The sequence below is a fragment of the Bacillus salitolerans genome (assembly GCF_042680805.1).
GTDB classification, from domain to species: Bacteria; Bacillota; Bacilli; order Bacillales; family SA4; genus Bacillus_CJ; species Bacillus_CJ salitolerans.
Map to the genome: position 1 here is coordinate 1 of NZ_JBHUEM010000041.1, position 56,965 is coordinate 56,965.

General features: G+C 38.9%; 69 protein-coding genes, 2 rRNA genes and 2 other annotated features. All 71 genes read left to right on the forward strand.

All coding sequences use genetic code 11. The features are described 5' to 3' along the window. A 23S ribosomal RNA gene (locus ACFSCX_RS17130) occupies positions 1–150 on the forward strand; the annotation flags it as partial. Positions 151–211: 61 nt separating this feature from the next. Beyond that, positions 212–327: ribosomal RNA gene (rrf, locus tag ACFSCX_RS17135) — 5S ribosomal RNA — on the forward strand. A gap of 1,372 nt (positions 328–1,699) precedes the next feature. Then, entirely contained in the window at positions 1,700–2,371 is a 672-nt protein-coding gene (locus ACFSCX_RS17140) for an MgtC/SapB family protein (protein ID WP_377929465.1), read from the forward strand. A 141-nt stretch (positions 2,372–2,512) separates the two neighbouring features. Next, positions 2,513–2,974, forward strand: a complete 462-nt coding sequence (locus tag ACFSCX_RS17145; protein WP_377929466.1) for a CtsR family transcriptional regulator — start codon at positions 2,513–2,515, stop codon at positions 2,972–2,974. Positions 2,975–3,003: 29 nt separating this feature from the next. Beyond that, positions 3,004–3,552, forward strand: a complete 549-nt coding sequence (locus ACFSCX_RS17150) for a UvrB/UvrC motif-containing protein (RefSeq protein ID WP_377929467.1) — start codon at positions 3,004–3,006, stop codon at positions 3,550–3,552. Between the two features lie 3 nt (positions 3,553–3,555). Further along, entirely contained in the window at positions 3,556–4,650 is a 1,095-nt protein-coding gene (locus ACFSCX_RS17155) for a protein arginine kinase (RefSeq protein ID WP_377929468.1), read from the forward strand. Between the two features lies 1 nt (position 4,651). Beyond that, positions 4,652–7,096: an ATP-dependent protease ATP-binding subunit ClpC gene (clpC, locus tag ACFSCX_RS17160; RefSeq protein WP_377929469.1), complete on the forward strand. Its 2,445-nt coding sequence runs from the start codon at positions 4,652–4,654 to the stop codon at positions 7,094–7,096. Positions 7,097–7,539: 443 nt separating this feature from the next. After that, positions 7,540–8,916, forward strand: a complete 1,377-nt coding sequence (gene radA / locus ACFSCX_RS17165) for a DNA repair protein RadA (RefSeq protein ID WP_377929470.1) — start codon at positions 7,540–7,542, stop codon at positions 8,914–8,916. Positions 8,917–8,921: 5 nt separating this feature from the next. After that, complete coding sequence (gene disA / locus ACFSCX_RS17170; protein WP_377929471.1) at positions 8,922–9,995, forward strand: DNA integrity scanning diadenylate cyclase DisA; 1,074 nt, start codon at positions 8,922–8,924, stop codon at positions 9,993–9,995. Positions 9,996–10,443: 448 nt separating this feature from the next. Then, complete coding sequence (locus ACFSCX_RS17175; RefSeq protein WP_377929472.1) at positions 10,444–11,532, forward strand: PIN/TRAM domain-containing protein; 1,089 nt, start codon at positions 10,444–10,446, stop codon at positions 11,530–11,532. 11 nt (positions 11,533–11,543) lie between these two features. Further along, positions 11,544–12,227: a 2-C-methyl-D-erythritol 4-phosphate cytidylyltransferase gene (gene ispD, locus ACFSCX_RS17180; protein WP_377929473.1), complete on the forward strand. Its 684-nt coding sequence runs from the start codon at positions 11,544–11,546 to the stop codon at positions 12,225–12,227. Positions 12,228–12,239: 12 nt separating this feature from the next. Further along, positions 12,240–12,719: a 2-C-methyl-D-erythritol 2,4-cyclodiphosphate synthase gene (gene ispF, locus ACFSCX_RS17185; protein WP_377929474.1), complete on the forward strand. Its 480-nt coding sequence runs from the start codon at positions 12,240–12,242 to the stop codon at positions 12,717–12,719. A 126-nt stretch (positions 12,720–12,845) separates the two neighbouring features. Next, positions 12,846–14,303, forward strand: a complete 1,458-nt coding sequence (gene gltX, locus ACFSCX_RS17190; protein ID WP_377929475.1) for a glutamate--tRNA ligase — start codon at positions 12,846–12,848, stop codon at positions 14,301–14,303. A gap of 36 nt (positions 14,304–14,339) precedes the next feature. Continuing rightward, positions 14,340–14,562: a binding site (T-box leader), on the forward strand. Positions 14,563–14,743: 181 nt separating this feature from the next. Next, entirely contained in the window at positions 14,744–15,418 is a 675-nt protein-coding gene (cysE, locus tag ACFSCX_RS17195) for a serine O-acetyltransferase (protein ID WP_377929476.1), read from the forward strand. Further along, a complete protein-coding gene (gene cysS, locus ACFSCX_RS17200) occupies positions 15,399–16,799 on the forward strand; it encodes a cysteine--tRNA ligase (protein ID WP_377929477.1) in 1,401 nt (466 codons plus the stop codon). Before cysE ends, cysS begins: the two co-directional genes overlap by 20 nt. Position 16,800: 1 nt before the next feature. After that, a complete protein-coding gene (locus ACFSCX_RS17205) occupies positions 16,801–17,214 on the forward strand; it encodes a Mini-ribonuclease 3 (RefSeq protein WP_377929478.1) in 414 nt (137 codons plus the stop codon). Next, positions 17,215–17,961: a 23S rRNA (guanosine(2251)-2'-O)-methyltransferase RlmB gene (gene rlmB / locus ACFSCX_RS17210; protein ID WP_377929479.1), complete on the forward strand. Its 747-nt coding sequence runs from the start codon at positions 17,215–17,217 to the stop codon at positions 17,959–17,961. Between the two features lie 3 nt (positions 17,962–17,964). After that, the gene (locus tag ACFSCX_RS17215; RefSeq protein WP_377929480.1) at positions 17,965–18,474 is read left to right on the forward strand and encodes an NYN domain-containing protein; all 510 of its coding nucleotides are present in this window, start codon (positions 17,965–17,967) and stop codon (positions 18,472–18,474) included. Between the two features lie 101 nt (positions 18,475–18,575). Next, positions 18,576–19,196 carry an RNA polymerase sporulation sigma factor SigH gene (sigH, locus tag ACFSCX_RS17220; RefSeq protein WP_377929535.1) on the forward strand — a complete coding sequence of 207 codons (621 nt, stop codon included), beginning with the start codon at positions 18,576–18,578 and terminating at the stop codon, positions 19,194–19,196. A gap of 108 nt (positions 19,197–19,304) precedes the next feature. Continuing rightward, positions 19,305–19,451, forward strand: a complete 147-nt coding sequence (gene rpmG, locus ACFSCX_RS17225; RefSeq protein ID WP_377929481.1) for a 50S ribosomal protein L33 — start codon at positions 19,305–19,307, stop codon at positions 19,449–19,451. Positions 19,452–19,496: 45 nt separating this feature from the next. Continuing rightward, positions 19,497–19,679, forward strand: coding sequence for a preprotein translocase subunit SecE (gene secE / locus ACFSCX_RS17230; RefSeq protein WP_377929482.1), 183 nt, complete (start codon positions 19,497–19,499; stop codon positions 19,677–19,679). A gap of 143 nt (positions 19,680–19,822) precedes the next feature. After that, positions 19,823–20,356, forward strand: a complete 534-nt coding sequence (gene nusG / locus ACFSCX_RS17235; protein ID WP_377929483.1) for a transcription termination/antitermination protein NusG — start codon at positions 19,823–19,825, stop codon at positions 20,354–20,356. 164 nt (positions 20,357–20,520) lie between these two features. After that, the gene (gene rplK / locus ACFSCX_RS17240; protein ID WP_377929484.1) at positions 20,521–20,946 is read left to right on the forward strand and encodes a 50S ribosomal protein L11; all 426 of its coding nucleotides are present in this window, start codon (positions 20,521–20,523) and stop codon (positions 20,944–20,946) included. 116 nt (positions 20,947–21,062) lie between these two features. Further along, positions 21,063–21,755: a 50S ribosomal protein L1 gene (gene rplA / locus ACFSCX_RS17245; RefSeq protein ID WP_377929485.1), complete on the forward strand. Its 693-nt coding sequence runs from the start codon at positions 21,063–21,065 to the stop codon at positions 21,753–21,755. Between the two features lie 47 nt (positions 21,756–21,802). After that, positions 21,803–21,946: a sequence feature (ribosomal protein L10 leader region), on the forward strand. 40 nt (positions 21,947–21,986) lie between these two features. Beyond that, positions 21,987–22,487: a 50S ribosomal protein L10 gene (gene rplJ, locus ACFSCX_RS17250; protein ID WP_377929486.1), complete on the forward strand. Its 501-nt coding sequence runs from the start codon at positions 21,987–21,989 to the stop codon at positions 22,485–22,487. A 66-nt stretch (positions 22,488–22,553) separates the two neighbouring features. Further along, positions 22,554–22,919, forward strand: a complete 366-nt coding sequence (rplL, locus tag ACFSCX_RS17255; protein WP_377929487.1) for a 50S ribosomal protein L7/L12 — start codon at positions 22,554–22,556, stop codon at positions 22,917–22,919. Between the two features lie 109 nt (positions 22,920–23,028). Beyond that, complete coding sequence (locus tag ACFSCX_RS17260) at positions 23,029–23,637, forward strand: class I SAM-dependent methyltransferase (RefSeq protein ID WP_377929488.1); 609 nt, start codon at positions 23,029–23,031, stop codon at positions 23,635–23,637. A gap of 322 nt (positions 23,638–23,959) precedes the next feature. After that, the gene (gene rpoB, locus ACFSCX_RS17265; RefSeq protein WP_377929489.1) at positions 23,960–27,493 is read left to right on the forward strand and encodes a DNA-directed RNA polymerase subunit beta; all 3,534 of its coding nucleotides are present in this window, start codon (positions 23,960–23,962) and stop codon (positions 27,491–27,493) included. Between the two features lie 197 nt (positions 27,494–27,690). Next, positions 27,691–31,329, forward strand: a complete 3,639-nt coding sequence (rpoC, locus tag ACFSCX_RS17270; protein WP_377929490.1) for a DNA-directed RNA polymerase subunit beta' — start codon at positions 27,691–27,693, stop codon at positions 31,327–31,329. Between the two features lie 100 nt (positions 31,330–31,429). Continuing rightward, the gene (locus tag ACFSCX_RS17275; RefSeq protein WP_377929491.1) at positions 31,430–31,678 is read left to right on the forward strand and encodes a 50S ribosomal protein L7ae-like protein; all 249 of its coding nucleotides are present in this window, start codon (positions 31,430–31,432) and stop codon (positions 31,676–31,678) included. Positions 31,679–31,788: 110 nt separating this feature from the next. Continuing rightward, positions 31,789–32,211: a 30S ribosomal protein S12 gene (rpsL, locus tag ACFSCX_RS17280; protein WP_377929492.1), complete on the forward strand. Its 423-nt coding sequence runs from the start codon at positions 31,789–31,791 to the stop codon at positions 32,209–32,211. A gap of 51 nt (positions 32,212–32,262) precedes the next feature. Then, positions 32,263–32,733, forward strand: coding sequence for a 30S ribosomal protein S7 (gene rpsG, locus ACFSCX_RS17285; protein ID WP_377929493.1), 471 nt, complete (start codon positions 32,263–32,265; stop codon positions 32,731–32,733). 126 nt (positions 32,734–32,859) lie between these two features. After that, positions 32,860–34,938 carry an elongation factor G gene (fusA, locus tag ACFSCX_RS17290; RefSeq protein WP_377929494.1) on the forward strand — a complete coding sequence of 693 codons (2,079 nt, stop codon included), beginning with the start codon at positions 32,860–32,862 and terminating at the stop codon, positions 34,936–34,938. A gap of 140 nt (positions 34,939–35,078) precedes the next feature. Further along, positions 35,079–36,269 (forward strand): elongation factor Tu, encoded by a 1,191-nt coding sequence (tuf, locus tag ACFSCX_RS17295; protein WP_377929495.1) that lies wholly within the window; start codon positions 35,079–35,081, stop codon positions 36,267–36,269. Positions 36,270–37,255: 986 nt separating this feature from the next. Next, complete coding sequence (gene rpsJ / locus ACFSCX_RS17300) at positions 37,256–37,564, forward strand: 30S ribosomal protein S10 (RefSeq protein ID WP_056467407.1); 309 nt, start codon at positions 37,256–37,258, stop codon at positions 37,562–37,564. Positions 37,565–37,600: 36 nt separating this feature from the next. Further along, positions 37,601–38,224, forward strand: coding sequence for a 50S ribosomal protein L3 (rplC, locus tag ACFSCX_RS17305; protein WP_377929496.1), 624 nt, complete (start codon positions 37,601–37,603; stop codon positions 38,222–38,224). 24 nt (positions 38,225–38,248) lie between these two features. After that, complete coding sequence (rplD, locus tag ACFSCX_RS17310) at positions 38,249–38,872, forward strand: 50S ribosomal protein L4 (protein ID WP_377929497.1); 624 nt, start codon at positions 38,249–38,251, stop codon at positions 38,870–38,872. After that, positions 38,872–39,159, forward strand: a complete 288-nt coding sequence (rplW, locus tag ACFSCX_RS17315; protein ID WP_377929498.1) for a 50S ribosomal protein L23 — start codon at positions 38,872–38,874, stop codon at positions 39,157–39,159. Before rplD ends, rplW begins: the two co-directional genes overlap by 1 nt. Before the next feature lie 27 nt (positions 39,160–39,186). Continuing rightward, a complete protein-coding gene (rplB, locus tag ACFSCX_RS17320; RefSeq protein ID WP_377929499.1) occupies positions 39,187–40,017 on the forward strand; it encodes a 50S ribosomal protein L2 in 831 nt (276 codons plus the stop codon). Between the two features lie 57 nt (positions 40,018–40,074). After that, positions 40,075–40,353, forward strand: coding sequence for a 30S ribosomal protein S19 (rpsS, locus tag ACFSCX_RS17325; RefSeq protein ID WP_377929500.1), 279 nt, complete (start codon positions 40,075–40,077; stop codon positions 40,351–40,353). A 17-nt stretch (positions 40,354–40,370) separates the two neighbouring features. After that, positions 40,371–40,712: a 50S ribosomal protein L22 gene (gene rplV, locus ACFSCX_RS17330; protein ID WP_377929501.1), complete on the forward strand. Its 342-nt coding sequence runs from the start codon at positions 40,371–40,373 to the stop codon at positions 40,710–40,712. 3 nt (positions 40,713–40,715) lie between these two features. Beyond that, positions 40,716–41,372 (forward strand): 30S ribosomal protein S3, encoded by a 657-nt coding sequence (rpsC, locus tag ACFSCX_RS17335; protein WP_377929502.1) that lies wholly within the window; start codon positions 40,716–40,718, stop codon positions 41,370–41,372. Between the two features lie 2 nt (positions 41,373–41,374). Next, positions 41,375–41,809, forward strand: coding sequence for a 50S ribosomal protein L16 (gene rplP / locus ACFSCX_RS17340; protein WP_377929503.1), 435 nt, complete (start codon positions 41,375–41,377; stop codon positions 41,807–41,809). Then, positions 41,799–41,996, forward strand: a complete 198-nt coding sequence (gene rpmC, locus ACFSCX_RS17345; RefSeq protein WP_377929504.1) for a 50S ribosomal protein L29 — start codon at positions 41,799–41,801, stop codon at positions 41,994–41,996. The genes rplP and rpmC overlap by 11 nt, the downstream gene beginning before the upstream one ends. A 25-nt stretch (positions 41,997–42,021) precedes the next feature. After that, the gene (gene rpsQ / locus ACFSCX_RS17350; protein ID WP_377929505.1) at positions 42,022–42,285 is read left to right on the forward strand and encodes a 30S ribosomal protein S17; all 264 of its coding nucleotides are present in this window, start codon (positions 42,022–42,024) and stop codon (positions 42,283–42,285) included. A gap of 42 nt (positions 42,286–42,327) precedes the next feature. Further along, a complete protein-coding gene (gene rplN / locus ACFSCX_RS17355) occupies positions 42,328–42,696 on the forward strand; it encodes a 50S ribosomal protein L14 (RefSeq protein WP_377929506.1) in 369 nt (122 codons plus the stop codon). Positions 42,697–42,747: 51 nt separating this feature from the next. Continuing rightward, positions 42,748–43,059 carry a 50S ribosomal protein L24 gene (gene rplX / locus ACFSCX_RS17360; RefSeq protein WP_377929507.1) on the forward strand — a complete coding sequence of 104 codons (312 nt, stop codon included), beginning with the start codon at positions 42,748–42,750 and terminating at the stop codon, positions 43,057–43,059. Between the two features lie 23 nt (positions 43,060–43,082). Further along, entirely contained in the window at positions 43,083–43,622 is a 540-nt protein-coding gene (gene rplE / locus ACFSCX_RS17365; RefSeq protein ID WP_377929508.1) for a 50S ribosomal protein L5, read from the forward strand. A gap of 32 nt (positions 43,623–43,654) precedes the next feature. Beyond that, entirely contained in the window at positions 43,655–43,840 is a 186-nt protein-coding gene (locus ACFSCX_RS17370) for a type Z 30S ribosomal protein S14 (protein WP_026569056.1), read from the forward strand. Between the two features lie 30 nt (positions 43,841–43,870). Further along, positions 43,871–44,269: a 30S ribosomal protein S8 gene (gene rpsH / locus ACFSCX_RS17375; RefSeq protein ID WP_377929509.1), complete on the forward strand. Its 399-nt coding sequence runs from the start codon at positions 43,871–43,873 to the stop codon at positions 44,267–44,269. A gap of 31 nt (positions 44,270–44,300) precedes the next feature. Next, entirely contained in the window at positions 44,301–44,837 is a 537-nt protein-coding gene (rplF, locus tag ACFSCX_RS17380) for a 50S ribosomal protein L6 (protein WP_377929510.1), read from the forward strand. A gap of 31 nt (positions 44,838–44,868) precedes the next feature. Beyond that, a complete protein-coding gene (rplR, locus tag ACFSCX_RS17385; protein WP_377929511.1) occupies positions 44,869–45,231 on the forward strand; it encodes a 50S ribosomal protein L18 in 363 nt (120 codons plus the stop codon). A gap of 18 nt (positions 45,232–45,249) precedes the next feature. Continuing rightward, positions 45,250–45,747 (forward strand): 30S ribosomal protein S5, encoded by a 498-nt coding sequence (gene rpsE, locus ACFSCX_RS17390; RefSeq protein WP_377929512.1) that lies wholly within the window; start codon positions 45,250–45,252, stop codon positions 45,745–45,747. Positions 45,748–45,760: 13 nt separating this feature from the next. Further along, on the forward strand, positions 45,761–45,943 hold the full coding sequence (gene rpmD, locus ACFSCX_RS17395; protein WP_377929513.1) for a 50S ribosomal protein L30: 183 nt from the start codon (positions 45,761–45,763) through the stop codon (positions 45,941–45,943). Positions 45,944–45,976: 33 nt separating this feature from the next. Further along, positions 45,977–46,417 carry a 50S ribosomal protein L15 gene (gene rplO / locus ACFSCX_RS17400; protein ID WP_377929514.1) on the forward strand — a complete coding sequence of 147 codons (441 nt, stop codon included), beginning with the start codon at positions 45,977–45,979 and terminating at the stop codon, positions 46,415–46,417. Further along, positions 46,417–47,712, forward strand: coding sequence for a preprotein translocase subunit SecY (gene secY, locus ACFSCX_RS17405; protein ID WP_377929515.1), 1,296 nt, complete (start codon positions 46,417–46,419; stop codon positions 47,710–47,712). The genes rplO and secY overlap by 1 nt, the downstream gene beginning before the upstream one ends. A gap of 56 nt (positions 47,713–47,768) precedes the next feature. After that, complete coding sequence (locus ACFSCX_RS17410; RefSeq protein ID WP_377929516.1) at positions 47,769–48,422, forward strand: adenylate kinase; 654 nt, start codon at positions 47,769–47,771, stop codon at positions 48,420–48,422. After that, positions 48,419–49,165: a type I methionyl aminopeptidase gene (gene map, locus ACFSCX_RS17415; RefSeq protein ID WP_377929517.1), complete on the forward strand. Its 747-nt coding sequence runs from the start codon at positions 48,419–48,421 to the stop codon at positions 49,163–49,165. The genes ACFSCX_RS17410 and map overlap by 4 nt, the downstream gene beginning before the upstream one ends. 16 nt (positions 49,166–49,181) lie before the next feature. Further along, positions 49,182–49,517: an RNA-binding protein gene (locus tag ACFSCX_RS17420; protein WP_377929518.1), complete on the forward strand. Its 336-nt coding sequence runs from the start codon at positions 49,182–49,184 to the stop codon at positions 49,515–49,517. Further along, positions 49,495–49,713: a translation initiation factor IF-1 gene (gene infA, locus ACFSCX_RS17425; protein ID WP_163181858.1), complete on the forward strand. Its 219-nt coding sequence runs from the start codon at positions 49,495–49,497 to the stop codon at positions 49,711–49,713. Before ACFSCX_RS17420 ends, infA begins: the two co-directional genes overlap by 23 nt. 38 nt (positions 49,714–49,751) lie before the next feature. Continuing rightward, positions 49,752–49,865 carry a 50S ribosomal protein L36 gene (rpmJ, locus tag ACFSCX_RS17430; RefSeq protein WP_003156543.1) on the forward strand — a complete coding sequence of 38 codons (114 nt, stop codon included), beginning with the start codon at positions 49,752–49,754 and terminating at the stop codon, positions 49,863–49,865. An 18-nt stretch (positions 49,866–49,883) separates the two neighbouring features. Continuing rightward, positions 49,884–50,249 carry a 30S ribosomal protein S13 gene (gene rpsM, locus ACFSCX_RS17435; protein WP_377929519.1) on the forward strand — a complete coding sequence of 122 codons (366 nt, stop codon included), beginning with the start codon at positions 49,884–49,886 and terminating at the stop codon, positions 50,247–50,249. Between the two features lie 18 nt (positions 50,250–50,267). Further along, positions 50,268–50,657: a 30S ribosomal protein S11 gene (rpsK, locus tag ACFSCX_RS17440; RefSeq protein WP_377929520.1), complete on the forward strand. Its 390-nt coding sequence runs from the start codon at positions 50,268–50,270 to the stop codon at positions 50,655–50,657. 174 nt (positions 50,658–50,831) lie between these two features. Beyond that, complete coding sequence (locus ACFSCX_RS17445) at positions 50,832–51,776, forward strand: DNA-directed RNA polymerase subunit alpha (RefSeq protein ID WP_377929521.1); 945 nt, start codon at positions 50,832–50,834, stop codon at positions 51,774–51,776. 71 nt (positions 51,777–51,847) lie between these two features. Continuing rightward, on the forward strand, positions 51,848–52,210 hold the full coding sequence (gene rplQ, locus ACFSCX_RS17450; protein WP_377929522.1) for a 50S ribosomal protein L17: 363 nt from the start codon (positions 51,848–51,850) through the stop codon (positions 52,208–52,210). 98 nt (positions 52,211–52,308) lie between these two features. After that, entirely contained in the window at positions 52,309–53,151 is an 843-nt protein-coding gene (locus ACFSCX_RS17455) for an energy-coupling factor ABC transporter ATP-binding protein (RefSeq protein ID WP_377929523.1), read from the forward strand. After that, positions 53,127–53,996: an energy-coupling factor ABC transporter ATP-binding protein gene (locus ACFSCX_RS17460; RefSeq protein ID WP_377929524.1), complete on the forward strand. Its 870-nt coding sequence runs from the start codon at positions 53,127–53,129 to the stop codon at positions 53,994–53,996. The genes ACFSCX_RS17455 and ACFSCX_RS17460 overlap by 25 nt, the downstream gene beginning before the upstream one ends. Before the next feature lie 2 nt (positions 53,997–53,998). Continuing rightward, positions 53,999–54,796 carry an energy-coupling factor transporter transmembrane component T family protein gene (locus ACFSCX_RS17465; protein WP_377929536.1) on the forward strand — a complete coding sequence of 266 codons (798 nt, stop codon included), beginning with the start codon at positions 53,999–54,001 and terminating at the stop codon, positions 54,794–54,796. A 10-nt stretch (positions 54,797–54,806) separates the two neighbouring features. After that, positions 54,807–55,550, forward strand: a complete 744-nt coding sequence (gene truA / locus ACFSCX_RS17470; RefSeq protein ID WP_377929525.1) for a tRNA pseudouridine(38-40) synthase TruA — start codon at positions 54,807–54,809, stop codon at positions 55,548–55,550. Positions 55,551–55,707: 157 nt separating this feature from the next. Further along, positions 55,708–56,145 carry a 50S ribosomal protein L13 gene (gene rplM, locus ACFSCX_RS17475; protein WP_377929526.1) on the forward strand — a complete coding sequence of 146 codons (438 nt, stop codon included), beginning with the start codon at positions 55,708–55,710 and terminating at the stop codon, positions 56,143–56,145. Positions 56,146–56,163: 18 nt separating this feature from the next. Further along, positions 56,164–56,556, forward strand: a complete 393-nt coding sequence (gene rpsI / locus ACFSCX_RS17480; protein ID WP_377929527.1) for a 30S ribosomal protein S9 — start codon at positions 56,164–56,166, stop codon at positions 56,554–56,556. Positions 56,557–56,965: the final 409 nt, after the last annotated feature.

Genomic DNA, 56,965 nt, shown 5'->3' on the forward strand with positions numbered 1-56,965 from the left:
GAAAGCATCTAAGCATGAAGCCCCCCTCAAGATGAGATTTCCCATTCTTTGAAGTAAGACCCCTGAAAGACGATCAGGTTGATAGGTCTGAGGTGGAAGCGTGGTGACACGTGGAGCTGACAGATACTAATCGGTCGAGGACTTAACCGAAATAATACTTTCATGAATACAAATCTGTTATCTAGTTTTGAAGGAACAAAACCTTCACTAGTATGGTGATGATGGCGAAGAGGTCACACCCGTTTCCATTCCGAACACGGAAGTTAAGCTCTTCAGCGCCGATGGTAGTTGGGGCATTGCCCCTGTGAGAGTAGGACGTCGCCATGCAAGAAAAGAAAGAGCAGCTGATGAGGCTGCTCTTTTTTTGTTTGAGGAAAGCTCGTAAGAGCTAGTAAACGGAGGAATCCGCCTAAGTAAAATCGAAACTGTGAGGGCGGAAAGGAGCAAGAAGGTCGAGGAAGTGAAATGAGAGAAGACCGGAACGTACGACCGTACGTGAGGATCTGAACGAATGAAACTGACGAAGAGATTCGCCGCTCATTTTTGTCCGAACCCGAACACGGAAGTAAAGCTCGAGCGCCGATGGTAGTTGGGGCATTGCCCCTGTGAGAGTAGGACGTCGCCATGCAAGATGAGAAAGAGCAGCTGATGAGGCTGCTCTTTTTTTGTTTGGACTGAATTCATAAACTAGCTGTAGCAATGATTGGGTCATTTCAAAATAATTGAATATAAGTAGAGGTAAGTAAAATCGAAAAAGAGGTAAGTAAAAAAGCAAATGAGGTAAGTATAAGACAAAACGAGGAAAGTAAAGCGAGGCAGAGGTAAGTAAAATCGAAAAAGAGGTAAGTAAAAAAGCAAATGATGTAAGTAAAAGACAAAACGAGGAAAGTAAAGCGAGGCAGAGGTAAGTAAAATCGAAGAAGAGGTAAGTAAAAAGGCAAACGAGGTAAGTAAAAGACAAAACAAGGAAAGTAAAGCGAGGCAGAGGTAAGTAAAATCGAAGAAGAGGTAAGTAAAAAGGTAAACGAGGTAAGTAAAAGACAAAACGAGGAAAGTAAAGCAAGCTAGAGGTAAGTAAAATCGAAGAAGAGGTAAGTAAAAAGGTAAACGAGGTAAGTAAAAGACAAAACGAGGAAAGTAAAGCGAGGCAGAGGTAAGTAAAATCGAAGAAGAAATAAGTATATGTCAAAGCGAGAAAAATTACCACACGAGGCAAGATAAGATATAAGCCGATGAAACAAAGAAAATCGGAAAACAAACCCAAGAAAAAGCTAAAAGAGATAAACACACCAATTAGGCAATGCAAAATTGTTTATAATATATGTCTATTAGCGTCAGCTAGGTATCACAACATGCTCTTACAATAACCTAATAGCATTGCCTTCGTACCTCAGTACATAAAAAGCAAAAAGGGAGTTAGACACTTATTCTAACTCCCTTTTTGCTTTTTATTTGTGTTTACGGGCACTAAATACTAATTTGGTTTTGTTTGATTTCGTACGTGTATGCTTACTCCATCGGTGGGATTAAGTAAATTATTTCTATCTACGAACTTCTTTGATTGACTCGGGAACTCCCTTATTTATCACATTTACAAATGATTGTGTGTCATCCTTCTAATCAAAAGTCGCCATTGTCATATTCTGTCCCACCCAACAATAAGATATAAGATACAGATTTTTCAGGGGGGACAGAAGGAATGTCGGTACTAATTGATCAGGAGCTTCCAATCATTATGGGGCGGTTATTATTAGCAGTCCTGTTATCAGGGCTAATTGGAATAGAACGGGAAGTAAATCAGCACCCAGCGGGGTTTAGAACTCATCTTCTAGTAGGCGTTGGTTCCTGCTTAATGATGATTCTTTCTTTATATGGATTTGAGCCATTTATACATAATGAAAATATTCGATTTGATCCAGCTAGAATTCCCTCCTATGTGATAAGTGGCATTGGATTTTTAGGAGCAGGGACGATTCTAGTTAAGGATTCGACAGTTAGAGGATTAACAACTGCGGCATCGATTTGGGTCGTAGCCGGGTTAGGACTAATCATCGGGGCAGGACTATATTCTGTTTCTATCTTAACTACTGTCATCATTTTAATCATCCTTATCACCCTTAATAAATTCGAAAGTTTGTTCCTGAAAAAAAGGAAGAATGAAAAGTTTGAACTTGTGGTTTACGGAAAGAAATCATTAGTAGAAGTGATTCATCTAGTTAACAGGTATGAGGGAAATATCAATAGTATTGTATCGTTATCTGAGCAAAAGACAGGCATAAAGTTAATCTTTACCATGAAGTATCGTTATCAGGCTGAAGTACTAGAGGAGTTGTTTCTAATAGAAGGGGTACAAAATTTTACGAATTCATAATGTTTTCATCATGTTTCCTCCTAATTTTGGCTAGGATAGATGTAGGTTGAAAAGTGCTTGATAGTTGAAAAAAGTTTTCAGGGCATTATATAATTGATTATAAAGTCAAATATAGTCAAAGTCAGAAGGGTGGTAGGATGAGTGAGAAATATATCCGACCTAATAGAACAATACTTGAAGCAAGTATTGAATGTTAGTAATCGGGATGCTATTGAGATTAAACGTAGTGAGATAGCAGATAAATTTCAATGTGTTCCTTCTCAAATTAATTATGTTATTAATACCCGTTTTACTTTAGAAAGAGGATATATCGTAGAAAGTAAACGAGGTGGTGGAGGTTATATTCGGATTGTCAAAGTTAAATCTCATGACCGATTACATCTGATTGACCAAATACTTGCCCTGATAGACAACGAAATATCACAGTCAAATTCTGAAGATATAATTATTAGGTTAGTGGAAGAAGAGATTATTTCTAAACGAGAAGCGAAGATAATGTTAAGTGTCATGGACCGATCTGTTTTATTTATGAGCCTTCCAGAAAGGGATGAGCTACGTTCTCGTTTATTAAAATCAATGTTAAGTACGTTAAAGTATAACTAAGTAGATTCTATTTGGGAGAGGTGATAAAAATGATTTGTCAGGAATGTCAGCAAAGGCCCGCGACACTCCATTTTACAAAGATATTAAACGGAGAAAAGACAGAAATTCACATCTGTGATCATTGCGCCAAGGAGAATGGTGAATTATCAATGTTCTCAGGTGGTTCAGGATTTTCTTTTAACCACTTACTCGCAGGGCTGTTAAACATGGAACAATCCTTAAAGGATAAAGCGCCAAGTACATTTCCGAAAAACGAAGTCATACATTGTGATAGGTGTCAATTAACATTTCAACAATTTGTGAAGTCTGGCAGATTTGGCTGCGGCAATTGCTACCGAGCATTTCAAGATCAATTAGATCCTGTTTTAAGACGCTTGCATAGTGGTAATACAACTCATGCAGGGAAAATCCCGAGACGAATCGGTGGAAGTATTCACGTTAAGCAACAAATTAAACAACTGAGAAGCGAATTAAATGAGTTGATTACTAAGGAAGAGTTTGAATCTGCTGCTCGGGTAAGGGATCAAATTAGAGAATTAGAAAATACGTTAAGTGCTAATAGAGAGGGGGAGAAATAGCCCATGTCGCTTGAGCGCTTTATTGAACAAGCTATTAGCCCTTGGATGAGTCAAGAGGGACCTGATTCAGATATAGTACTTAGTAGCAGAATCCGTCTTGCCAGAAATATTTCTGTTTATCAGTTTCCAACAGTGGCTAATAATGAAGAGTGTAAAGAAATAATCCAATTGTTTGAACACCGATTTGAAAGTCAGTCGTTTGACCCAGTTGGAAATTTTGAATTATTAAAGATGAGTGAACTTCAACCAATTGAAAAACGAGTATTGGTAGAGAAACACCTCATTAGTCCTCACTTGGCTGAAGAAGCAAACTTTGGAGCTTGTTTGTTATCAGAGAATGAGGAAGTTAGTATTATGATTAATGAAGAAGATCATATAAGAATTCAGTGTTTATATCCAGGTTTTCAGTTAAGTGAAGCTTTACACGTAGCCAATGAACTAGATGATTGGATTGAAGACTCGATTGATTATGCATTTGACGAAAAACGTGGATATTTAACGAGTTGTCCTACCAATGTAGGTACTGGTTTAAGGGCATCGGTTATGATGCATCTTCCAGCTCTTACTTTAACTCAGCAGATGAATCGAATTATTCCTGCGATTAATCAACTGGGTTTAGTGGTTAGAGGGATTTATGGTGAGGGTAGTGAAGCACTCGGCAATATTTTTCAAATATCAAATCAGATGACGTTAGGAAAATCAGAAGACGATATTGTGGAAGATTTAAAGAGTGTTGTACACCAACTGATTGTCCAGGAGCGAGCGGCAAGGGATACGTTACTTAAAACCTCCTCCATACAACTAGAGGATCGGGTTTACCGTTCTTTTGGAGTACTTGCTCACTCGCGGATCATTGAATCGAAAGAAGCTGCAAGATGCTTATCAGATGTCCGTTTAGGCATTGATTTAGGTTTCATAAAAAATGTTTCCCGTAATATACTGAATGAACTAATGATTTTAACTCAGCCGGGTTTTTTACAAAAGTATGCAGGTGGAGCACTTAGACCTAATGAACGTGATGTTAGAAGAGCAACTTTAATAAGAGAGCGATTGATTTTAGAAAATAGTAACTCACCGGATGAAAAGGAGGCAAAATAATATGATGTTTGGACGCTTTACTGAACGTGCTCAGAAGGTATTGGCCTTAGCCCAAGAGGAGGCTGTTCGATTAGGACATAATAATATAGGAACAGAGCATATATTATTAGGTTTAGTAAGAGAAGGGGAAGGTATTGCTGCGAAAGCATTACAAGCGCTAGGTTTAAGCCCTGAAAAAATTCAACAGGAAGTAGAGACATTAATTGGTAGAGGTCAGGATGTTTCACAGACTATACACTATACACCACGAGCAAAAAAAGTGATTGAGCTATCTATGGATGAAGCTCGAAAATTAGGTCATTCGTATGTGGGAACAGAGCACATTTTGCTAGGACTCATCCGGGAAGGCGAAGGAGTTGCAGCGAGAGTTTTAAACAATTTAGGTGTCAGTTTAAATAAGGCTCGCCAGCAAGTTCTTCAACTGCTAGGGAGTAATGAAGGCTCATCAAGCTCACATCAAGGTGGAAACTCTGTAAATGCGAACACACCTACATTAGATAGTTTAGCGAGAGATTTGACATCGATTGCAAGAGAAGGTAGTTTGGACCCTGTAATTGGGAGAAGTAAAGAAATTCAACGTGTGATCGAGGTATTGAGTCGTCGAACGAAAAATAACCCAGTGCTCATTGGTGAACCGGGTGTAGGTAAAACAGCGATTGCTGAGGGACTTGCACAGCAAATCGTGAATAATGAAGTTCCGGAAACACTAAGGGATAAGCGTGTGATGACACTAGATATGGGTACAGTTGTAGCAGGAACAAAATATCGAGGTGAATTCGAGGATCGCCTTAAGAAAGTCATGGACGAGATTCGTCAAGCTGGGAACATTATATTGTTTATCGATGAGCTCCATACTTTGATAGGGGCTGGGGGTGCAGAGGGCGCAATCGATGCATCCAACATTTTGAAGCCTTCGCTAGCACGTGGAGAATTACAATGTATTGGAGCAACGACACTCGATGAGTATAGAAAGTACATTGAAAAGGATGCTGCCCTTGAACGTCGATTCCAACCAATTCAAGTGGATGAACCAACGGTGGGTGAGTCCATTCAAATCTTAAAAGGGCTTAGGGACAGATATGAAGCACACCACCGGGTGTCTATTACGGATGAGGCTATTACTGAGGCGGTTAAATTATCAGATCGATATATTACTGATCGTTTTTTACCTGATAAGGCTATCGATTTAATCGATGAAGCAGCTTCAAAGGTTCGTTTACGTTCTTATACAGCTCCACCAAACTTAAAGGAATTGGAGCAAAAGCTAGAAGAGGTACGTAAGGAAAAGGATGCAGCCGTTCAAAGTCAGGAATTTGAAAAAGCAGCATCACTTAGAGATACTGAGCAGCGATTACGCGAACAATTAGAAGAGACGAAAAAATCCTGGAAGGAAAAGCAAGGTCAAGAAAATACAGAAGTCACAACAGAGGATATAGCCCTTGTCGTGGCGAGCTGGACTCGAATTCCTGTTTCCAAACTTGCTGAATCCGAAACAGAAAAACTATTAAAGCTTGAAGAAATCTTGCATTCTCGCGTTATCGGTCAAGACGAAGCAGTTAAAGCTGTTTCGAAAGCAGTTCGCCGTGCAAGAGCAGGATTAAAAGATCCGAAACGACCAATAGGGTCATTTATTTTCTTAGGACCAACTGGAGTAGGTAAAACGGAATTAGCTCGTGCACTTGCTGAATCAATGTTTGGTGATGAGGATGCAATGATCCGAGTTGATATGTCGGAATATATGGAGAAGCACTCGACTTCACGTTTAGTTGGATCACCGCCAGGATATGTTGGATATGATGAAGGAGGACAATTAACAGAGAAGGTTCGTCGTAAACCATATTCGGTTGTGTTACTAGATGAGATTGAAAAGGCACATCCGGACGTATTTAATATCCTTCTGCAGGTTTTAGAAGACGGACGATTGACAGATTCAAAGGGACGTACAGTGGATTTCAGAAATACCATTGTGATTATGACATCAAATGTCGGAGCCGATACATTAAAACGAAACAAGTATGTCGGATTTAATGTCCAAGACGAAGGTCAAGAGTACAAGGATATGAAAGGCAAGGTTATGGATGAGCTCAAAAAGGCTTTCCGTCCAGAATTTCTTAACCGTTTAGATGAAATGATTGTTTTCCATTCATTAGAGAAAAAGCATTTAAAAGAAATCGTTACTTTAATGATTGAACAACTGACAAAGAGACTATCGGAACAACAAATTGATCTTGTTGTTACAGATGCAGCATTGGAGAAAATTGCAGAGGAAGGCTCAGATTTAGAATATGGTGCTCGTCCTTTAAGAAGATCGATTCAAAAGAATGTAGAAGACCGGTTATCTGAGGAGCTTCTAAAAGGTAACATAGAAAAAGGTCAAAGAGTAGAACTTAGTGTGGTAGATAATGAATTTTTGGTAAATTCATTAGAAAAATCAGTGTTAAAATAGAGGGCTCTAGCAAGCCCTCTTTTTTATAAGCTAAGAAAGTTTCTGGTGTTTAGTTTATACAATGTTATTACTAAATCCAGCTCAAGCACCCAGCCAAGATGAAATGGTGACGATTTTTGCCATTTCATCCTACTCGAGGGAAAAAGAAAAATCTTCCTTGGTCAAATAACCTGTCATGAATAAAAGAGAAAACCACCCTTTTTTCATGACAGAACATTTGCTCTGCCTTAGGCTAAACGGGGCGCCCTGAGCCTTTTGTTCCATGTATCGTCCTCAAAGCCTACTACGTCATTAGAGCCTCCGTTGAAGATCTCCACCTTGCTTGTTTTCTTAGTACTTTTCTAAGAAATGAAATATTTAATGCTTGGTCCAATATGAAAAAAATAGATTATGATATCATAAAATTAGAATTCAAACGGTATGGTAAAAGAGAGGGTATTTATATGGCAAAAAGAAAAACCAAGTTCACATGCTCAGCATGTGGTTATGAATCACCAAAATGGATGGGGAAATGTCCAGGCTGCGGGGCATGGAATACACTAACAGAGGAATTAGAGCCTGTAAAATCCTCCCGAAAAATGACTTTCACTGCTTCATTACATGATGGATTATCTAAACCTATACAATTACAGAATGTAGAAACGGTTCAAGAGCCGAGATTGAAAACAGATAATGGGGAGTTTAATCGTGTCCTCGGTGGGGGCATTGTAAGAGGTTCACTCGTGCTCATCGGTGGAGACCCTGGTATTGGGAAATCCACATTACTCCTTCAGGTTTCATCACAATTATCTTCAAAAAATCATGGTGTACTATATATCTCCGGTGAAGAATCTGTCAAACAAACAAAAATTCGCGCAGATCGTCTTCGGGTGGATTCCAGTTCGTTATATGTTTTAGCTGAAACGGACTTAGAATTAATAACAAAGGCCATCGAACAGACAAATCCGTCATTTGTTATCATCGACTCCATCCAAACAATCTATCATCCAGATATTCAATCAGCACCAGGGAGTGTATCCCAAGTAAGAGAGTGTACGTCAGAATTAATGAGAATTGGAAAATCAAAAGGGATTGCTATCTTTATTGTGGGGCATGTAACAAAAGAAGGAGCAATTGCAGGTCCTCGTTTATTAGAACATATGGTAGACACTGTACTTTATTTTGAAGGAGAACGTCATCATTCTTATCGCATCTTAAGAGCGGTAAAAAATCGTTTTGGTTCTACGAATGAAATGGGAATATTTGAGATGAAGGAGGAAGGTTTAGAAGAAGTCCATAACCCTTCTGAAATCTTCCTTGAGGAGCGGTCTAAAGGAGCAGCTGGATCAACAGTCGTAGCCTCAATGGAAGGGACTAGACCTGTATTGGTTGAAATACAAGCATTGGTTTCGCCGACGAGTTTTGGAAACCCAAGAAGGATGGCAACAGGCCTAGACGTTAATAGAGTATCCCTACTTATGGCGGTACTAGAGAAAAGAATCGGATTATTATTACAAAATCAAGATGCTTATTTAAAAGTAGCAGGGGGGGTAAAGTTAGATGAACCTGCTATTGATTTGGCAGTAGCCGTGAGTATTGCATCGAGCTTTCGAGATCAGCCTTCTTCTGCAACAGATGTCCTTATCGGTGAGGTAGGTTTAACAGGTGAGGTTAGGAGGGTATCTAGAATAGAGCAAAGAGTACAGGAAGCAGCTAAGCTTGGTTTTAAGCGCGCGATTATACCCGAAAAAAATATTGGGAATTGGACTGTTCCGAAGGATATTCAAATTATAGGAGTGGAGCATATTCGTCAAGCTTTACAGATCACCTTAGGGGGCTAGTTTGAATGGATGAGAATAAGCAGAGTGTAAAGAACATCGCGGAGATCTTACAGTTTGTTGCACCTGGAACGCCTATTCGTGAAGGAATAGACAATGTCCTTCGTGCAAAAACAGGTGGTCTGATCGTTCTAGGTTATAATGAACAAGTCCAATCTGTAGTAGATGGTGGATTTTCGATTGATTGTTCCTTCTCACCTGCTCACTTATATGAACTGGCCAAAATGGATGGTGCCATTATCTTGAATGGAACAGGTAGCAAGATTATATTAGCGAATGCCCAATTAGTTCCAGATTCAAATGTTAGCTCCTCGGAGACAGGAATGAGGCATCGTACAGCAGAGAGAGTAGCGAAACAGACAGGCTGCCTTGTCATAGCGATTTCACAGAGAAGAAATGTAATAACGCTCTATCAGGGTGAATTTAGATATGCACTTCGTGAAATAGGTGTAATTTTAACAAAAGCTAATCAAGCTATTCAAACATTAGAAAAATACAAAATGGTATTAGATCAGAGTATAACGAACCTAGGTGCTCTAGAATTTGAGGACCTAGCAAACTTATCAGAGGTTTTGCAAGTCTTACATCGTGTTGAAATGGTACTACGCATTAAGACGGAAATTCTAAGCTACATTGATGAACTAGGTACAGAGGGACGGTTAATTAGACTCCAAATGACAGAGCTACTAGCGCATATAGAAGAAGAGGCACTTCTTCTCATCAAGGACTATTCCTATGTACAGGGGACAGATCCTATAAAGATTTTACATACATTGCAAAAACTATCTAACTCAGAATTACTTGATGATGCTGTCATTGTAAAACTACTGGGTTACCCAGGGAGTACCAATTTAGAGGATATAGTCATCCCAAGAGGGTACCGAATACTTAATAAAATTCCAAGACTCCCACCTATTGTTATTGAAAACATTGTGACAACACTATCAAATATGAAGAATATTGTTAGAGCATCAACGGAAGAACTTGATGATATAGAGGGTATCGGAGAAGTTCGAGCAAAGAAAATAAAAGAAGGCTTAAAGAGAATTTATGCACAGCTTTTAATCGACCGACAAATGTGAAAAGGAAATTCGAATGGTATAGAAATATGACTCAATACATTTTCTTGTTCATCAACTATAATTGCTGCTTCATGTATGTATAGGTTTTCGGCTCATTATCATCCAATAGATCACAATTCCGACTAAAACAGTCCCTTATCCAAGTCTGTAGGCTTATTTTAACATCAATAGAGGGAAATAATCTTAATACGAGATTAAGTAGCACTTTATTTGACATTATTTTACTTTATTGCTATAGTAGCTGAAAATTAAAATTGAAAAGGAAATGATAGACAAATCTCTCAAAAGTGAACCCATTTCCCCTTGTTAATCGTATATACTAATGACACCTAAAATGTGTGAAAAAATAAGTTGTTTGTGTCAAAAATCTAACATTTTTTAAAGATATTGTAATAATAGGTTTCAAACAGGGGAAAGTGTTTATAATGAATAAATAGGAGGTGAAAGCATGATAAAAAGAATTGTGCAGCTCTGCTTTTTACTAGTAGGTGGGACACTAGGAATCTTTTTTATTCCATCATTAGTTTCCTTACTGGATGTGGGCAATATCCCATTGATAGAATCTCCGTATACAAGAGCGGGATTAGGTGCTATTATTTTTTTCATCCTTACTTTTTGGTTAGTGGATTTTGTAGTTGATTTTATTAAATGGTTTGAAGAAGCATTAGTCAAGGCACCGGTAGCTGAAGTATTATTTGGTAGCTTTGGATTAATCTTTGGCCTTATTGTTGCTTTCTTAATTGCGATTCCCATAAAAACAATTGATTTTCCATTAGTTAATACGGTCATTCCTATTTTGTTAACGTTACTGTTAGGATATTTAGGATTTCAAGTTGGATTTAAAAAGCGAGATGAGCTGATTAGCTTATTTACGTTAGCGGGGAAAGGGAAGAAAAGAGAGATTGAAGAAGATGAGGTAATCCAAAAGGGTGCACTCAAAATTTTAGATACTAGTGTCATTATTGATGGTCGTGTAGCAGATATATGTCAAACTGGGTTCTTAGAAGGAACTATGGTTATCCCGCAGTTTGTTCTAGAGGAATTACAACATATAGCAGATTCCTCAGACGTCCTTAAGAGAAATCGTGGGCGTCGTGGTTTGGATATCTTGAATCGTATTCAAAAAGAACTCGCTATTAAGGTCGAGATTTATGAAGGTGATTTTGAAGAAATCCAAGAAGTGGATAGTAAACTCGTAAAATTAGCGAAGCTAACAAACGGTGTAGTCGTTACAAATGACTTCAATTTAAATAAGGTTTGCGAATTGCAAAATGTGGCTGTTCTGAACATTAATGATTTAGCTAATGCTGTGAAGCCTGTTGTGCTTCCAGGCGAAGAGCTCAATGTACAAGTAATAAAAGATGGTAAAGAACATAACCAAGGTATTGCTTATCTTGATGATGGGACGATGATTGTTGTAGAGGATGGACGAGATTACATTGGAAAGAGAATCGATGTTCTTGTAACAAGTGTTTTGCAAACATCAGCAGGACGAATGATCTTTGCTAAACCTAAATTACTTGAGAAGGCACTATAATGGTGATGTAAATGAATTATAAAGTCGTAATACCAGCAGCTGGACTTGGTAAGAGGATGAATGCTGGGATGAATAAACAATTTATTACGTTAAATGGAAAGCCAGTTATTATTCATACATTGACTGTTTTTGAAAATGATCCAAAATGCATCGGTATTTCTCTTGTTGTGAACCGTGACGATAGGAAAGAATTTGAAGCGCTATTAAGTAGCTATCACATTTCAAAGGTAGACCAGCTAGTTTTAGGTGGGAAAGAGAGACAGGATAGTGTATGGAATGGCTTACAGAAGACAAGTTCAACAGGGCTAGTGCTCGTTCACGATGGAGCAAGACCCTTCATCACACAAGAAAAAATCCATGAATTAATCGATGCTGCAGAAAAAAATGGCGCAGCCATATTAGCTGTTCCTGTTAAGGATACAATCAAGAAAGTAACGAATGGTTTAGTAGACGAAACCGTTGAGCGTTCAAGCTTGTGGGCAGTTCAAACCCCACAAGCTTTTCATATGCAACTACTTGAAGAAGCTTTCAGGAAAGCGGATATTGATCATTTTATTGGTACGGATGAGGCAAGTTTAGTTGAAAGATTGGACAGGCCTGTTGTTATCGTTGCAGGAGATTATGAAAATATTAAATTAACAACACAGGAAGACCTATTGTATGGAGAGTCAATATTAATGAAACGGCAAAAGTAGGAGAGGATTCATATGTTTCGAATTGGGCAAGGCTTTGATGTTCATCAACTAGGAGAAGGGGTACCACTTATCATAGGTGGAATCACGATTCCGTACGAAAAGGGATTAATTGGTCATTCCGATGCAGATGTTTTGCTACATACTATTGCGGATGCCTGCTTAGGGGCTATCGGAGAAGGAGATATTGGTAGACATTTTCCTGATACGGATCCAGCCTTTAAAGGGGCTGATTCTGCGAAATTATTAGAGCATGTTTGGACATTAGTTGAAGAAAAAGGATACACTTTAGGGAATGTGGACTGTACAATCATTGCACAGAAGCCTAAAATGGCTCCGTATATTTCAGCAATGAGAGAAAGAATTGCTGCCATTTTGCATTCTACAGTAGAGCGGGTAAATGTGAAAGCAACCACAACTGAAAAATTAGGCTTTACCGGTCGCGGAGAAGGAATTGCCACTCAGGCTGTAATCCTAATTCAAAAAAAGGAATAGAAATTCAATCAATAAATTTGAGATGCATGAATGTTTTTGTGGTGATAGAATAAGCATGGTAAAATAATTAAAATTCTCATACTAGTAGTATAGAGGGAACAAGATAAGCAGGAGCGTGAGTATAAGATGTTAAACGAAGTACGTGTTCGTTATGCACCTAGTCCAACAGGTCATTTACATATTGGAAATGCAAGAACAGCTTTATTTAATTATTTATTTGCACGTAATCAAAATGGGAAATTTATCATTAGAATTGAAGACACAGATAAAAAACGAAATATTGAAGGTGGCGAAGAAAGTCAGCTTGAGTATTTAAAATGGCTTGGAGTTGATTGGGATGAGGCACCTGATGTAGGAGGAGAGTATGGACCATATCGCCAATCAGAACGAAACGAGATCTATAAAAAGTTCTACAATGAACTTCTTGAAAAGGGCTTAGCCTATAAATGCTATTGTACAGAAGAAGAGCTTGAGCAAGAAAGAGAAGAGCAAATTGCCAGAAATGAAATGCCCATGTATTCAGGGAAGCATCGAAATTTAACCGAGGAAGAAAGAGCAGCTTTTGAAGCAGAAGGTCGATTACCTAGCATTCGATTCCGTGTCCCTGAAGGAAAAAGCTACCGCTTTCATGATATGGTAAAAGGCGATATTAGCTTTGAATCGGAAGGTATGGGGGATTTTGTTATTGTTAAAAAAGACGGAACACCGACTTATAATTTCGCAGTTGCCGTTGATGATCACTTAATGAAAATTACTCATGTTTTAAGAGGAGAAGACCATATTTCTAACACTCCAAAACAGATGATGATTTATGAAGCATTTAATTGGGATATTCCTACCTTTGGTCATATGACGCTTATTGTGAATGAGCAACGTAAGAAGCTTAGTAAGCGTGATGAAAGCATCATTCAATTCATCGAACAATATGAGGAGTTAGGTTACTTGCCAGAAGCACTATTTAATTTTATTGGTTTATTAGGATGGTCGCCAGTAGGAGAGGAAGAAATCTTCAATAAAGCTCAGTTTATAGAGATTTTTGACCCTGCTCGTTTATCAAAATCACCGGCAGTGTTTGATACCCATAAATTAACATGGATGAATAACCAATACTTGAAAAAACTTGATATGAATACCCTTGTTGAACTATGTATGCCACATTTAATTAAGGCTGGTAGGGTCAAGAGCAATCCTTCTGAACAGGAGTCTGAATGGGTAAATCAATTAGTTGCCTTATATCAAGAAAAGATGAGTTTTGGAGCAGAAATTGTTGAACTATCGGAATTATTCTTTAAAGACGATATAGAATATGAGGAAGAAGCAAAAGAGGTATTAGCTGAAGAACAAGTACCAGAAGTAATGAAAGCCTTTTTAGATCAGCTAAACAGACTAGAATCGTTTAGTTCTGACGATGTACAGGGTGCCATTAAAGCAACTCAAAAAGCAACTGGTCAAAAGGGGAAAAAATTGTTTATGCCAATCCGTGTGGCTACAACAGGACAAACGCATGGTCCTGATTTACCACAAGCTATCTCGTTACTCGGCAAAGAAAAGATTGTTGCAAGGGTAAAGAAACTTATTGATTAACAAATTTGACGTTTTATAATATAGTAAGTGTATATCCAAAAAATGTTGACGAGGAAAGTAAGTACATGACGTTCTTTTCAGAGAGAACCATCACCGGCTGAAAGTGGTTCAAGAACGATGATACTGAAGTGCACCTCTGAGTCTTCTATTGAACCGTTAGTAGATAGAAGCGGCTACTCACCGTTAAAGAGTTAAAGTTGAGATGACATTCAATGTTATCTAAACAGAGTGGAACCGCGCTTATTCAAGCGTCTCTGTGTATATACACAGAGACGCTTTTTTATTGTTTAGGAACCTATAAAAGCTCATCATTTGTGGATAACTGAGTGATGTACGGCGTAATCCGGCTCCATCGCCCAGCCCGCCTGAGCCTTTTGTTCTTAACATAAGCTTAAAAATTTGGCTAAAATAAATACTCAATTGATAGGGAGGGAGAAGGAATGTTTCGCTGGGTAAAAACAATGAGGGAAGATATTCAGGTTGTATTTGATCAGGATCCTGCGGCAAGAAGCTCCATTGAAGTATTTTTAACCTATTCAGGACTTCATGCAATATGGGCACATCGCTTAGCACATAACTGTTTTAAGCGAAGACTGTTTTTCCTTGCGAGAGTGATTTCACAAATCAGTCGCTTCTTTACAGGGATTGAAATACACCCTGGTGCAAAGATTGGACGCAGATTCTTTATCGATCACGGCATGGGTGTGGTGATTGGTGAAACATGTGAGATTGGGAACAATGTGACTATATTCCAAGGTGTTACACTTGGTGGTACAGGAAAGGAAAAGGGCAAACGGCATCCTACGATTAAGGACTATGCGCTTATTGCTACTGGTGCAAAGGTATTAGGTTCGATTACAATTGGAGAACATTCTAAAGTAGGAGCGGGTTCCGTTGTCTTGCATGATGTTCCGCCTAATTCTACAGTAGTAGGAATTCCAGGAAGAGTCGTCATTCAAGATGGGGTAAAAATAAAAAACGATTTAGATCATTGCAACCTACCGGACCCGGTAGCGGATCGATTTAAAGAACTAGAGAGAGAGCTAGCGGAGTTACAAAATGAGCTTAAGCAACTGAAGGAAAGGAAGATTGAAAGTGGCCATCCAACTTTATAATACACTTACTAGAAAAAAAGAAGAGTTTAAGCCCATTGAAGAAGGTAAAATTAAGATGTACGTGTGTGGTCCGACTGTTTACAACTATATTCACATTGGGAATGCTAGACCAGCAATCGTATTCGATACTGTAAGGCGTTACTTTGAGTATAGGGGTTACAAAGTGGAATTTGTCACGAACTTTACAGACGTGGATGATAAGTTAATCAGGGCTGCAAATGATTTAGGTGAAGATGTCCCGACTATAGCAGAGCGTTTTATTGAAGCTTATCATGAGGATGTTTCTGCCCTTGGCTGCCAGCGTGCTGATCATCACCCTCGCGTAACAGAAAGCATGGACATTATTATTGAATTTATCGAACAATTGATTGAAAAAGGATTCGCCTATGAATCAAATGGTGATGTCTATTATAAAACACGTGCATTTGATGGGTACGGAAAGCTTTCCCATCAGTCAATTGATGACTTGAGATCAGGTGCTCGAATTGAGGTTGGAGAAAAGAAACAAGATCCTCTTGATTTTGCTTTATGGAAAGCAGAGAAAGAAAGTGAAATATCGTGGGATAGTCCATGGGGGAAAGGAAGACCAGGCTGGCATATTGAGTGCTCAGCTATGGCAAAAAAGTATTTAGGTGATACGATTGATATACATGCAGGGGGACAAGATTTAACGTTTCCTCATCACGAAAATGAAATAGCTCAATCCGAAGCCAATAATGAGAAAACATTCTCAAATTACTGGATGCATAATGGGTATATTAATATTAATAATGAGAAGATGTCAAAGTCATTGGGGAATTTCATACTAGTACACGATATTCTTAAAACCGTTAATCCTCAAGTAGTAAGATTTTTTATCCTTTCTGTTCACTATCGTCATCCAATTAATTTTAGTGAAGAGCTTGTTGAAAGTGCAAAGAGTGGATTTGAACGAATTCAGACTTCCTACGAAAACCTAAAACATCGTATTCAAACTAGTAGTAACTTAGCAGAAGACAATGGGGTTTGGTTGGAGAAAATTTCAGACATAAGGCAAAGCTTTATTAAGGAAATGGATGATGACTTTAACACAGCCAATGCTATATCAATATTGTTTGAGCTTTCAAAAACTGCAAACCTCTATCTAATGGAGAAAAATACGTCAGAAGAAGTGATTCAAACATTTATTCATTTGTTCGATGATTTAGCAGGTGTATTAGGCTTATCCCTCATTAGACAAAAAGAGATGCTTGATGACGAAATTGAAGCATTAATTGAAAAGCGGGTAGAAGCACGTAAAAACCGAGATTTTGCTTTAGCTGACCAAATTAGAGACCAATTAAAAGAGATGAATATCATTTTAGAGGATACAGCGCAAGGTATAAGATGGAGAAGAGGCTAGGATGGAGTCATATAAAGAAATTAATCCACATTTGCTAAACAGCTTAGCCCTGGCGTATATGGGTGATGCGATATATGAGGCACGTGTTCGGCATCACCTTCTCTTAAAAGGACAGGTTAGGCCAAACCAGCTTCATCGAGAGGGGACAAAATTTGTCTCAGCAAAAGCACAAGCTTATATTGTACATGAACTAATCAATCAAAAGCAGTTAACTGAAGAAGAAGAGGCAGTTATAAGAAGAGGTCGCAATGCTAAATCAGGAACAATTCCTAAAAACACAGATGTACAGACGTATCGATACAGTACAGCCTTTGAAGCGCTCCTTGGTTTTCACTTCTTAGCAGATCATCATGATCGTCTAACTGAACTAATCAACTTATCGATTCAATTAATTGAAGAGAAAGGAGGAAAGTAAATGTCCGAGGAAATGGTAATTGGAAAAAACCCTGTAATCGAAGCATTAAAATCTGGTAGAGATATTAACAAAATTTGGATTGCTGAAGGTGCACAAAAGGGGCAAACAGGGCAAGTAATGCAGCTAGCTAAAGACACGGGCGTGATTGTACAATTCGCTCCACGAAAGAAATTAGATCAACTGGCGGGTAGTAGTAACCACCAAGGGATTGTGGCTCAAGTCGCAGCATATGAATATGCAGTGTTAGACGATCTTTTTGCAAGAGCAAAAGAGCGGGAGGAAGATCCATTTTTTATTCTCCTAGATGAAATTGAGGACCCGCATAATCTTGGCTCTATTATGAGAACAGCTGAAGCAGCTGGGGCTCATGGGATTATTATTCCAAAACGAAGAGCGGTTGGGTTAACAGCTACTGTTGCAAAAGCTTCAACTGGTGCCATTGAATACATACCAGTCGTACGTATTACGAATATGTCCAGAACCATTGAAGAGTTGAAAGAAAAAGGGGTATGGATCGTTGGGACAGATGCATCCGGGACCACTGATTATAGACAATTGGATGCTAAAATGCCAATTGGCCTTGTTATTGGAAGTGAAGGAAAAGGAATGAGCAGAATCGTTAGAGAGAAATGTGATTTTCTCATTCGCCTACCAATGGTTGGTAAAGTAACTTCGTTAAATGCGTCCGTAGCAGCAAGTCTATTAATGTATGAGGTATATCGTAAAAGACAGCCTCTTGGGGAATAGGCGATGGATGTTCTACTTGTTGACGGATATAACGTGATTGGTGCTTGGCCAGACCTTCGAAAACTAAAACAGACAGACCTTCCAGCTGCAAGAGATTTACTTATCCAGAAAATGGCGGAATATCAGGCGTTTTCTGGATACCGAGTTATCATTATCTTTGATGCCCATCTTGTGAAGGGAATTGAAAACAAAAAGAAAAATCATAAAGTGGAGGTCGTTTTCACACGTGAAAATGAAACTGCAGATGAACGGATTGAAAAATTAGCAAAAGAATTAAAAAATATTAAAACACAAATACACGTTGCAACCTCTGACTATACTGAGCAGTGGGCGATTTTTGGGCAAGGTGCCTTAAGGAAATCAGCAAGAGAGCTATTTAATGAGATGAAGTCAGTTGAATCTGGTATCTCTAAAACCGTACAAAAAAGTAATGAAAATAAACCAATATCTCGTATTCAACTCTCAAACGAAGTGGCAGAAATTTTTGAAAAATGGCGCAGAGGAGAGCGGTGAATGGTTGACGCTGTTTCTAAAGCTACTGTATAATATTTCTAACTACTTATAGTGCGTCCGGAGGGATAGGAGTGAGTTCATACCTCAAGGAAGAAAACAACATGAAATTTGAAGAGTTAGAGGATGAGATCGTTGTTGATTATGTACATCAAGGTGATTCAGATGCACTAGATTACTTAATTAACAAGTATCGTAATTTTGTTCGTGCAAAAGCTCGGTCGTATTTTTTAATTGGTGCTGATCGTGAAGATATCATACAAGAGGGTATGATTGGTTTATATAAAGCTATTCGTGACTTTAAAGAGGACAAGCTTTCCTCATTTAAAGCATTTGCTGAGCTTTGTATTACTAGACAAATTATTACCGCTATTAAAACGGCAACAAGACAGAAACACATTCCATTAAACTCATATGTTTCTTTAGATAAGCCCATATATGATGAAGAATCTGACCGTACACTTATGGATGTTATATCAGGTGCAAAAGTAATGGATCCTGAAGAACTCATTATTAATCAGGAAGAGTTTGATGATATAGAAGTGAAGATGGCTGAACTTTTAAGTGACCTAGAAAGAAAGGTACTAGTTCTTTATTTAGATGGTAGATCTTACCAAGAAATTTCGGAAGATTTAAATCGTCATGTGAAGTCAATCGACAATGCACTTCAACGTGTAAAGAGGAAGCTTGAGAGATATTTAGAGCTTCGTGAAATCACTTTATAAGTCTAGGGCGTTATTGACTACAAATTCATGCTATGATACATTCTTATAGAATGTTTATTTTTTGACAATTTCAGTTTCATAGCTCCTTTTATGTGAGAAGGTGTTTTCGTGAGAAAAAAAGTTGTACTAGCTTGTGAAGTTTGCCAAAGTCGGAACTATTCAACCTATAAGAAAACGGATCAAAGCGAACGCCTTGAGATAAAGAAATTTTGTTCAGTATGTAACACTCACTCAATTCATCGTGAAACGAAATAAAGATAACGACTAATAGTTGATCGTCATACAGTTGGAGGTTAAGAAATGCAACGTGTATCTAAGTTTTTACGTGATGTAGTTCGTGAAATGAAGAAGGTAAGTTGGCCTAAGAAGAAAGAGTTAACTCGTTATACTATTACAGTTATTTCAACTGTTGCATTTGTGGCTGTTTTCTTCGCAGTTGTGGATTTAGGAATTTCTTCTTTAATTCGACTAATACTTGAATAATCCTTGTCTTCTCATGGTATAATGGTGGATATTAAAGAAAACTTTGAAAAAGCCCGTTGAACGGGTTTTTTAATTTGTCTTTTTAAATATGTAGCAATTGAAAGACTTTCATATTAGGGAGGGAAGGACAAGCGTCCTAACAAATGGAAAAAAATTGGTATGTGGTACATACTTATTCTGGATATGAAAATAAGGTAAAGGCTAATCTTGAAAAGCGCGTTGAATCAATGGGTATGCAAGATAAGATATTCCGAGTTATCGTTCCAGAAGAAGATGAAACCGAATTGAAAGATGGTAAGAAAAAAGTTACAAAAAAGAAAGTATTCCCTGGATACGTACTAGTAGAGATAATTATGACTGATGACTCTTGGTATGTTGTCCGTAATACACCAGGTGTTACCGGGTTCGTAGGGTCTGCGGGATCTGGATCTAAGCCTACTCCTCTTCAACCGGAAGAAATCAACTTCATTTTGAAGAGAATGGGTGTAGAGCAACCAAAATTAGATGTGAAGTTTGAATTAAAAGAAAGTGTTAAAGTAAAAGAAGGTCCATTTGCTAACTTTACAGGGACGATTGAAGAGATTGACAAAGTTAAAGGTAAAGCGAAAGTTCATGTTAATATGTTCGGTCGTGAAACACCTGTAGAATTAGACTTTGCTCAAATAGAAAAAATCTAAAATAAAAACTTGAAATCAATCATTAAAAATGGTAACATTGCATAGGTCAATATGTCTTCACGAGAAGATAATATTCGTCAAATTCTTTATTTCATATAAAGAAAGTTGAGTGGGAGGGTAAGACCCTATTACCACATCACGGACTAATTAAGGAGGTGTGTCTCGTGGCTAAAAAAGTTATTAAAGTTGTAAAGCTTCAAATTCCTGCCGGTAAAGCAAACCCAGCACCACCAGTTGGACCAGCACTAGGTCAAGCAGGTGTTAATATCATGGGATTCTGTAAAGAATTCAACGCTCGTACGGCTGATCAAGCTGGTTTGATTATTCCTGTTGAAATTACGGTATTTGAAGACCGTTCATTTACATTTATTACGAAAACTCCACCTGCTGCAGTTTTATTAAAAGTAGTAGCTGGAATTCAGTCTGGTTCTGGTGAACCAAACAAGAAGAAAGTTGCAACAGTTAAGCGTGATAAAGTACGCGAAATTGCTGAACAAAAAATGCCTGACTTAAACGCAGCAAGTGTTGAAGCTGCTATGAGAATGGTAGAAGGTACAGCACGCAGCATGGGAATCATCATCGAAGATTAATTTCCGTGATTCTCTAATGAATGGCTAAGGTTGCGGATTATGGACAAGTACCATTTCGCAACCTTTATTCGTGGGAGGAATATCCGTTAAAACCACAATCGAGGAGGAAATTTTAAATGGCTAAAAGAGGTAAGAAGTATTTAGAAGCTGCAAAGCTTGTTGACCGTTCTAAAGCATACTCTATCGCTGAAGCGGTTGAACTAGTTAAAAAGACTAGCGTTGCTAAATTTGATGCTACAGTTGAAGCTGCATTCCGTTTAGGAGTTGACCCTAAGAAAGCAGATCAACAAATCCGTGGAGCAGTCGTTCTACCAAACGGTACTGGTAAAACTCAACGCGTATTAGTGTTCGCGAAGGGTGAAAAAGCAAAGGAAGCAGAAGCTGCTGGTGCTGATTATGTAGGAGATGCTGATTATATCAATAAAATCAACCAAGGATGGTTTGAGTTTGATGTAATCGTAGCTACACCTGACATGATGGGTGAAGTTGGTAAGCTAGGTCGTGTATTAGGACCTAAAGGTTTAATGCCAAACCCTAAAACGGGTACAGTTACTTTTGATGTTACAAAAGCTGTTAATGAAATTAAGGCTGGTAAAGTAGAATACCGTGTTGACAAAGCTGGTATTATCCACGTTCCAGTTGGTAAAGTATCTTTCGACGACCAAAAGTTAGTTGAAAACTTTGCGACAGTTTATGAAACACTTCAAAAAGCTAAGCCAGCTGCAGCTAAAGGAACTTACATGAAGAACGTAGCTTTAAGTTCTACAATGGGTCCTGGAGTTAAGGTAGATTCTTCCACAGTTAAATAAGTTGACTTTCAGCTCAAATAGCTGTAATATATAAAATGTTGTTTCAAACTAAAATAATAGTTATACCGTAGACAGTAGGTGCTAATAATAGCTTAATTCCCTACCGAGGTGATTAGATAAGAGATTTGCAAATTATTGCTGTCTATTACTACCTCCACGTCTACTAGATGTGGAGGTTTTTTATTACACCGAGAACGGTATGAGTGTTATAAACTTACAGGAGGTGTAGGAATGAGCAGCGCAGTTGAACTTAAAAAACAAACGGTTTCTGAAATCGCTGATAAACTTCGTGATAGTAAATCTACTATCGTAGTAGACTACCGTGGTCTAACAGTTGGTCAAGTTACTGAATTACGTAAGCAACTTCGTGAAGCTGGTGTAGAATTCAAAGTATTCAAGAATACTATGACTCGCCGTGCTGCTACTGAAGTTGGTTTAGAAGGTTTAAATGAACATTTAACAGGACCGAATGCAGTTGCATTTAGTTTTGAAGATGTTGTTGCTCCTGCAAAAATTCTAAACGAATTCGCTAAGAAAAACGAAAAGTTAGAAATTAAAGCAGGTGTAATCGAAGGTAACGTTGCTAGCGTTGAAGATGTGAAGGCTCTTGCTGAACTTCCTTCTCGCGAAGGTTTACTTTCTATGTTGCTTAGCGTGCTTCAAGCACCAATTCGCAATCTTGCTCTTGCTGCAAAAGCTGTTGCAGATCAAAAAGAAGAACAAGGCGCGTAATCTAGAAATACTTTTTTTCGCTTAAAATAAACCTAAAACTTTAAAATAACAAGGAGGAAATTTCTCATGACTAAAGAACAAATCATTGAAGCAGTTAAAAATATGACTGTTTTAGAACTAAACGATTTAGTAAAAGCAATTGAAGAAGAATTCGGAGTAACTGCTGCTGCTCCTGTAGCTATGGTTGGTGCGGCTGGTGCAGGTGCTGCTGCTGAAGAAAAGACTGAATTTGATCTAATCCTTGCAAGCGCTGGTGACCAAAAGATTAAGGTTATCAAAGTTGTACGTGAAATCACTGGTCTTGGATTAAAAGAAGCAAAAGACCTAGTTGACAACACTCCAAAGCCACTTAAAGAAGGCATTTCTAAAGAAGAAGCTGAAGAAATGAAAGCTAAGCTTGAAGAAGTTGGAGCTAACGTAGAAGTTAAGTAATGATGATTAAGGGTAAGCTCGCTGTATAAGCGAGCTTATTTTTTATATTACGGTTTAATATTACGCTGCAAAGTAGATACTACTATAATGATTGAAAGGGGGGAGGATAATGACGGAACATTACTATTCTCAAAAACCGACGGTTGAGAGTAAGCCTCAAAAATGGTCCTATCTATTAAGAGGATATAGATTCACATTTACAACAGATCAAGGTGTTTTTTCGAAGAACGAAGTGGATTTTGGCTCGAGACTATTAATAGAATCGTTCGAACTTCCTGACGCTGAAGGAAAACTATTGGATGTGGGCTGTGGATATGGTCCGATTGGATTGTCTTTAGCAAAGGAATTTCCAGACCGGATCATAGATATGGTAGATGTTAATGAAAGAGCACTATCATTATCAACTGAAAATGCGAGAATCAACGGAATAACGAATGTTACTATTTTTCAAAGTGATGCACTGACTGAAGTTCGTTCAAATGACTATGCGGCTATACTTACAAATCCTCCGATAAGAGCTGGAAAGAAAGTCGTTCATGAAATCTTTGAGGAAGGATATAAAAGGCTCACTAGAGGTGGAGAGCTTTGGGTTGTCATTCAGAAGAAGCAAGGAGCTCCTTCAGCTATTGAAAAATTAAAAACATTAACGTCTGATGTAGAAGTTGTAACTAAAGAAAAAGGATACTTTATCTTAAAAGCAAAAAAAACGATTGTATAATTCGTATATATAAAATTGTTGACGGATAAATTTCCCTATGTTAGCATTATATAATGCCAATATATATTTTTTCCTTGGTCAATTTATACAATTTACGTATAATAACTGAATAACAAGGGAAAACTAACTCAATAGGACGTAATGTTTAAAAAAGTGGTTTCCTCAATAGAAACCTTTTTCTTTTTGTCTAGTGGAATTAATAGGATTGGAAAGTAGTTTCTTACATTAGACCTAAACATATTCGTTCTATCACAATGTTCATCATCTCAGAACATTTTGTTCTGATGTGAAATAAATACGCTTGATTTGAGGGGTGAATCAGTTGACAGGTCAACTAGTTCAGTATGGACGCCACCGCCAACGCAGAAGCTATGCTCGCATAAGTGAAGTTTTAGAATTACCAAATCTTATTGAAATCCAAACCTCTTCTTATCAATGGTTTCTTGATGAGGGATTACGTGAGATGTTTCAGGACATATCACCAATCGAGGATTTTACAGGTAATTTGTCACTTGAGTTTATAGATTATAGCTTAGGTGAACCAAAGTACTCTGTGGATGAATCAAAAGAAAGAGATGTTACATATTCTGCACCTCTTAGGGTGAAAGTACGTCTACTAAATAAGGAAACTGGTGAAGTAAAAGAGCAGGATGTATTTATGGGAGACTTCCCATTAATGACGGAAACAGGAACGTTTGTGATAAACGGTGCTGAGCGTGTCATTGTTTCGCAGCTTGTTCGCTCACCAAGTGTTTATTATAGTGGAAAAATTGATAAGAACGGGAAACGTGGATTTACAGCTACCGTTATTCCAAACCGAGGTGCTTGGCTCGAATATGAAACAGACGCTAAAGATGTTGTCTATGTTCGTATTGATCGTACTCGGAAGCTACCGGTTACGGTTCTTTTGCGTGCCTTAGGGTTTGGTTCTGATCAGGAAATCATAGATTTACTAGGGGACAATGAGTATTTAAGAAACACCCTAGATAAAGATAATACAGAAAATACGGAAAAAGCGCTATTAGAAATTTATGAGCGCCTACGTCCAGGTGAACCGCCTACAGTAGATAATGCAAAGAGCCTACTAGAAACTAGATTCTTTGATCCGAAGCGCTATGATTTAGCGAATGTAGGTCGTTACAAAATTAATAAAAAGCTTCATATTAAAAACCGTCTGTTTAATCAACGTCTAGCAGACTCTTTAGTTGACCCTGAAACTGGAGAAATATTAGTAGATAAGGGAACAATTTTAGACCGTCGTACACTAGACCGTGTTTTACCGGCATTAGAAAGGAATATTGGTTACAAAAATGTACGTCCGACAAACGGTGTAATTGAGGAAGAGATGACGCTTCAGTCTATCAAAATCTATGCACCTATTGAAGGTGAAGGCGATCATGTAATCAATGTAATTGGAAATGCAAATATCGAAGAGAATGTAAAAAACATTACTCCTGTCGATATCATTTCATCTATTAGCTATTTCTTTAACCTTCTATATAAAGTAGGAGACACAGATGATATTGACCATTTAGGAAACCGCCGTTTACGTTCTGTTGGTGAATTATTACAAAACCAATTCCGTATTGGGTTATCAAGAATGGAGCGTGTAGTTCGTGAAAGAATGTCTATTCAAGACACTAACGCAATTACACCGCAAGCTTTAATCAATATTCGTCCTGTTATTGCTTCAATTAAAGAATTCTTTGGTAGCTCACAGTTATCTCAGTTCATGGATCAAACAAATCCTTTAGCTGAATTAACACATAAGCGTCGATTGTCTGCATTAGGACCAGGTGGATTAACACGTGAACGTGCAGGATTTGAAGTGCGTGACGTTCACTATTCTCACTACGGTCGTATGTGTCCGATTGAAACGCCTGAAGGTCCAAACATTGGATTAATCAACTCCTTATCAAGTTATGCGAAAGTAAATCGATTTGGATTCATCGAGACACCTTATCGAAAGGTAGATCCTGAAACAGGAAAAGTAACGTCCCAAATCGATTACTTAACAGCTGATGAAGAAGATAACTATGTAGTTGCGCAAGCAAATGCAAAGTTAGGAGATGACGGTTCATTTATCGATAACGATATCGTTGCTCGTTTCCGTGGTGAAAACACAGTTGTTCCTAGAGATCGAGTAGACTATATGGACGTATCACCAAAACAGGTAGTATCCGCTGCAACAGCGTGTATCCCGTTCTTAGAAAATGATGACTCGAACCGTGCCCTAATGGGAGCAAACATGCAACGACAGGCTGTTCCGCTTTTAAATCCTGAAGCACCTTTGGTTGGTACAGGTATGGAATACGTATCTGGAAAGGATTCGGGTGCAGCAGTTATTTGTAAAAACCCAGGTATTGTTGAGAAAGTACAAGCTAAAGAAATTCTAGTTCGTCGATATACCGAAGTTAACGGTGAGCGTGTAATGGGTGATATAGACCGTTATAAGCTTCAGAAGTTTATCCGTTCGAACCAAGGTACTTGCTATAATCAACGTCCGATTGTAAGTGCTGGTGATGAAGTAGTAAAAGGTGAAATCCTTGCAGATGGTCCATCCATGGAAAGTGGAGAGCTTGCTTTAGGTCGTAACGTTTTAGTTGCCTTCATGACATGGGATGGTTATAACTATGAGGATGCAATCATCATGAGCCGTCGTCTTGTGAAGGATGATGTGTATACATCTGTTCATATTGAAGAATATGAGTCAGAGGCTCGTGATACGAAGTTAGGACCTGAAGAGATTACTCGTGACATTCCAAATGTCGGAGAAGATGCTCTTAAGAACTTAGACGATCGCGGAATTATCCGAATAGGTGCCGAGGTAAAAGATGGTGACCTATTAGTTGGTAAGGTTACACCAAAAGGAGTGACAGAGCTCACTGCTGAAGAACGTCTATTACACGCTATCTTTGGAGAAAAAGCTCGTGAAGTTCGAGATACATCACTTCGTGTTCCGCACGGTGGTGGAGGTATCGTTCTAGATGTAAAAGTCTTTAACCGTGAAGATGGAGACGAGTTACCGCCAGGAGTAAACCAACTAGTTCGAGTTTATATCGTTCAGAAGCGTAAAATTTCTGAAGGAGATAAAATGGCTGGACGACATGGTAATAAAGGGGTTATTTCCCGGATTTTACCTGAAGAAGACATGCCATTCTTACCAGATGGAACGCCGGTCGACATCATGTTAAATCCACTTGGGGTACCATCACGTATGAACATCGGTCAAGTATTGGAATTGCATTTAGGTATGGCTGCTAGACAACTAGGTATTCATGTGGCGTCACCAGTATTTGATGGTGCTCGTGAGGAAGATGTTTGGGAAACACTGCTTGAAGCAGGTATGGCTCGAGATGCGAAAACAGTCCTTTATGATGGACGTACTGGTGAACCGTTCGATAACCGTGTATCGGTTGGGGTTATGTATATGATTAAACTTGCTCACATGGTTGACGATAAGCTTCACGCTCGTTCAACTGGACCTTACTCACTTGTAACTCAACAACCGCTTGGTGGTAAAGCACAATTCGGTGGTCAGCGTTTCGGTGAGATGGAGGTTTGGGCACTTGAGGCGTATGGTGCTGCATATACCTTGCAAGAAATTCTTACAGTTAAATCAGATGACGTTGTTGGTCGTGTGAAAACGTATGAAGCGATTGTTAAAGGTGAAAATGTACCTGAGCCAGGTGTTCCTGAATCATTTAAGGTATTAATTAAAGAGCTTCAAAGTTTAGGTATGGATGTTAAGATCCTATCAAGTGATGATCAGGAGATTGAGATGAGAGACCTAGATGATGATGAGGATCAGTCAGCTGACAAGTTAAACATTGAAGTAGAAGCAACAAACGAATAGGAAAAATGATGTAAATCAACTGTTAGTATTGTTTCGTGGAAATCAAAGTAGGATAGATGAGAAAAATTACAATTATTCTACCTGGCTTATACAGCCAGTAAGGAACGATGGTGTTTTAACATCTACCTACTTTAGATTTTCTTAGTAAGGACCTTGTTAGAGACTTTCTCTACTTAAAAATAAGGGAGGTAGGCCCCTTGATAGATGTCAATAATTTTGAATATATGAAAATCGGACTTTCTTCTCCAGACAAGATTCGTTCATGGTCATTTGGAGAGGTAAAGAAGCCAGAAACAATTAACTATCGTACTTTAAAGCCAGAAAAAGATGGTTTATTTTGCGAACGTATTTTTGGACCTACAAAAGATTGGGAATGTCACTGTGGTAAGTACAAGCGTGTCCGTTATAAGGGAGTAGTTTGTGATCGATGTGGTGTAGAAGTCACTCGTGCTAAAGTACGTCGTGAAAGAATGGGTCACATCGAGCTTGCGGCACCTGTATCCCACATCTGGTATTTTAAGGGTATTCCAAGTCGTATGGGACTTGTTTTAGACATGTCTCCTCGTGCACTAGAAGAAGTGATTTACTTTGCTTCGTATGTCGTAACAGAGACTGGTGATACTCCGCTAGAAAAGAAACAACTTCTTTCAGAGAAGGAATACAGAGCTTACCGTGAGAAATATGGCCAATCCTTCCAAGCAGCTATGGGGGCGGAAGCTATCAAAAAGCTTCTATCCGATATTGAGCTTGAAAAAGAAGTAAATGGATTAAAAGAAGAATTGAAAACCGCTCAAGGTCAACGTCGTACAAGAGCGATTAAACGTTTAGAGGTACTAGAGGCATTTAGAAATTCAGGGAATGAACCTTCTTGGATGATTTTAGATGTTCTGCCTGTCATCCCACCAGAGCTACGTCCAATGGTTCAACTAGATGGTGGTCGTTTTGCTACATCTGACTTGAATGACCTTTATCGCCGTGTGATTAACCGTAATAACCGTTTAAAGCGTTTATTAGATTTAGGAGCGCCAAGTATTATCGTTCAAAACGAAAAACGTATGCTTCAAGAAGCTGTAGATGCTTTGATTGACAATGGAAGACGAGGACGTCCAGTAACTGGTCCTGGAAACAGACCATTAAAGTCACTTTCCCATATGTTAAAAGGAAAGCAAGGTCGTTTCCGTCAAAACCTTCTTGGTAAGCGTGTTGACTATTCAGGTCGTTCGGTAATCGTTGTTGGACCCAACCTGAAGATGTATCAATGTGGACTTCCAAAAGAAATGGCGCTTGAGTTGTTCAAGCCATTCGTTATGAAAGAGTTGGTTGAACGCGGTTTAGCTCACAATATTAAGAGCGCTAAGCGTAAGATTGAACGAGTGTCTCCAGAGGTTTGGGATGTATTAGAATCGGTTATTAAAGAGCATCCTGTTCTATTAAATCGTGCTCCTACTCTACATAGATTAGGAATCCAAGCATTCGAACCAACATTAGTAGAGGGGCGTGCAATCCGATTGCATCCGCTTGTATGTACAGCATACAACGCTGACTTTGATGGAGACCAAATGGCGGTTCACGTACCATTATCTTCTGAGGCACAAGCTGAAGCGCGTCTATTAATGTTAGCGGCACAAAACATTCTTAACCCGAAAGACGGTAAGCCAGTCGTTACTCCTTCACAGGATATGGTGTTAGGTAACTACTACTTAACGCTTGAAAGAGCTGGTGCTGTTGGAGAGGGTATGGTGTTTAAAGATACAAACGAGGCATTAATTGCGTATCAAAACGGGTATGTGCACCTACATACTCGCGTAGCAGTCTATGCTGGATCATTAGAAAATCAAACCTTCACAGAAGAGCAAAACAATATGCTCTTATTAACAACAGTTGGAAAATTGATTTTTAATGAAATTTTACCGGATTCATTCCCTTACATTAACGAACCTACACAAAGTAACTTAGAGAAGGAAACACCTAAGAAATACTTTGTGGAAAAAGGTGTAGATGTTAAAAAGGAAATCGCATCTCGTGAAGAGATTGCACCGTTCAAGAAGAAAATCCTAGGAAATATCATTGCGGAAGTCTTTAAGCGCTTCAAGATTACTGAAACATCAAGAATGCTAGACCGTATGAAAAATTTAGGTTTCAGATATTCAACAAAAGCAGGTATTACAGTTGGGGTTTCAGACATCATCGTATTACCAGAAAAAGAAGTACTTATTAAAGAAGCTCAAACGAAGGTAGATACCGTTCTAAAGCAATTTAGACGTGGTTTAATTACCGACGAAGAACGCTATGACCGAGTTATTTCAATATGGAGTTCGGTAAAAGACGTTATCCAAGGGAAGTTAATGGAGTCCCTAGATAAGTTGAACCCAATCTTCATGATGAGTGACTCCGGAGCCCGTGGTAACGCATCAAACTTCACACAGTTAGCGGGTATGCGTGGACTGATGGCCAACCCGGCTGGTCGTATTATTGAACTTCCAATTAAATCAAGTTTCCGTGAAGGGTTAACGGTATTAGAATACTTTATCTCTACTCACGGAGCACGTAAAGGTCTTGCTGATACAGCCTTAAAGACGGCTGACTCAGGATACTTAACAAGACGACTTGTTGACGTAGCACAAGATGTCATTGTACGTGAGGATGACTGTGGTACTGATAGAGGATTGCAAGTAGCTGCATTAAGAGATGGTACTGAAATCATCGAACGATTAGATGAGCGATTAATCGGACGGCATGCTCGTAAGGCAATTAAACACCCTGAAACAGGTGATGTATTGGTTGAAGAAAACGGGCTAATTACTGAAGATATCGCACGTATCATTACAGATGCGGGTATTGAACAAGTAACGATTCGTTCTGCCTTTACTTGTAACACGCGACATGGAGTGTGTAAGAAGTGCTATGGTCGCAACTTAGCAACGGGATCTGAGGTTGAAGTTGGAGAAGCGGTTGGTATTATTGCTGCCCAATCTATTGGAGAACCTGGAACTCAGTTAACAATGCGTACGTTCCATACAGGTGGAGTTGCGGGAGACGATATTACACAAGGTTTACCGCGTATTCAAGAATTGTTTGAAGCACGTAATCCAAAAGGTCAAGCCATTATTTCTGAAATAGATGGTGTAATTTCTGCTATCACTGATACAAGAGATAAGCAAGAAATCACCGTTCAGGGTGATGTTGAATCAAGATCTTATACCGCACCATTTGGCGCTCGATTGAAGGTTCAAGAAGGTCAAAGAATTGAACGTGGTCAAGAATTAACGGAAGGTTCAATTGATCCTAAAGAACTAATTAAAATTAAAGATGTTACAGCTGTGCAAGAATACTTGCTACGCGAAGTACAAAAAGTATATCGCATGCAAGGGGTAGAAATTGGTGATAAGCACGTAGAAGTAATGGTTCGCCAAATGCTTCGAAAAATTCGTGTAATGGATGCAGGAGATACGGACGTATTACCTGGATCATTACTAGATGTTCATCAGTTTACTCAAGCGAATACACAAGTACTTCTTGAAGGTAAACAGCCAGCAACTGGTAGACCAGTATTACTTGGTATTACAAAAGCATCTCTTGAAACTGATTCATTCTTATCTGCTGCGTCCTTCCAGGAAACAACTCGTGTCCTTACAGATGCTGCAATTAAAGGTAAGCGCGATGAGTTACTAGGATTAAAAGAGAATGTAATTATTGGTAAACTAGTACCTGCTGGAACAGGTATGAATCGTTATCGTAGAGTGAAGCCAGTATCGGTTGATGAGCTTGTGGCTCCATCGAATGGCCAAGAAGATGTAAAAGAAGTAGAGCTAGAAACAGAAAATGCTCTTCAGTAAGAGATTAATTTTTTTCTAGGAACTAGTTGACATCTAAGGTTGAGAATGATAATATGTTCAAGGTGCTCCAATAATTCCTGTAACTTTGGAGGATATGTAAATGTCTTATGAAAAAGTCTCGCAGGCCTACAACATCATTGTGGGAACGAAGCAAACCATAAAAGCCTTAAAAAATGGTGAAGTTAAAGAGGTAGTAGTAGCTGAGGATGCTGATCAACGTGTTACCTTCAAAGTAATCCAGACAGCAAAGGAACTACAAGTACCCGTCATCAAAGTAGACTCAATGAAGAAGCTTGGAAAAGCATGCGGAATTGAAGTCGGGGCTGCAACGGTAGCAATTACAAATTAAAAACTGTTTTTGTGGAGTGGTTATACCAGCCGCTCTACAAAAACTTTGTTTTTGCCCAGATATGAACCACCTGGGTATGTGGACTTAAAACATGAAGGGAGGAAAACAACATGCCAACAATTAACCAATTAGTTCGTAAAGGCCGTGAGACAAAGATTGAAAAATCAAAATCTCCTGCTTTAAATAAAGGTTATAACAGCTTTAAGAAGACTCAAACAAACGTGTCTTCTCCACAAAAGCGTGGTGTATGTACTCGTGTAGGTACAATGACACCAAAGAAGCCAAACTCAGCGTTACGTAAGTATGCTCGTGTACGTTTAACTAACGGTATCGAGGTTACTGCTTACATTCCTGGAATTGGACACAACCTACAAGAACACAGTGTGGTATTAATTCGTGGAGGTCGTGTAAAAGACTTACCAGGGGTACGTTATCACATCGTTCGTGGAGCGCTTGACACTGCTGGTGTAGACAAGCGTATGCAAGGTCGTTCTAAGTATGGTACGAAGAGACCAAAGCCTGCAAAAAAGTAATATAAACTAGAATGAAAAATATGAATAAACTTGGAGAAAGGGGGACATAACATGCCACGTAAAGGTCCTGTTGCAAAGAGAGACGTATTAGCAGATCCGATTTATAAATCAAAGCTAGTAACTCGTCTAATCAATCGTATGATGGTTGACGGTAAGAGAGGTAAATCACAAGCAATTCTTTACAAAGCGTTTGAATTAGTTCAAGAGCGTTCTGGTAAAGATCCAATGGAAGTGTTCGAACAAGCGATGAAGAATGTGATGCCTGTTCTTGAAGTTAGAGCTCGTCGTGTAGGTGGTGCAAACTACCAAGTACCGGTTGAGGTTCGCCCAGATCGTCGTACTACTTTAGGTCTTCGTTACTTAGTAAACTATTCTCGTTTACGCGGAGAAAAGACAATGGAAGAGCGTTTAGCAAACGAAATCCTAGATGCAGCTAACAACACTGGTGCATCTGTTAAGAAGCGCGAAGATATGCATAAAATGGCTGAAGCAAACAAAGCATTTGCTCACTACCGCTGGTAGGATTCATTTTGCTTATCTGAACAGAAGGATAAGGCTCAATGAATTAGATTCACTGGGCTTTTTCCTAAGCTTTTTGGGTTTATACTTACTAAAAATTATACTAATAATAGGAAGGAGAAATACCCAATGGCAAGAGAGTTCTCCTTGGAAAATACTCGTAATATCGGTATCATGGCTCACATCGATGCTGGTAAAACGACAACTACTGAGCGTGTACTTTATTACACAGGTCGTATCCATAAGATCGGAGAAACACACGAAGGTGCTTCTCAAATGGACTGGATGGAGCAAGAACAAGAACGTGGTATCACAATTACATCTGCAGCAACAACTGCACAATGGAAGGGTCACCGCGTAAACATCATCGATACACCTGGACACGTAGACTTCACAGTTGAGGTTGAACGTTCATTACGTGTACTTGATGGTGCAGTGGCAGTGCTTGATGCTCAATCTGGAGTAGAACCACAAACTGAAACAGTTTGGCGTCAAGCTACAACATACGGAGTACCACGTGTAGTATTCGTAAATAAAATGGACAAAATTGGTGCTGACTTCTTATACTCTGTTGGCACAATTCATGACCGCTTACAAGCTAACGCTGCTCCAATTCAACTTCCGATCGGTGCTGAAGATCAATTCGAAGGTATCATTGACTTAGTTGAAATGAATGCAACGTTCTACGGTAATGACTTAGGAACTGATATTCAAGTAGGTGAAATTCCAGCTGAATACATGGATCAAGCTCAAGAATACCGTGAAAAACTAATTGAATCAGTTGCAGAACTTGATGAAGAATTAATGGAAAGATACCTTGGTGGAGAAGAGATCTCTAACGAGGAACTTAAAGCAGCTATCCGTAAGGGTGTTGTAAACGTTGAATTCTATCCAGTAATTTGCGGATCTGCATTCAAAAATAAAGGTGTTCAAAAAATGCTAGATGCAGTTATTGACTACCTTCCATCTCCATTAGATGTACCAGCTATCAAAGGTACACTACCTGATTCAGAGGAAGAAGTAACTCGTCCTTCAAGCGATACTGAGCCTTTCGCAGCTCTTGCGTTCAAGGTTATGACAGATCCTTATGTAGGAAAGTTAACGTTCTTCCGTGTGTACTCTGGTACATTAAGTTCAGGTTCTTACGTACAAAACTCAACTAAAGGTAAGCGTGAGCGTGTAGGACGTATTCTTCAAATGCACGCAAACAGCCGTGAAGAAATCTCAATGGTTTACGCGGGTGATATCGCTGCTGCTGTTGGTCTAAAAGATACAACGACAGGAGATACACTATGTGATGAAAAAGCACTAGTTATCCTAGAATCAATGAACTTCCCTGAGCCAGTAATTCAATTGTCAGTTGAGCCGAAGTCTAAAGCAGACCAAGACAAAATGACAACTGCTCTTCAAAAGCTTCAGGAAGAAGATCCAACATTCCGTGCACATACTGACCAAGAAACAGGTCAAACAATCATCGCTGGTATGGGTGAGCTTCACTTAGATATCATCGTTGACCGTATGAAGCGTGAATTCAAAGTTGAAGCTAATGTTGGCGCACCTCAGGTTGCTTATCGTGAAACTTTCCGTGGTTCTGCGCAAGTAGAAGGTAAGTTTGCACGTCAATCAGGTGGACGTGGACAATACGGACACGTTTGGATTGAATTCTCACCAAACGAAGAAGGAAAAGGATTTGAATTTGAAAACGGAATTGTTGGGGGAACTGTACCTCGTGAATACATTCCTGCAGTTCAAGCTGGTCTTGAAGATGCACTTCAAAATGGTCCTTTATCTGGATTCCCAATGGTAGACATTAAAGCTAGATTATTTGATGGATCTTACCATGACGTTGACTCATCTGAAATGGCGTTTAAGATCGCTGCTTCTATGGCACTTAAGAACGCTGCATCTAAATGTAGCCCAGTAGTTCTTGAGCCAATCATGAAAGTAGAAGTTGTTATTCCAGAAGAATACATGGGAGATATCATGGGTGGTATCACTGCTCGTCGCGGACGTGTAGAAGGTATGGAAGCTCGTGGTAACGCTCAAGTTGTACGTGCAATGGTTCCACTATCTGAAATGTTTGGATATGCAACTGCATTACGTTCAAACACACAAGGTCGCGGAGTATTTACAATGCACTTTGATCACTACGAAGATGTTCCAAAGAGCATCCAAGAAGAAATCATCAAAAAAAATAAAGGTGAATAATTGATTTTCACCACAAACTAAAGTATAACTACTTATGTAAGTCTTGAAAGTGGTCTTGAATACTAGGACCCTTTCTCGCATTACATACTTATATAATTAGTGATAAAAATTTCACTTAAAATTTAAGGAGGATTTTCGAAATGGGTAAAGAGAAATTCGACCGTTCAAAACCACATGCTAATATTGGTACAATCGGACACGTTGACCATGGTAAAACTACATTAACTGCTGCTATTACTGTAACTCTACACAAGAAATACGGAAGAGGAACTGCAATGGCTTATGATCAAATCGATGCTGCGCCAGAAGAAAGAGAGCGTGGAATCACAATCTCAACTGCACACGTTGAGTATGAAACTGACAACCGTCACTATGCACACGTTGACTGCCCAGGACATGCTGACTATGTTAAAAACATGATCACTGGTGCTGCTCAAATGGACGGCGGTATCCTAGTAGTATCTGCTGCTGACGGCCCAATGCCACAAACTCGTGAACATATCCTATTATCTCGTCAAGTAGGTGTACCTTACCTTGTAGTATTCTTAAACAAGTGTGATATGGTAGACGACGAAGAATTATTAGAATTAGTAGAAATGGAAGTTCGTGACCTTCTTTCTGAGTATGACTTCCCAGGTGATGACACTCCAGTTATCCGTGGATCTGCTCTTAAGGCTCTTGAAGGTGACGAAGCTTGGATGGAAAAGATCTATGAATTAATGGATGCTGTAGATTCTTACATCCCAACTCCTGAGCGTGACACTGAAAAGCCATTCATGATGCCAGTTGAGGATGTATTCTCAATCACTGGTCGTGGAACAGTTGCTACTGGACGTGTAGAGCGTGGAGTAGTTAAAGTAGGAGACGTTATTGAAATCGTTGGTTTCACTGAAGAGCCAAAATCAACTACTGTAACAGGTGTTGAAATGTTCCGTAAGCTTCTTGACTATGCAGAAGCTGGAGACAACATTGGAGCTCTATTACGTGGTGTATCTCGTGAAGATATCGAGCGTGGACAAGTATTAGCGAAGCCAAAGTCAATCACTCCACACACTAAGTTCAAGGCTGAGGTTTACGTATTATCAAAAGAAGAAGGTGGACGTCATACTCCATTCTTCTCAAACTACCGTCCACAATTCTATTTCCGTACTTCTGACATCACTGGAATTTGTATGTTACCAGAAGGCGTTGAAATGGTTATGCCTGGCGACAACATCGAAATGACTGTTGAACTAATCGCTCCAATCGCAGTTGAAGAAGGAACTAAGTTCTCTATCCGTGAGGGTGGACGTACTGTAGGTGCTGGTGTAGTAGCTTCAATCATGGAGTAATTCATTAATAAAGACAGATGCCATTGTGCATCTGTTTTTTTATTTGAAGAATGGAAAGTTGAAATGTTTTAGTTCCATATTCATAATTATATTATTTCGTATTCCATCTCCAGTGGGTTCAGTAAGTATAAGTCTCCTGATCATAGAAAAGACAGTGCTTATTACTTTTGATCCTAATCATGAACCTAGTAAATCGGAGGTTCTGTAACTATAAAAGTTGCTGATTATATTAGGATAGTAGCTGATAAATGATTTGAAGTTGATGATAAGTTTAGGGAAGTTGCTATTAACCGAAAAAGTTGATGATAAATAGCAAAGTGTTGCTGATAAATACAGGAAGTTGCTGATATTTTGCCATGAGTTGCTGATAAAATTAATAAAGTTACTATAAGACTTCAAAAATGAAAAAGAAAAATCACATATTTTTTGCTATGATAGCAAGATTTCCTCTAAAATGACCTTTTCCATAAAAACTTATCTTCGAAAACACAAAAAGTAACTCAAATTAAGCTAAAAAAGTTGTTTTCTAACGAAATCAAATGGACCAAAGAACTTTGAACAAGCCAATATTTTCTAACTCATAAAACTCCTTTTGTTATCGAAGGATGAATCGAAAAAAGAGTGTAACATTTTATGATAATATCCAATAAAGACCTAGCGTCACCTCATAAAATGAATACTCTTTAAAATAGTTTCTTCTATTATATATAAACGCAAAACCCTTATAGAAAATTACTAGAAATTAGAATCTCATCTTCTATTGCGTTTATAAATTATAGATTGTATAATATCAAAAGTGCGCATAACTGAAATTATTCATGTTTTTGTTGCATTCATCATTATTTTTTTATATAATAGACAATGTTGGTCTTTGACTGCGATGATGTGGAAGGTTGCTGATACACCCGGCCGCTTTGCCATGGCGAGTGTAAGGAAATTTCCACTGAGAACTGTCTATGTAAAATAGGCGAAAAGGAGGGAAAATAATGGCAAAAGAAAAAATTCGTATCCGTTTAAAAGCTTATGATCACCGTATTCTTGATCAGTCTGCAGAAAAGATTGTTGAAACTGCAAAGCGTTCTGGTGCTAGTGTTTCAGGACCTATTCCGTTACCAACTGAAAAGTCTGTATACACAATCTTACGTGCGGTTCATAAGTATAAGGATTCTCGTGAGCAATTCGAAATGCGTACACATAAGCGTCTAATCGACATCGTGAATCCAACACCACAAACGGTGGATTCTCTAATGAGATTAGATTTACCATCTGGTGTAGATATTGAAATCAAACTTTAATAAATCATGTAAAAGTATTATAGGAGGTGTGACGAAATGACCAAAGGAATCTTAGGAAGAAAGATCGGTATGACGCAAGTGTTCACTGAAAATGGCAACCTTGTAGCTGTAACTGTAATCGAAGCTGCGCCAAACGTAGTTTTACAAAAGAAAACTTCTGAAACTGATGGTTATGAAGCGATTCAGTTAGGATTTGACGATTTAAAAGAAAATCGTGCAAACAAGCCAGAAAAGGGCCATGCAGTAAAGGCAAACACTGCACCTAAGCGCTTCATCCGTGAATTACGTGGAACTTCAGAACTAGAAGTTGGTCAGGAAGTCAAAGTTGATATTTTCGCAGAAGGCGATTTAGTAGATGTAACAGGTATTTCTAAAGGGAAAGGTTTCCAAGGTTCAATTAAGCGCCATGGACAATCACGTGGACCAATGTCTCACGGTTCTCGTTACCATCGTCGCCCAGGTTCTATGGGACCTATCGCTCCAAACCGTGTTCTTAAAGGTAAAGCGTTACCTGGACAAATGGGTGGAGAAAGAATTACTGTTCAAAACTTAGAAATCGTTAAAGTTGATACTGAACGTAACTTATTATTAGTTAAAGGTAATGTACCTGGAGCTAAAAAAGCACTTGTAACTGTAAGAGGTGCGGTAAAAGCAAACTAATTTTGTCGGAAAGGAGGAGTACAAATGCCAAAAGTTGCATTGTATAGCCAAACTGGTTCTACTGTAGGAGAAATCGAGTTAAATGATTCTATCTTCGGTATTGAGCCAAATGAAAATGTATTATTTGATGCAGTTATTATGCAAAGAGCATCCTTGCGTCAAGGATCTCACAAAGTAAAAAATCGTTCTGAAGTGCGTGGCGGTGGACGTAAACCATGGCGTCAAAAGGGTACTGGTCGTGCTCGTCAAGGTTCAATCCGTTCTCCACAATGGCGTGGTGGTGGTATCGTATTCGGTCCAACTCCAAGAAGCTACAGCTTCAAATTACCTAAAAAAGTACGCCGTTTAGCTATTAAATCTGCTTTATCATCTAAAGTACGTGAAGAAAACATCTTAGTACTTGATAATTTAACACTTGCTGCTCCAAAAACTAAGGAAATGGCATCTGTATTAAAAGGTTTAAACGTTGATAGAAAGGCACTAATCGTTACTAGTGATGTAAACGAAGCGGTAGCTTTATCTGCACGTAACCTACCTGGAATTACAGTTGTTGAAGCAAGCGGAATTAGCGTTCTTGACGTTTTAAACCATGATAAGCTTTTAATGACTAAAGCTGCGGTGGAAAAAGTAGAGGAGGTGCTTGCATAATGAAAGATCCTCGTGATATTATTAAGCGCCCTGTTATTACTGAACGTACTGCTGACTTAATGGCTGAAAAGAAGTACACTTTCGAAGTGGACGTGAAAGCTAACAAGACACAGGTGAAAGATGCTATCGAAGAAATCTTTAACGTTAAAGTAGAAAAAGTGAATGTTCAAAACTATAAAGGTAAGTTCAAGCGTATGGGTCGTCACAGCGGTTATACAAACCGTCGTAGAAAGGCAATCGTAACACTTACTGCTGATAGCAAAGAACTAGAATTCTTCGAAGTTTAATTCTTTTAGAGAAGGAGGGAAACTAAAATGGCGATTAAGAAATACAAACCAACCACTAATGGTCGTCGTGGCATGACAGTATCTGATTTCGCTGAAATCACTACTGATAAGCCGGAAAAATCATTATTAGCGCCTTTAAGCAAAAAGGCTGGTCGTAACAACCAAGGTAAAATCACTGTGCGTCATCAAGGTGGCGGACATAAGCGTCAATACCGTATTATTGACTTCAAACGTAATAAAGATGGTATACCAGGACGCGTTGCTACAATCGAGTATGATCCTAACCGTTCTGCGAACATCGCATTAATTAACTATGCTGATGGGGAAAAGCGTTACATCCTAGCTCCAAAAGGTTTACAAGTAGGACTAGAAGTAATGAGCGGACCTGAAGCAGATATTAAAGTAGGTAACGCATTACCACTTGCTAACATTCCAGTGGGTACTGTTATCCATAACATCGAACTTAAGGCTGGTAAGGGTGGACAATTAGTTCGTTCTGCTGGAACTTCTGCTCAAGTGTTAGGTAAAGAAGGTAAATACGTGCTTGTTCGTTTATCTTCTGGTGAAGTACGTATGATTCTTGCTACTTGCCGTGCTTCAATCGGTCAAGTTGGAAATGAACAACACGAACTAATCAAGATCGGTAAAGCAGGTCGTTCTCGTTGGTTAGGTAAGCGCCCTACTGTTCGTGGATCTGTTATGAACCCGAATGATCACCCACACGGTGGTGGTGAAGGTCGTTCTCCAATCGGACGTAAGTCTCCAATGACTCCATGGGGTAAACCAACTCTTGGATTCAAGACTCGTAAGAAAAAGAACAAGTCTGATAAGTTTATCGTTCGTCGTCGTAAAAAATAACGTGGTAGCCTTGCGGTTCTTAAGAACCGTGGGTCAATCACGAAGGGAGGTTCAAATATGGGTCGCAGCTTGAAAAAAGGACCTTTTGTGGATGATCATTTAATGAAGAAAGTTGAAGCTATGAACGAAACTGAAAAGAAGCAAGTTATTAAAACTTGGTCTCGTCGTTCTACAATCTTCCCTCAGTTCATTGGTCACACAATCGCTGTATATGATGGCCGTAAACATGTACCGGTATATGTTACTGAAGACATGGTAGGACATAAATTAGGTGAATTCGCACCTACACGTACGTACAAAGGTCACGATAGTGACGATAAGAAAACAAGACGTTAATGAGAGGAGGCATCTTGATGCAAGCGAAAGCAGTAGCTAGAACAGTTCGTATTGCTCCTCGTAAAGTACGCTTAGTAGTAGATTTAATTCGAGGAAAGCAAGTAGGCGAAGCAATTTCGATTCTGCGCCATACACAAAAAGCTGCATCTCCAGTTGTTGAGAAGGTTTTAAACTCTGCAATGGCGAATGCTGAACATAATTATGAAATGGAAGTTAGCAACCTAGTTGTAACTCAAGCTTTTGTTGACGAAGGTCCGACGCTTAAGCGTTTCCGTCCACGTGCAATGGGACGTGCAAGTGCAATAAATAAGCGCACAAGTCACATTACGATCGTATTATCAGAAAAGAAGGAGGGATAAGCTGTGGGTCAAAAGGTTAATCCTGTCGGTCTGCGTGTTGGTATTATCCGCGATTGGGAATCCAAATGGTACGCTGGTAAAGACTATGCAGATCTATTACATGAAGATATTAAAATCCGTGAGTATGTATCAAAGCGTTTAGCTGATGCATCAGTTTCAAAAATTGAAATCGAACGTGCGGCAAACCGTGTAAACATTACTGTTCACACAGCGAAGCCAGGAATGGTTATTGGTAAAGGTGGTTCTGAAGTCGAAGCACTTCGTAAAGCACTTAACCAATTAACAAACAAGCGTGTTCATATTAATATTATGGAAATCAAGAGAGCGGATGTTGATGCTCAATTAGTAGCTGAAAACATTGCTCGTCAACTTGAAAACCGTGTTTCATTCCGTCGTGCACAAAAGCAAGCGATTCAACGTGCTATGAGAGCTGGAGCTCAAGGTATCAAAACAATGGTATCTGGTCGTCTAGGTGGCGCAGACATCGCTCGTTCTGAATCTTACAGTGAAGGTACTGTTCCACTTCATACACTTCGCGCTGACATTGATTATGCAACAGCAGAAGCTGACACAACATATGGTAAGCTTGGAGTAAAAGTATGGATTTATCGTGGTGAAGTTCTTCCTACTAGAAAGAAAGAAGCGGAAGGAGGAAAATAATTATGTTATTACCTAAACGTGTGAAATACCGTCGTGAACACCGCGGGAAGATGCGCGGACGTGCAAAGGGTGGTACGGAAGTACACTTTGGTGAATATGGATTACAAGCACTTGAAGCTTCTTGGATTACAAACCGTCAAATCGAATCAGCGCGTATTGCAATGACTCGTTACATGAAGCGTGGCGGTAAAGTATGGATTAAGATTTTCCCATCTAAACCATACACTGCGAAGCCGTTAGAAGTGCGTATGGGTTCCGGTAAAGGGGCTCCAGAGGGATGGGTAGCTGTAGTTAAGCCAGGTAAAGTTATGTTTGAAATCGCAGGTGTATCTGAAGAGATCGCTCGTGAAGCTTTACGTCTTGCTTCTCATAAGCTACCAGTTAAAACTAAGTTCGTAAAACGTGAAGAAATTGGTGGTGAATCTAATGAAGGCTAATGATATCCGTGATCTAACCACTGCCGAAATTGAACAAAAAGTGAAATCACTAAAGGAAGAGTTATTCAACCTACGCTTCCAATTAGCTACTGGTCAATTAGAAAACACAGCTCGCATTCGCGAAGTACGCAAATCAATCGCTCGTATGAAAACTGTTGTGCGTGAAAGAGAGCTAAGCGTTAAATAATCAACCCTGAGAGGAGGTTTGCTGAATGACTGAGCGTAACCAACGTAAGGTTTACACTGGACGTGTTGTTTCCGATAAAATGGATAAAACAGTAACTGTTCTAGTTGAGACTTATAAAAAGCATACACTTTACGGAAAGCGTGTTAAGTACTCTAAGAAGTTCAAAGCTCATGATGAAATGAACGAAGCAAAAGTGGGCGACATCGTACGTATTATGGAAACACGTCCTCTATCTGCTACAAAGCGTTTCCGTTTAGTAGAAGTTGTTGAGAAAGCCGTAATTATCTAATAATGTTCGGATCATGTTTATTCCGAAGGGAGGTTTCATAGTATGATTCAACAAGAATCTCGTTTGAAAGTTGCTGACAACTCTGGTGCTCGTGAAGTATTAACAATCAAAGTACTTGGTGGTTCTGGAAGAAAGACAGCAAACATTGGTGATGTTATCGTTGTTACGGTAAAACAAGCAACACCAGGAGGCGTTGTTAAAAAAGGTGATGTCGTTAAAGCGGTTGTTGTAAGAACTAAGAGTGGTGTTCGTCGCCAAGATGGTTCATACATCAAGTTTGACGAAAATGCTTGTGTTATCATCCGTGATGACAAGAGCCCTCGTGGAACTCGTATCTTCGGACCAGTTGCACGTGAACTTCGTGATAGTAACTTCATGAAGATCGTATCTCTAGCTCCAGAAGTATTATAATGAAAAGTTTGACTATAAAATGAATGCCTTGTAAGAGGAGGTGCACGATCGATGCATGTGAAAAAAGGTGATAAAGTACAGGTTATCTCCGGTAAAGACAAAGGCAAACAAGGAGTTATCCTTGAAGCTTTTCCAAAGAAGGACCGCGTTCTAGTTGAAGGTGTAAACGTGGTTAAAAAGCATTCTAAACCATCACAAGCTAATCCACAGGGTGGAATCATCAGCCAAGAGGCACCAATTCATGTTTCTAATGTAATGCCATTAGATCCAAAGAGTGGTCAGCCTACACGAGTAGGATATACGCTAGTTGATGGGAAAAAAGTTCGTATCGCTAAAAAATCAGGTGAATCTTTAGATAAATAACGTATGAAAGGAGGTCAACGGAAATGAACCGCCTAAAAGAAAAATTCCAAAAAGAGATTACTCCTGCTCTAATGAGCAAGTTTAATTATAAATCAGTAATGCAAGTACCTAAGCTAGAAAAGATCGTTATCAACATGGGTGTTGGTGATGCTGTTGCTAACGCGAAGGCACTTGATACAGCTGTTGAAGAATTAACAACAATCGCTGGTCAAAAACCAGTAGTAACAAGAGCTAAGAAATCTATCGCAGGCTTCCGTCTACGTGAAGGTATGCCGATCGGTACTAAAGTTACTCTACGTGGAGAACACATGTATGAGTTCCTAGACAAATTAGTATCTGTTTCACTTCCACGTGTGCGTGACTTCCGTGGGGTATCAAACAAAGCATTTGATGGCCGTGGTAACTACACATTAGGAATTAAAGAGCAGTTGATCTTCCCTGAAATTGATTACGATAAAGTATCAAAAGTAAGAGGTATGGATATTGTTATTGTTACAACTGCTAATACTGACGAGGAAGCTCGTGAACTATTAACTCAATTAGGAATGCCGTTCCAAAAGTAATAGATGCCAACTAATGAAGAGGAGGCGAAACTGTGGCTAAAAAATCAATGATTGCAAAGCAAAAGCGCAAGCAAAAATTTAAAGTTCAAGAGTATACACGTTGCGAACGTTGTGGACGTCCACACTCTGTACTACGTAAATTTAAGCTTTGCCGTATTTGTTTCCGTGAGCTCGCTTATAAAGGGCAAATTCCAGGTGTTAAAAAAGCTAGTTGGTAATACCCAAGCATGGGAAGGAGGTAAAATTCAATGGTCATGACAGATCCAATTGCAGATATGCTTACTCGCATTCGTAATGCGAACATGGTTCGTCACGAGAAATTAGAAATCCCAGCTTCTAAATTGAAGAGAGAAATCGCTGAAATTTTAAAGCGTGAAGGTTTCGTTCGTGATGTAGAATTCGTTGAAGATAACAAGCAAGGTATACTTCGTATTTTCCTAAAGTACGGTGCAAATAATGAACGTGTAATTACTGGACTAAAGAAAATTTCTAAACCTGGTTTACGTGTTTATGCTCCAGCAAATGAAGTGCCTCGCGTACTAAATGGTTTAGGTATTGCGATCGTTTCCACTTCAAGCGGAGTTGTAACTGATAAAGAAGCTCGTCAAAAGCAAATCGGTGGAGAAGTACTCGCATACGTTTGGTAATCACTTGTAATAAGAGGGAGGTGCAATCAAAATGTCTCGTATAGGTAAAAAACCAATTGAGATTCCAGCAGGTGTTACTGTTACTAACAACAACAACACAGTAACAATCAAAGGACCAAAGGGTGAATTAACTCGTACATTCCATCCTGACATGGAAATCAAATTAGAAGATAACATCTTAACAGTAGTACGTCCTACTGATAATAAAGAACATAGAGCACTTCATGGTACGACAACTAGTTTGTTAATCAACATGGTGCAAGGTGTAACAAATGGTTATGAAAGAGGACTTGAGTTAATCGGGGTTGGATACCGTGCTTCAAAGCAAGGTAACAAACTTGTTTTAAACGTAGGTTACTCTCATCCAGTTGAAATCACACCAGAGCAAGGAATCGAAATCGATGTTCCTGCAAACACAAAAATCATTGTTAAGGGTATTGATAAAGAGCGTGTTGGTGCGCTTGCTGCAAATATCCGTGACGTTCGTCCACCAGAGCCTTATAAAGGTAAAGGTATTCGTTACGAAGGTGAATATGTACGTCGTAAAGAAGGTAAGACTGCGAAGTAATACCATTAGGTAAGAGAAAGGAGTGACCTAAATGATTACGAAACAAGATAAAAATGCGACTCGTAAGAAGAGACACGCTCGTGTTCGTTCTAAATTAACAGGCACAGCTGAGCGTCCGCGTTTAAACGTGTTCCGTTCTAATCAACATATTTATGCACAAGTTATTGATGATACAAACTCAGTAACAATCGCGAGTGCATCAACTTTAGATAAAGAACTTTCTATTGATTCTACTAGTAACATGGATGCTGCTAAGGCAGTAGGTGATCTAGTAGCTAAGCGTGCGGTAGAAAAGGGTATTACTAACGTGGTATTTGACCGTGGTGGTTACTTATACCATGGCCGTGTTAAGGCTCTTGCAGATGCTGCTCGTGAAGCAGGTCTACAATTCTAATAAAAAGGAGGGACATAAATGCGCATCGATCCAAACAAGTTAGAACTTGAAGAGCGTGTAGTTGCCGTTAATCGTGTAGCTAAGGTTGTAAAAGGTGGACGTCGTTTCCGCTTTGCTGCACTAGTGGTAGTTGGAGATAAAAATGGTCATGTTGGATTTGGAACTGGGAAAGCTCAAGAAGTACCAGATGCAATCCGCAAAGCAATTGAAGATGCAAAGAAAAACTTAATTTCTGTACCAACTGTTGGTACAACAATTCCACACCAAGTAATTGGACAATTTGGAGCTGGTAACATTTTATTAAAGCCTGCTTCTGAGGGTACTGGGGTTATCGCTGGTGGTCCAGTTCGTGCGGTATTAGAATTAGCTGGTGTAGGTGACATCCTATCAAAATCATTAGGAACAAACACACCAATTAACATGGTTCGTGCAACAATCAATGGACTTAAAGACTTAAAGCGTGCTGAAGATGTTGCAAAGCTACGTGGTAAAACGGTAGAAGAACTGTTAGGATAAGGAGGGAAATATAATGACAAAAAAATTAGAAATTACCCTCACTCGCAGTGTTATTGGTCGTCCAGAGGATCAACGTGTAACTGTTAAGACTCTTGGTTTAAACAAGATGCATCAAACAGTCGTACACAATGACAACCCTGCGATTCGCGGAATGATTAACAAAGTTTCTCACCTTGTTACGGTAAAAGAACAATAATGAATGAAACTGTTATAATAAGGAGGTGCCCAAATGAAACTTCATGAATTAAAACCTGCTGAGGGTTCTCGTAAGGAACGTAACCGTGTAGGACGTGGTATCGGTTCTGGTAATGGTAAAACAGCTGGTAAAGGTCATAAAGGTCAAAATGCTCGTTCAGGTGGAGGTGTTCGTCCTGGATTTGAAGGTGGTCAAACTCCTTTATTCCAACGTCTACCAAAGCGTGGTTTCACGAACATTCATCGTAAAGAATTCACAATCGTAAACTTAGATACATTAAATCGTTTTGAAGAAGGAACTGAAGTTACTCCAGAACTATTATTAGAAACTGGTGTTATCAGCAAGTATACTGCTGGCGTTAAAATCCTTGGAAAAGGTAAGCTAGAAAAGAAACTTACTGTCAAGGCTCATAAATTCTCTTCTTCTGCTAAGGAAGCGATTGAGGCGGCTGGCGGTAAAACTGAGGTGGTTTAATGTTTCAGACAATCTCCAATTTTATGCGCGTGAGTGATATTCGCTCAAAAATCATTTTTACACTTTTAATGCTGATTGTTTTTAGACTTGGTACATTTATTCCTGTACCAGGTGTAAGAACGGATGTATTAAAATTCCAAGATGAACTAAATGTGTTTGGAATCTTAAATACATTTGGTGGAGGAGCCTTACAAAACTTCTCAATCTTCGCAATGGGTATTATGCCTTACATTACAGCATCCATCATTGTTCAATTATTACAGATGGATGTTGTTCCTAAGTTTGCTGAATGGGCGAAGCAAGGTGAAGTAGGGCGTCGTAAACTAGCTCAGTTTACCCGCTATGGAACTATCGTTCTTGGATTTATTCAAGCAATTGGTATGTCAATTGGTTTTAACAACTTATTTGGCGGTCAATTAATTGAAAATCCAGAACCACTAACGTATTTATTTATTGCAACTGTATTAACTGCAGGTACTGCTTTCTTAATGTGGCTTGGTGAACAGATCACAAGTAAGGGAGTAGGAAACGGCATTTCGATTTTAATCTTCGCTGGTATCGTTGCTGCAATTCCGACAACCGTAAATCAAATCTATGCTCAACAATTTGAAGACGCTGGTGAACAATTATTCATTCGAATTGTAACAGTGGTTCTATTGTTAGTGGCTGTATTGGCTATTGTTGTAGGTGTAATCTTCATTCAACAAGCACTTCGTAAGATTCCAGTACAATATGCGAAGAAGTTAGTTGGTAGAAATCCTGTTGGAGGACAATCAACTCATATTCCATTAAAAGTGAATGCTGCAGGGGTTATCCCGGTAATCTTTGCTGTATCATTTATCATTACTCCACCGACAATTGCGTCGTTCTTTGGTACTAATGATGTGACAACATGGATTCAAAATACGTTTGATTATACAAAACCAATCGGTATGATTGTCTATGTTGCACTAATTATTGCTTTCACATATTTTTACACCTTTGTTCAAGTTAACCCTGAGCAAATGGCGGAAAATTTAAAGAAGCAAGGTGGTTATATCCCAGGTATTCGTCCAGGAAGAAATACTCAAGATTACTTTACAAAGATCTTGTATCGCCTAACATTTGTTGGAGCACTCTTCTTGTCACTTATTTCAATCTTACCTGTTTTCTTTATCAATTTTGCTAAGTTGCCACCTTCAGCACAAATTGGCGGAACAAGCTTGTTAATTGTAGTTGGTGTTGCACTAGAAACAATGAAACAACTTGAAAGTCAGTTAGTGAAGAGACATTATAAAGGTTTTATTAAGCAGTAGAGGATGGGGAGATACTCTTCCCTTTGCCTCATAGCTACTGAGGGGGTTAACGATTTATGAAATTGATATTAATGGGTTTGCCTGGTGCAGGAAAGGGAACTCAAGCTGAACGTATAGTAGAAGAGTTTCATATCCCTCATATCTCAACAGGTGATATGTTCCGAGCTGCTATAAAAGAAGGCACAGAGTTAGGTTTAAAAGCAAAATCTTTTATGGATCAAGGTCAACTTGTTCCAGATGAAGTAACAATAGGTATTGTTCGTGAACGCTTAGGTAAAGATGATTGTAAAAAAGGTTTTCTATTAGACGGGTTTCCACGTACAGTGGCCCAAGCCGAAGCTTTAGAACAAATGTTATCTGACCTTCAACGTACGCTTGACTATGTAATCCACATCCATGTAGATCAAAGTCTATTAATGGAACGTTTAACAGGTCGTCGTATTTGTAAAGAGTGTGGTGCTACGTACCATCTAGTCTTTAACCCACCAACGCAAGAAGGTATTTGTGATAAGTGTGGTGGAGAATTGTATCAACGTCATGATGATAATGCTGAAACAGTAGGTAATCGTCTAGAAGTTAATACGAAACAGATGGAACCTTTACTCAATTTCTATGATCAAAAAGGTTATCTACGTACAATCAATGGTGAACAGGACATTCATGATGTTTTTGCTGACATCAATCAAGTTCTTGGAGGCTTATCTAAATGATCATTTGCAAGACTCCTCGCGAGATTGAAATAATGCGAGAAGCTGGCCGAATTGTTGCATTGACACATCAAGAATTAAAATCACATATAAAACCAGGGATTACGACAAAGGAACTCGATGCTATAGCTGATAGTTTTATACGTAAGCATAATGCTGTTCCATCCTTTAAAGGATATAATGGCTTTACTGGTAGTATATGTGCTTCCGTCAACGAAGAACTCGTTCATGGGATTCCTGGTGATCGCATGCTTCATGAAGGAGATATCATTAGTATAGATATTGGGGCCAAGTATAATGGTTATCATGGTGATTCTGCATGGACATACGGTGTTGGAAAAATATCAGATGAAAATCAACGTTTACTTGATGTGACGGAGGAATCGTTGTACCGGGGATTAACTGAAGCTAAGCCTGGTGTACGACTTAGTAATATCTCTCATGCCATTCAAGTATATGTTGAATCTAATCAATTTTCGGTTGTTCGTGAGTATGTTGGACATGGGATTGGGCAGGATCTACATGAAGATCCTCAAATACCCCACTATGGCCCACCAAACAAAGGACCAAGGCTAAAGCCTGGAATGGTTTTAGCGATTGAGCCAATGATTAATGCTGGTAGCCGTTATGTGAAAACATTACAAGATAACTGGACAGTTGTAACAGTCGATGGTAAAATGTGTGCTCACTTTGAACACACCATTGCTATTACAGAAGAAGGTTATGAAATCTTAACAAAAGCCTAAGTGAAGGTGATAATGGGTGAATGAATCTGATTCGATTCCACGAATTGGTCAGTTTGTCTATACTACACATGGTAGAGATTCAGGACAATATTCTATAATTATAGGAATTCTGGACGAACGGTTTGTATTGCTCGCTGATGGTGATAAGCGGAAATACGATAAGCCAAAAAGGAAGAATATCAACCATCTTGAATTTTTTGATAACATTTCCCCGGAAGTTCAGAGCAGTATTAGCGAAACAGGTCGTGTGACAAACGGGAAATTACGTTATGCATTAACAAAGTTTGTCAATGAGCAGGTTGCTGATTTGAAGAAGGGAGATTATGCTGATGGCGAAAGACGATGTAATTGAAGTTGAAGGTACGATTATAGATACATTGCCAAATGCAATGTTTAAGGTTGAGTTAGAAAACGGTCATGTTGTTCTAGCACATGTTTCCGGTAAAATACGAATGCACTTCATCCGCATTTTGCCAGGAGACAAAGTAACTGTTGAATTGTCGCCTTATGATTTAACTCGCGGTCGTATTACGTATCGTTTCAAATAAAAAAACTAGCACTCCGTAATATTAAGGAGGTTTAAAAGATGAAAGTAAGACCATCAGTAAAGCCTATCTGCGAAAAATGTAAAGTTATTCGCCGTAAGGGTAAAGTAATGGTTATTTGTGAAAATCCAAAACATAAGCAAAAACAAGGCTAATAAGAAGGAGGTGCACTCATGGCACGTATTGCAGGTGTAGACGTTCCACGTGATAAACGCGTTGTAATTTCCTTAACTTACATTTTTGGTATTGGAAGCTCAACAGCAAAGCAAGTACTAGCGGAAGCTGGTGTTTCTGAAGATACTCGTGTTCGTGATTTAACAGAAGATGAATTAGGAAGAATCCGTGAAGCTATCGATCGTTTAAAAGTAGAAGGAGATCTTCGTCGTGAGATTAACTTAAACATTAAGCGTTTAATCGAGATCGGTTCATATCGTGGTCTCCGTCATCGTCGTAGCTTACCAGTTCGTGGTCAAAATACGAAGAACAATTCTCGTACTCGTAAAGGCCCACGTCGTACGGTAGCAAACAAGAAAAAATAGTAAAGGAGGTATATCTCAATGGCTCGTAAAACGAATACTCGTAAACGTCGTGTGAAAAAGAATATAGAAACAGGTATGGCACATATCCGTTCTACATTCAATAACACAATCGTTACGATTACTGACTCTCACGGTAATGCTCTTTCATGGTCAAGTGCTGGTTCTCTAGGATTTAAAGGCTCTCGTAAGTCTACTCCTTTCGCTGCTCAAATGGCTGCTGAAACAGCTGCTAAAGTTGGAATGGAGCATGGCTTAAAAACACTTGAAGTAACAGTTAAAGGTCCTGGTGCAGGACGTGAAGCTGCGATTCGTGCTCTTCAAGCTGCAGGTTTAGAAGTAACTGCTATTAAGGACGTTACTCCAGTACCTCACAATGGTTGCCGCCCACCAAAGCGTCGTCGTGTTTAATTTATCTGTATAGATTTTGAAACCCTGTCTATAATGGGATATGATACAATGTTTTTGTAAATATACAAAAGATTGATCAAGTTGTTGTGCGCAAAACGGGAACTGCCTAATGGGGAATTTCGGTTAGACAACTGTGTCTAGCCGGGGTTTCGACGTTTTGAAGGAGGGTTTATAATGATCGAAATTGAAAAACCAAAAATCGAAACGGTTGAAATCAGCGATGATGCCAAATACGGTAAATTTGTCGTCGAACCACTTGAGCGTGGATATGGTACTACTTTGGGTAACTCCTTACGTCGTATCCTATTATCCTCACTACCTGGTGCAGCTGTTACTGCTATTCAAATAGATGGTGTACTGCATGAGTTCTCAACTATTGAAGGTGTCGTAGAGGATGTTACAACCATCATCTTGAACCTTAAAAAGTTAGCACTTAAGATCTATTCAGATGATGAAAAGACACTTGAGATTGACATTCAAGGTGAAGGAACTGTTACTGCTGCAGATATCACGCATGATAGTGATGTAGAGATTTTAAACCCTGATCTTCATATCGCGACTCTAGCCAAAAATGCAACATTGCGTATGCGAATAACAGCTAGACGTGGTAGAGGGTATACACCAGCTGATTTAAACAAAAGAGAAGACCAGCCAATTGGGGTTGTTCCAATTGATTCGATTTATACGCCTGTCTCTCGTGTAACTTACCAAGTAGAGAATACACGTGTAGGTCAAGAAGCAAACTTTGATAAGTTAACTCTTGATGTTTGGACTGATGGTAGCATCGGACCAAAAGAGGCAGTAGCACTTGGTGCAAAAATTTTAACTGAACATCTTAATATCTTTGTAGGTCTTACTGATGAAGCACAAAATGCTGAAATCATGGTAGAGAAAGAAGAAGACCAAAAGGAAAAGGTGCTAGAGATGACAATTGAAGAACTAGATTTATCTGTCCGTTCTTACAATTGCTTGAAGCGTGCTGGTATCAATACGGTTCAAGAACTAGCTCACAAAACTGAAGAAGATATGATGAAAGTTCGTAATCTAGGGCGCAAATCTCTAGAGGAAGTTAAACATAAATTAGAAGAACTAGGTTTAGGCCTTCGTAAGGATGACTAACTAGTAAGCTTTTGACTCATCTTTTCTCATTTAAGAGAGGATGGGATTTCAACAAAAGGAGGGAACTTCCGATGGCATATCAAAAATTAGGTCGTACAAGTGCTCAACGTAAAGCATTACTTCGTGACTTAACGACAGATTTAATTATCAACGAGCGCATTGAAACAACTGAAGCAAGAGCCAAAGAACTTAAGTCAGTTGTTGAAAAAATGATCACTCTTGGTAAACGTGGTGATTTACATGCTCGTCGTCAAGCTGCTGCTTACGTTCGTCACGAAGTAGCAAACGAAGAGACAAACCAAGACGCAATTCAAAAGCTATTCGGTGATATTGCACCTCGTTACTCAGAACGTCAAGGTGGATATACTCGTATCCTTAAAATGGGACCTCGTCGTGGAGACGGTGCACCAATGGTAATCATCGAGTTAGTGTAATACGATATAATGACTACTGAAAGGGCGGCAGTTCTATTTTAATTGGATCTGAGCCCTTTTTTTGTGTTTTTTATCCTGAAATGTATAGGAGGGACGTTATGGAAAAAGCAATATTGACTGTCCAAGATGTTTCTTTTCGATATCCGAACCAAGAAGAGTTCGCACTATCAAAAGTGAATTTCTCCATATTTCAAGGCGAATGGGTTGCCATAGTTGGCCATAATGGGTCTGGTAAATCAACCATTGCAAAGCTATTAAATGGTCTATTACTGCCTTCAGAAGGATCCATTGTACTAGATAATGAGATAGACCTTACAGAGGATACGGTATGGGATTTCCGAAATAGAATTGGGATGGTATTTCAAAATCCAGATAATCAATTTGTAGGTACAACTGTTCAGGATGATGTGGCTTTTGGTTTAGAAAACAGGGGTGTACGAAGGGAAGAGATGGTGGAGCGAATCCAAAATAGTCTTGGCCTTGTGAATATGGAAGAATTTCTAAATCAAGAGCCCCACCATTTGTCTGGAGGACAAAAACAGCGAGTCGCCATCGCTAGTATTCTAGCAATACAACCTGATATTATTGTATTAGATGAAGCGACATCTATGCTTGATCCAAAAGGTCGACACGAGGTTTTACATACTATAAACAAACTAAAGCAAACCGAGAAGATAACAGTTATCTCAATAACACATGATTTAAACGAAGCGGCAAAGGCAGACCGAATGATTGTATTTAATAAGGGATCTATATTTGCCGAAGGAACTCCAGAAGAGATTTTTAAGCTGGATGCCGAATTGGAAAAGATCGGCCTTGATGTTCCTTTTCCAGTAAAGGTTCGTAAAAAGTTAATGGAAAAAGGTATTAGCTTAAAACAATTCCATATAACGAATGAAGGATTGATTAAAGAATTATGGACATCAACATTCAAAAACTGACCCACCGCTACCAGGCGAATTCACCTTTTGAAAGACTTGCTTTAGTTGAAGTCGATTTAGCTATCCCAAGTGGTACTTTTGTCTCTATTATTGGACACACTGGATCTGGTAAATCAACTGTCATTCAGCATTTAAACGCACTCTTAATGCCGACAAAAGGTACTATACAAATTGGGGAGTTCACCCTTACTCCAAACAAAAAGGATAAGCAGATAAAATCATTAAGAAAGAAGGTAGGGATGGTTTTTCAATTTCCAGAGCATCAATTGTTTGAGGAGACGATAGAGAAGGACATTTGCTTCGGTCCCATGAACTTTGGTGTGAGTGAAAAGGAAGCCAAAGGAAGAGCAAGAAAAGCTCTTTCCTTAGTAGGATTAAGTGAGGAATTTTTAGACCGTTCTCCCTTTGAATTAAGTGGAGGTCAAATGAGAAGGGTAGCTATTGCTGGAGTACTGGCGATGGAGCCAGAGGTTATTATTCTTGATGAACCGACTGCTGGATTAGATCCAAGAGGTCAAAAAGAGATGCTCGAATTATTCTCAACCTTACATAAACAAAGGAACTTAACGACCATTATGATTACTCATAGCATGGAATATGCAGCAGCCTATTCAGACCTTATCATTGTCATGGAAAAGGGCCGAGTGTATTTAGAAGGAACGCCGCATGAAGTTTTCTCACAAAAAGAAAAACTTGCTCAAGTTGGATTAGATATCCCAGAGCCTTATCAGTTTATTGAAGCGTTCGAAAAAACATCTAATAAGGGCGTTGAGGGAACTTACCTAACTATTGATGAAATGGTAGAAGCAATCTATCAATTTCTTCAAAAGGAGAATAGGTTATGAGCATGATGGAAAGCATGATCATTGGAAAGTATGTACCAGCACCATCTCTTATTCATCGAATGGATCCACGGTCTAAATTACTGCTTATCTTTTCTTTTGTTATGATTGTATTCCTAGCTGATAATGCACTTACGTATGGACTTTTGATTGCCTATACTGTTTTTATTACTTCGCTAACAAAAGTACCATTTCAATATATTCTTAAGGGTCTTAAACCTATCATTTGGATAATTCTCTTTACGTTCATACTGCATCTAATGATGACAAAAGAGGGGGAGGTTTTAATTACCCTTGGTCCACTTTCTATTCATGAAGAGGGTTTGAGACAAGCGATCTTTATATCCATTCGCTTTTTCTTACTAATAATGATGACATCCTTATTAACATTAACGACAACGCCCATTGAGGTCACTGATGGGATGGAAAGCTTATTACAGCCGTTTAAGCGCTTGGGATTACCCGTTCATGAGTTAGCATTAATGATGTCCATTTCTTTGCGGTTTATTCCAACGTTAATGCAAGAAACTGAGAAAATTATGAAAGCACAAACAGCTAGAGGAGTTGACTTTACAAGCGGTCCGCTTAAAGACCGTTTAAAGGCAATTATACCTTTATTAGTCCCGTTGTTTATAAATTCATTTAGAAGAGCAGAAGAGCTTGCAAACGCAATGGAAGCAAGGGGATATAGGGGCGGAGAAGGTCGAACGAAGTATAGAGAATTAAAATGGAAACTATCGGATACACTGTTTCTATTAAGTATAGGAATTGTAACCATTATTTTATTATTCCTTCGATTATGAGGGTGATACCATGCAACGTTTAAAATGTATTATTTCATATGATGGTTCTGCATTTTCCGGTTATCAAGTACAACCGAATCGTCGAACGGTTCAAGCTGTGATTGAAGATGCACTACAAAAGATGCATAAAGGTGAATTCATTCGAATACATGCTTCAGGAAGAACTGACGCGGGAGTACATGCGATTGGACAAGTGATTCACTTTGATTCGCCGTTAGCAATCCCAGCCAATCGATGGAAGGTGGCCTTAAACTCTTTACTTCCAGATGAGATCGTAGTCAAGGATGTACAAAAAACACATTCGGACTTTCATGCTCGTTTTGATGTGATAAGTAAGGAATACCAGTACAAGATTTTATTAAAACGTGACCGGGATGTATTTTTGCGACATTATGTACATCATGTTCCTCACTCACTTGATTATATTGCGATGAAAGAAGCAATTAAGTACTTTATTGGTACAAAAGATTTTTCATCATTTTGTTCTGCCAAAACAGAGATTGAGGATAAAATCCGCACGGTTTATGAAATTGAGTTTTTTGAAGAAAGCGATATGCTGACATTTCGCTTTGTAGGGAATGGTTTCCTCTATAATATGGTTAGAATTATGGTTGGGACGATTCTTGAAGTGGGATTAGGCTACCGTAGTTCAAAGGAAATTGTCACCATATTAGAAATGAAAGATCGTACAAAAGCAGGGAAAACCGCACCAAGTCATGGATTATATTTATGGAAAGTAAACTATAACAACTAAACCTGGTGTAACATTCTCTTGACATTAGTATTCTCACAGTATATTATTGCATATGGTACTATTTTTAAACCCCACAAATAAGCCCCGGAACTTATCTGTGATGATAATAAAAATAGCTTTAAAAATGAACTTGATTGATTAATTAGGAGGGAAACACATGCGTACTACTTATATGGCAAAGCCAAGTGAAGTGAATCGTAAATGGTACGTAGTAGACGCTGAAGGCAAAACTTTAGGTCGTCTATCTACTGAAGTAGCATCTATCTTACGTGGTAAGCATAAGCCAACTTATACACCACATATCGATACTGGTGATCACGTAATTATCTTAAACGCTAATAAAATTGAATTAACTGGTAAGAAGTTAACTGACAAAATCTACTACCGTCACAGCATGCACCCAGGCGGTCTTAAGACTAGAACTGCTCTTGAAATGCGTACGAACTACCCAGTTCAAATGTTAGAGCTTGCAATCAAAGGTATGCTTCCAAAAGGTCCATTAGGACGTCAAATGGGTAAGAAGCTTCACGTTTATGCAGGAAGCGAACATCCACATCAAGCACAAAAGCCAGAAGTTTACGAACTTCGCGGATAATTTAAGGAGGTTATTATATTGGCACAGGTACAATATTACGGTACTGGACGTCGTAAGAGCTCCGTAGCTCGTGTACGTTTAGTTCCTGGTAACGGACGTGTAGTAATTAATGAGCGTGAATTTGAAGATTATTTACCACTACCAGCACTTAGAGAAGTAGTTAAGCAACCACTTGTTGCAACTGAAACTTTAGGTAACTACGATGTTCTTGTTAGTGTTAAAGGTGGCGGATACACTGGTCAAGCTGGAGCAATTCGTCACGGGATTTCTCGTGCATTACTTCAAGCAGATCCAGAATTCCGTTTAACTCTAAAGCGCGCTGGATTCTTAACTCGTGACGCACGTATGAAAGAACGTAAAAAATACGGTCTTAAAGGTGCTCGTCGTGCACCTCAGTTCTCAAAGCGTTAATTTTTCACTTCAAAACTCTCAACCAATTTGGTTGGGGGTTTTTTTATATTTAAAATGAAAGGCTTCTGATGTTGATTGCATCCAAATTCCTCTGGAAAATCCACGAATGACCCACACCAACAGCTTATCCATCGATAATCTTATAGTTATACTAAGAATACAAATTAGGAGGTGTAAAGATTGGGAATTGATACAAGACGATTTCAGAAATGTGGCACCTCACCATGTTGTTGTAGTATTAGGAATCACCAAACCATTAATGTAAACCCGGTTATAAAAATTCCAAGTATACCGTCACAAAGCTTAAATACAAAGTTTACTTGCTTCTTCTAATGAGGAAATAGAGAGAGAGTTAACTGGCTCTATTGAAACTATTCCTGTACTAAGTATTCCTCCATTTACTACAACA

Bases quoted from the DNA above. Each gene is read 5' to 3' on its own strand.
- ACFSCX_RS17140 (WP_377929465.1), top strand. From the start codon at position 1,700: ATGTCGGTACTAATTGATCAGGAGCTTCCAATCATTATGGGGCGGTTA.
- ACFSCX_RS17150 (WP_377929467.1), top strand. From the start codon at position 3,004: ATGATTTGTCAGGAATGTCAGCAAAGGCCCGCGACACTCCATTTTACA.
- ACFSCX_RS17155 (WP_377929468.1), top strand. From the start codon at position 3,556: ATGTCGCTTGAGCGCTTTATTGAACAAGCTATTAGCCCTTGGATGAGT.
- clpC (WP_377929469.1), top strand. From the start codon at position 4,652: ATGATGTTTGGACGCTTTACTGAACGTGCTCAGAAGGTATTGGCCTTA.
- radA (WP_377929470.1), top strand. From the start codon at position 7,540: ATGGCAAAAAGAAAAACCAAGTTCACATGCTCAGCATGTGGTTATGAA.
- disA (WP_377929471.1), top strand. From the start codon at position 8,922: ATGGATGAGAATAAGCAGAGTGTAAAGAACATCGCGGAGATCTTACAG.
- ACFSCX_RS17175 (WP_377929472.1), top strand. From the start codon at position 10,444: ATGATAAAAAGAATTGTGCAGCTCTGCTTTTTACTAGTAGGTGGGACA.
- ispD (WP_377929473.1), top strand. From the start codon at position 11,544: ATGAATTATAAAGTCGTAATACCAGCAGCTGGACTTGGTAAGAGGATG.
- ispF (WP_377929474.1), top strand. From the start codon at position 12,240: ATGTTTCGAATTGGGCAAGGCTTTGATGTTCATCAACTAGGAGAAGGG.
- gltX (WP_377929475.1), top strand. From the start codon at position 12,846: ATGTTAAACGAAGTACGTGTTCGTTATGCACCTAGTCCAACAGGTCAT.
- cysE (WP_377929476.1), top strand. From the start codon at position 14,744: ATGTTTCGCTGGGTAAAAACAATGAGGGAAGATATTCAGGTTGTATTT.
- ACFSCX_RS17205 (WP_377929478.1), top strand. From the start codon at position 16,801: ATGGAGTCATATAAAGAAATTAATCCACATTTGCTAAACAGCTTAGCC.
- rlmB (WP_377929479.1), top strand. From the start codon at position 17,215: ATGTCCGAGGAAATGGTAATTGGAAAAAACCCTGTAATCGAAGCATTA.
- ACFSCX_RS17215 (WP_377929480.1), top strand. From the start codon at position 17,965: ATGGATGTTCTACTTGTTGACGGATATAACGTGATTGGTGCTTGGCCA.
- sigH (WP_377929535.1), top strand. From the start codon at position 18,576: ATGAAATTTGAAGAGTTAGAGGATGAGATCGTTGTTGATTATGTACAT.
- secE (WP_377929482.1), top strand. From the start codon at position 19,497: ATGCAACGTGTATCTAAGTTTTTACGTGATGTAGTTCGTGAAATGAAG.
- nusG (WP_377929483.1), top strand. From the start codon at position 19,823: ATGGAAAAAAATTGGTATGTGGTACATACTTATTCTGGATATGAAAAT.
- rplA (WP_377929485.1), top strand. From the start codon at position 21,063: ATGGCTAAAAGAGGTAAGAAGTATTTAGAAGCTGCAAAGCTTGTTGAC.
- rplJ (WP_377929486.1), top strand. From the start codon at position 21,987: ATGAGCAGCGCAGTTGAACTTAAAAAACAAACGGTTTCTGAAATCGCT.
- rplL (WP_377929487.1), top strand. From the start codon at position 22,554: ATGACTAAAGAACAAATCATTGAAGCAGTTAAAAATATGACTGTTTTA.
- ACFSCX_RS17260 (WP_377929488.1), top strand. From the start codon at position 23,029: ATGACGGAACATTACTATTCTCAAAAACCGACGGTTGAGAGTAAGCCT.
- ACFSCX_RS17275 (WP_377929491.1), top strand. From the start codon at position 31,430: ATGTCTTATGAAAAAGTCTCGCAGGCCTACAACATCATTGTGGGAACG.
- rpsL (WP_377929492.1), top strand. From the start codon at position 31,789: ATGCCAACAATTAACCAATTAGTTCGTAAAGGCCGTGAGACAAAGATT.
- rpsG (WP_377929493.1), top strand. From the start codon at position 32,263: ATGCCACGTAAAGGTCCTGTTGCAAAGAGAGACGTATTAGCAGATCCG.
- fusA (WP_377929494.1), top strand. From the start codon at position 32,860: ATGGCAAGAGAGTTCTCCTTGGAAAATACTCGTAATATCGGTATCATG.
- tuf (WP_377929495.1), top strand. From the start codon at position 35,079: ATGGGTAAAGAGAAATTCGACCGTTCAAAACCACATGCTAATATTGGT.
- rpsJ (WP_056467407.1), top strand. From the start codon at position 37,256: ATGGCAAAAGAAAAAATTCGTATCCGTTTAAAAGCTTATGATCACCGT.
- rplC (WP_377929496.1), top strand. From the start codon at position 37,601: ATGACCAAAGGAATCTTAGGAAGAAAGATCGGTATGACGCAAGTGTTC.
- rplD (WP_377929497.1), top strand. From the start codon at position 38,249: ATGCCAAAAGTTGCATTGTATAGCCAAACTGGTTCTACTGTAGGAGAA.
- rplW (WP_377929498.1), top strand. From the start codon at position 38,872: ATGAAAGATCCTCGTGATATTATTAAGCGCCCTGTTATTACTGAACGT.
- rplB (WP_377929499.1), top strand. From the start codon at position 39,187: ATGGCGATTAAGAAATACAAACCAACCACTAATGGTCGTCGTGGCATG.
- rpsS (WP_377929500.1), top strand. From the start codon at position 40,075: ATGGGTCGCAGCTTGAAAAAAGGACCTTTTGTGGATGATCATTTAATG.
- rplV (WP_377929501.1), top strand. From the start codon at position 40,371: ATGCAAGCGAAAGCAGTAGCTAGAACAGTTCGTATTGCTCCTCGTAAA.
- rplP (WP_377929503.1), top strand. From the start codon at position 41,375: ATGTTATTACCTAAACGTGTGAAATACCGTCGTGAACACCGCGGGAAG.
- rpmC (WP_377929504.1), top strand. From the start codon at position 41,799: ATGAAGGCTAATGATATCCGTGATCTAACCACTGCCGAAATTGAACAA.
- rpsQ (WP_377929505.1), top strand. From the start codon at position 42,022: ATGACTGAGCGTAACCAACGTAAGGTTTACACTGGACGTGTTGTTTCC.
- rplN (WP_377929506.1), top strand. From the start codon at position 42,328: ATGATTCAACAAGAATCTCGTTTGAAAGTTGCTGACAACTCTGGTGCT.
- rplX (WP_377929507.1), top strand. From the start codon at position 42,748: ATGCATGTGAAAAAAGGTGATAAAGTACAGGTTATCTCCGGTAAAGAC.
- rplE (WP_377929508.1), top strand. From the start codon at position 43,083: ATGAACCGCCTAAAAGAAAAATTCCAAAAAGAGATTACTCCTGCTCTA.
- rpsH (WP_377929509.1), top strand. From the start codon at position 43,871: ATGGTCATGACAGATCCAATTGCAGATATGCTTACTCGCATTCGTAAT.
- rplF (WP_377929510.1), top strand. From the start codon at position 44,301: ATGTCTCGTATAGGTAAAAAACCAATTGAGATTCCAGCAGGTGTTACT.
- rplR (WP_377929511.1), top strand. From the start codon at position 44,869: ATGATTACGAAACAAGATAAAAATGCGACTCGTAAGAAGAGACACGCT.
- rpsE (WP_377929512.1), top strand. From the start codon at position 45,250: ATGCGCATCGATCCAAACAAGTTAGAACTTGAAGAGCGTGTAGTTGCC.
- rpmD (WP_377929513.1), top strand. From the start codon at position 45,761: ATGACAAAAAAATTAGAAATTACCCTCACTCGCAGTGTTATTGGTCGT.
- rplO (WP_377929514.1), top strand. From the start codon at position 45,977: ATGAAACTTCATGAATTAAAACCTGCTGAGGGTTCTCGTAAGGAACGT.
- secY (WP_377929515.1), top strand. From the start codon at position 46,417: ATGTTTCAGACAATCTCCAATTTTATGCGCGTGAGTGATATTCGCTCA.
- ACFSCX_RS17410 (WP_377929516.1), top strand. From the start codon at position 47,769: ATGAAATTGATATTAATGGGTTTGCCTGGTGCAGGAAAGGGAACTCAA.
- map (WP_377929517.1), top strand. From the start codon at position 48,419: ATGATCATTTGCAAGACTCCTCGCGAGATTGAAATAATGCGAGAAGCT.
- infA (WP_163181858.1), top strand. From the start codon at position 49,495: ATGGCGAAAGACGATGTAATTGAAGTTGAAGGTACGATTATAGATACA.
- rpmJ (WP_003156543.1), top strand. From the start codon at position 49,752: ATGAAAGTAAGACCATCAGTAAAGCCTATCTGCGAAAAATGTAAAGTT.
- rpsM (WP_377929519.1), top strand. From the start codon at position 49,884: ATGGCACGTATTGCAGGTGTAGACGTTCCACGTGATAAACGCGTTGTA.
- rpsK (WP_377929520.1), top strand. From the start codon at position 50,268: ATGGCTCGTAAAACGAATACTCGTAAACGTCGTGTGAAAAAGAATATA.
- ACFSCX_RS17445 (WP_377929521.1), top strand. From the start codon at position 50,832: ATGATCGAAATTGAAAAACCAAAAATCGAAACGGTTGAAATCAGCGAT.
- rplQ (WP_377929522.1), top strand. From the start codon at position 51,848: ATGGCATATCAAAAATTAGGTCGTACAAGTGCTCAACGTAAAGCATTA.
- ACFSCX_RS17455 (WP_377929523.1), top strand. From the start codon at position 52,309: ATGGAAAAAGCAATATTGACTGTCCAAGATGTTTCTTTTCGATATCCG.
- ACFSCX_RS17460 (WP_377929524.1), top strand. From the start codon at position 53,127: ATGGACATCAACATTCAAAAACTGACCCACCGCTACCAGGCGAATTCA.
- ACFSCX_RS17465 (WP_377929536.1), top strand. From the start codon at position 53,999: ATGATGGAAAGCATGATCATTGGAAAGTATGTACCAGCACCATCTCTT.
- truA (WP_377929525.1), top strand. From the start codon at position 54,807: ATGCAACGTTTAAAATGTATTATTTCATATGATGGTTCTGCATTTTCC.
- rplM (WP_377929526.1), top strand. From the start codon at position 55,708: ATGCGTACTACTTATATGGCAAAGCCAAGTGAAGTGAATCGTAAATGG.